Annotated in this window: 57 protein-coding genes and 1 tRNA gene (1 of these 58 only partly in view); 22 read left to right on the plus strand and 36 right to left on the minus strand. The window is 64.8% G+C overall.

Going from position 1 to position 54,051, the window contains the following annotated elements; genetic code table 11:
• Positions 1 to 169: 169 nt before the first annotated feature.
• The 3 genes from ACLB6G_RS19700 to ACLB6G_RS19710 form a co-directional block, all read right to left on the minus strand.
• Positions 170 to 1,183, minus strand: coding sequence for a DUF4424 family protein (locus ACLB6G_RS19700; protein WP_410357847.1), 1,014 nt, complete (start codon positions 1,181 to 1,183; stop codon positions 170 to 172).
• A 123-nt stretch (positions 1,184 to 1,306) separates the two neighbouring features.
• Complete coding sequence (locus ACLB6G_RS19705) at positions 1,307 to 2,209, minus strand: NAD(P)-dependent oxidoreductase (protein ID WP_410357848.1); 903 nt, start codon at positions 2,207 to 2,209, stop codon at positions 1,307 to 1,309.
• A 120-nt stretch (positions 2,210 to 2,329) separates the two neighbouring features.
• Positions 2,330 to 2,414: transfer RNA gene (locus tag ACLB6G_RS19710), tRNA-Leu, on the minus strand.
• A 169-nt stretch (positions 2,415 to 2,583) separates the two neighbouring features.
• Here ACLB6G_RS19710 and lipB point away from each other — a divergent pair.
• From lipB to ACLB6G_RS19725, 3 genes are all read left to right on the plus strand, one after another.
• Positions 2,584 to 3,300 (plus strand): lipoyl(octanoyl) transferase LipB, encoded by a 717-nt coding sequence (gene lipB, locus ACLB6G_RS19715; protein ID WP_410357849.1) that lies wholly within the window; start codon positions 2,584 to 2,586, stop codon positions 3,298 to 3,300.
• A 45-nt stretch (positions 3,301 to 3,345) separates the two neighbouring features.
• Positions 3,346 to 5,124 carry a gamma-glutamyltransferase gene (gene ggt, locus ACLB6G_RS19720; protein ID WP_410357850.1) on the plus strand — a complete coding sequence of 593 codons (1,779 nt, stop codon included), beginning with the start codon at positions 3,346 to 3,348 and terminating at the stop codon, positions 5,122 to 5,124.
• A gap of 77 nt (positions 5,125 to 5,201) precedes the next feature.
• Entirely contained in the window at positions 5,202 to 5,678 is a 477-nt protein-coding gene (locus ACLB6G_RS19725) for a hypothetical protein (protein ID WP_410357851.1), read from the plus strand.
• A 21-nt stretch (positions 5,679 to 5,699) separates the two neighbouring features.
• Here the strand turns inward: ACLB6G_RS19725 and ACLB6G_RS19730 are convergent, their stop codons facing one another.
• Complete coding sequence (locus tag ACLB6G_RS19730; protein ID WP_410357852.1) at positions 5,700 to 6,947, minus strand: site-2 protease family protein; 1,248 nt, start codon at positions 6,945 to 6,947, stop codon at positions 5,700 to 5,702.
• Positions 6,948 to 7,074: 127 nt separating this feature from the next.
• Positions 7,075 to 7,551: a potassium channel family protein gene (locus tag ACLB6G_RS19735; RefSeq protein ID WP_410357853.1), complete on the minus strand. Its 477-nt coding sequence runs from the start codon at positions 7,549 to 7,551 to the stop codon at positions 7,075 to 7,077.
• A 132-nt stretch (positions 7,552 to 7,683) separates the two neighbouring features.
• On the opposite strand from ACLB6G_RS19735, the gene ACLB6G_RS19740 reads away from it, so the two are divergent.
• The 4 genes from ACLB6G_RS19740 to ACLB6G_RS19755 all read left to right on the plus strand — a co-directional run bounded on the left by ACLB6G_RS19740 (position 7,684) and on the right by ACLB6G_RS19755 (position 10,686).
• Complete coding sequence (locus ACLB6G_RS19740) at positions 7,684 to 8,808, plus strand: S-(hydroxymethyl)glutathione dehydrogenase/class III alcohol dehydrogenase (RefSeq protein WP_410357854.1); 1,125 nt, start codon at positions 7,684 to 7,686, stop codon at positions 8,806 to 8,808.
• Positions 8,809 to 8,816: 8 nt separating this feature from the next.
• Positions 8,817 to 9,272, plus strand: a complete 456-nt coding sequence (locus tag ACLB6G_RS19745; RefSeq protein WP_410357855.1) for a YaiI/YqxD family protein — start codon at positions 8,817 to 8,819, stop codon at positions 9,270 to 9,272.
• A 66-nt stretch (positions 9,273 to 9,338) separates the two neighbouring features.
• Positions 9,339 to 10,172, plus strand: a complete 834-nt coding sequence (fghA, locus tag ACLB6G_RS19750) for an S-formylglutathione hydrolase (protein ID WP_410357856.1) — start codon at positions 9,339 to 9,341, stop codon at positions 10,170 to 10,172.
• A 91-nt stretch (positions 10,173 to 10,263) separates the two neighbouring features.
• Positions 10,264 to 10,686, plus strand: a complete 423-nt coding sequence (locus ACLB6G_RS19755) for a helix-turn-helix domain-containing protein (RefSeq protein ID WP_410357857.1) — start codon at positions 10,264 to 10,266, stop codon at positions 10,684 to 10,686.
• A gap of 70 nt (positions 10,687 to 10,756) precedes the next feature.
• On the opposite strand, the gene ACLB6G_RS19760 is transcribed toward ACLB6G_RS19755, so the two are convergent.
• The 9 genes from ACLB6G_RS19760 to cpaB form a co-directional block, all read right to left on the minus strand.
• The gene (locus ACLB6G_RS19760; RefSeq protein WP_410357858.1) at positions 10,757 to 11,761 is read right to left on the minus strand and encodes a hypothetical protein; all 1,005 of its coding nucleotides are present in this window, start codon (positions 11,759 to 11,761) and stop codon (positions 10,757 to 10,759) included.
• Positions 11,762 to 11,804: 43 nt separating this feature from the next.
• Positions 11,805 to 12,233, minus strand: a complete 429-nt coding sequence (locus ACLB6G_RS19765; protein WP_410357944.1) for a tetratricopeptide repeat protein — start codon at positions 12,231 to 12,233, stop codon at positions 11,805 to 11,807.
• Positions 12,234 to 12,405: 172 nt separating this feature from the next.
• Positions 12,406 to 13,356, minus strand: coding sequence for a type II secretion system F family protein (locus ACLB6G_RS19770; protein WP_410357859.1), 951 nt, complete (start codon positions 13,354 to 13,356; stop codon positions 12,406 to 12,408).
• 10 nt (positions 13,357 to 13,366) lie between these two features.
• A complete protein-coding gene (locus ACLB6G_RS19775) occupies positions 13,367 to 14,338 on the minus strand; it encodes a type II secretion system F family protein (protein WP_410357945.1) in 972 nt (323 codons plus the stop codon).
• Between the two features lie 2 nt (positions 14,339 to 14,340).
• Positions 14,341 to 15,771, minus strand: a complete 1,431-nt coding sequence (locus ACLB6G_RS19780; RefSeq protein WP_410357860.1) for a CpaF family protein — start codon at positions 15,769 to 15,771, stop codon at positions 14,341 to 14,343.
• A gap of 41 nt (positions 15,772 to 15,812) precedes the next feature.
• Entirely contained in the window at positions 15,813 to 17,027 is a 1,215-nt protein-coding gene (locus ACLB6G_RS19785; RefSeq protein ID WP_410357861.1) for an AAA family ATPase, read from the minus strand.
• A gap of 59 nt (positions 17,028 to 17,086) precedes the next feature.
• A complete protein-coding gene (locus tag ACLB6G_RS19790) occupies positions 17,087 to 17,356 on the minus strand; it encodes a hypothetical protein (RefSeq protein ID WP_410357862.1) in 270 nt (89 codons plus the stop codon).
• Positions 17,357 to 17,364: 8 nt separating this feature from the next.
• Entirely contained in the window at positions 17,365 to 18,798 is a 1,434-nt protein-coding gene (locus ACLB6G_RS19795) for a type II and III secretion system protein family protein (protein WP_410357946.1), read from the minus strand.
• A 77-nt stretch (positions 18,799 to 18,875) separates the two neighbouring features.
• Complete coding sequence (gene cpaB / locus ACLB6G_RS19800) at positions 18,876 to 19,796, minus strand: Flp pilus assembly protein CpaB (RefSeq protein ID WP_410357863.1); 921 nt, start codon at positions 19,794 to 19,796, stop codon at positions 18,876 to 18,878.
• 199 nt (positions 19,797 to 19,995) lie between these two features.
• Between cpaB and parE the strand changes: the two genes are divergently transcribed.
• A complete protein-coding gene (gene parE / locus ACLB6G_RS19805; RefSeq protein ID WP_410357864.1) occupies positions 19,996 to 22,041 on the plus strand; it encodes a DNA topoisomerase IV subunit B in 2,046 nt (681 codons plus the stop codon).
• Between the two features lie 21 nt (positions 22,042 to 22,062).
• Here parE and ACLB6G_RS19810 read toward each other — a convergent pair whose 3' ends face one another.
• Positions 22,063 to 23,208 (minus strand): DUF2336 domain-containing protein, encoded by a 1,146-nt coding sequence (locus tag ACLB6G_RS19810; protein WP_410357865.1) that lies wholly within the window; start codon positions 23,206 to 23,208, stop codon positions 22,063 to 22,065.
• 141 nt (positions 23,209 to 23,349) lie between these two features.
• Here ACLB6G_RS19810 and ACLB6G_RS19815 point away from each other — a divergent pair, with 141 nt between their 5' ends.
• On the plus strand, positions 23,350 to 23,808 hold the full coding sequence (locus ACLB6G_RS19815) for a MaoC family dehydratase (protein ID WP_410357866.1): 459 nt from the start codon (positions 23,350 to 23,352) through the stop codon (positions 23,806 to 23,808).
• Positions 23,809 to 23,812: 4 nt separating this feature from the next.
• Positions 23,813 to 24,694 carry an HpcH/HpaI aldolase/citrate lyase family protein gene (locus ACLB6G_RS19820; RefSeq protein ID WP_410357867.1) on the plus strand — a complete coding sequence of 294 codons (882 nt, stop codon included), beginning with the start codon at positions 23,813 to 23,815 and terminating at the stop codon, positions 24,692 to 24,694.
• A gap of 27 nt (positions 24,695 to 24,721) precedes the next feature.
• Here ACLB6G_RS19820 and ACLB6G_RS19825 read toward each other — a convergent pair whose 3' ends face one another.
• Positions 24,722 to 25,528 (minus strand): cell envelope integrity EipB family protein, encoded by an 807-nt coding sequence (locus tag ACLB6G_RS19825; RefSeq protein WP_410357868.1) that lies wholly within the window; start codon positions 25,526 to 25,528, stop codon positions 24,722 to 24,724.
• Between the two features lie 146 nt (positions 25,529 to 25,674).
• On the opposite strand from ACLB6G_RS19825, the gene ACLB6G_RS19830 reads away from it, so the two are divergent.
• The 4 genes from ACLB6G_RS19830 (at position 25,675) to ACLB6G_RS19845 (ending at position 28,850) form a co-directional block, all read left to right on the plus strand.
• Positions 25,675 to 26,139: a RidA family protein gene (locus ACLB6G_RS19830; RefSeq protein WP_410357869.1), complete on the plus strand. Its 465-nt coding sequence runs from the start codon at positions 25,675 to 25,677 to the stop codon at positions 26,137 to 26,139.
• Between the two features lie 3 nt (positions 26,140 to 26,142).
• Positions 26,143 to 26,874: a glycerophosphodiester phosphodiesterase gene (locus ACLB6G_RS19835; protein ID WP_410357870.1), complete on the plus strand. Its 732-nt coding sequence runs from the start codon at positions 26,143 to 26,145 to the stop codon at positions 26,872 to 26,874.
• Between the two features lie 103 nt (positions 26,875 to 26,977).
• Positions 26,978 to 28,129: a GNAT family N-acetyltransferase gene (locus ACLB6G_RS19840; protein ID WP_410357947.1), complete on the plus strand. Its 1,152-nt coding sequence runs from the start codon at positions 26,978 to 26,980 to the stop codon at positions 28,127 to 28,129.
• Between the two features lie 289 nt (positions 28,130 to 28,418).
• Positions 28,419 to 28,850 carry an HIT family protein gene (locus ACLB6G_RS19845; RefSeq protein WP_410357871.1) on the plus strand — a complete coding sequence of 144 codons (432 nt, stop codon included), beginning with the start codon at positions 28,419 to 28,421 and terminating at the stop codon, positions 28,848 to 28,850.
• A 15-nt stretch (positions 28,851 to 28,865) separates the two neighbouring features.
• Here ACLB6G_RS19845 and ACLB6G_RS19850 read toward each other — a convergent pair whose 3' ends face one another.
• The 5 genes from ACLB6G_RS19850 to ACLB6G_RS19870 form a co-directional block, all read right to left on the minus strand.
• Positions 28,866 to 29,222, minus strand: a complete 357-nt coding sequence (locus tag ACLB6G_RS19850; RefSeq protein WP_410357872.1) for an AzlD domain-containing protein — start codon at positions 29,220 to 29,222, stop codon at positions 28,866 to 28,868.
• Positions 29,219 to 29,980: an AzlC family ABC transporter permease gene (locus ACLB6G_RS19855; RefSeq protein ID WP_410357873.1), complete on the minus strand. Its 762-nt coding sequence runs from the start codon at positions 29,978 to 29,980 to the stop codon at positions 29,219 to 29,221. The genes ACLB6G_RS19850 and ACLB6G_RS19855 overlap by 4 nt, the downstream gene beginning before the upstream one ends.
• Positions 29,981 to 30,109: 129 nt before the next feature.
• Complete coding sequence (gene clpA / locus ACLB6G_RS19860) at positions 30,110 to 32,584, minus strand: ATP-dependent Clp protease ATP-binding subunit ClpA (RefSeq protein WP_410357874.1); 2,475 nt, start codon at positions 32,582 to 32,584, stop codon at positions 30,110 to 30,112.
• A gap of 7 nt (positions 32,585 to 32,591) precedes the next feature.
• On the minus strand, positions 32,592 to 32,921 hold the full coding sequence (gene clpS / locus ACLB6G_RS19865; protein ID WP_410357948.1) for an ATP-dependent Clp protease adapter ClpS: 330 nt from the start codon (positions 32,919 to 32,921) through the stop codon (positions 32,592 to 32,594).
• A gap of 277 nt (positions 32,922 to 33,198) precedes the next feature.
• On the minus strand, positions 33,199 to 33,528 hold the full coding sequence (locus tag ACLB6G_RS19870; RefSeq protein WP_410357875.1) for a phasin family protein: 330 nt from the start codon (positions 33,526 to 33,528) through the stop codon (positions 33,199 to 33,201).
• A gap of 277 nt (positions 33,529 to 33,805) precedes the next feature.
• On the opposite strand from ACLB6G_RS19870, the gene ACLB6G_RS19875 reads away from it, so the two are divergent.
• Both ACLB6G_RS19875 and ACLB6G_RS19880 read left to right on the plus strand, forming a co-directional pair.
• A complete protein-coding gene (locus tag ACLB6G_RS19875; protein WP_410357876.1) occupies positions 33,806 to 35,107 on the plus strand; it encodes an SPOR domain-containing protein in 1,302 nt (433 codons plus the stop codon).
• Between the two features lie 91 nt (positions 35,108 to 35,198).
• Positions 35,199 to 35,456, plus strand: coding sequence for a hypothetical protein (locus ACLB6G_RS19880; protein ID WP_410357877.1), 258 nt, complete (start codon positions 35,199 to 35,201; stop codon positions 35,454 to 35,456).
• Positions 35,457 to 35,467: 11 nt separating this feature from the next.
• Here the strand turns inward: ACLB6G_RS19880 and ACLB6G_RS19885 are convergent, their stop codons facing one another.
• The 3 genes from ACLB6G_RS19885 to ACLB6G_RS19895 all read right to left on the minus strand — a co-directional run bounded on the left by ACLB6G_RS19885 (position 35,468) and on the right by ACLB6G_RS19895 (position 38,462).
• Entirely contained in the window at positions 35,468 to 36,406 is a 939-nt protein-coding gene (locus tag ACLB6G_RS19885; RefSeq protein ID WP_410357878.1) for a division plane positioning ATPase MipZ, read from the minus strand.
• Between the two features lie 140 nt (positions 36,407 to 36,546).
• Positions 36,547 to 36,978 (minus strand): DUF1489 family protein, encoded by a 432-nt coding sequence (locus tag ACLB6G_RS19890; RefSeq protein ID WP_410357879.1) that lies wholly within the window; start codon positions 36,976 to 36,978, stop codon positions 36,547 to 36,549.
• A gap of 83 nt (positions 36,979 to 37,061) precedes the next feature.
• Positions 37,062 to 38,462, minus strand: a complete 1,401-nt coding sequence (locus tag ACLB6G_RS19895; RefSeq protein WP_410357880.1) for an L-serine ammonia-lyase — start codon at positions 38,460 to 38,462, stop codon at positions 37,062 to 37,064.
• An 88-nt stretch (positions 38,463 to 38,550) separates the two neighbouring features.
• Here ACLB6G_RS19895 and ACLB6G_RS19900 point away from each other — a divergent pair, with 88 nt between their 5' ends.
• Positions 38,551 to 38,997 carry a hypothetical protein gene (locus tag ACLB6G_RS19900; RefSeq protein ID WP_410357951.1) on the plus strand — a complete coding sequence of 149 codons (447 nt, stop codon included), beginning with the start codon at positions 38,551 to 38,553 and terminating at the stop codon, positions 38,995 to 38,997.
• A gap of 141 nt (positions 38,998 to 39,138) precedes the next feature.
• Positions 39,139 to 39,426, plus strand: coding sequence for a DUF3253 domain-containing protein (locus ACLB6G_RS19905; RefSeq protein WP_410357881.1), 288 nt, complete (start codon positions 39,139 to 39,141; stop codon positions 39,424 to 39,426).
• On the opposite strand, the gene ACLB6G_RS19910 is transcribed toward ACLB6G_RS19905, so the two are convergent.
• The 3 genes from ACLB6G_RS19910 to ACLB6G_RS19920 all read right to left on the minus strand — a co-directional run bounded on the left by ACLB6G_RS19910 (position 39,405) and on the right by ACLB6G_RS19920 (position 42,388).
• A complete protein-coding gene (locus ACLB6G_RS19910; protein WP_410357882.1) occupies positions 39,405 to 40,199 on the minus strand; it encodes a YdcF family protein in 795 nt (264 codons plus the stop codon). The genes ACLB6G_RS19905 and ACLB6G_RS19910 overlap by 22 nt on opposite strands.
• A 6-nt stretch (positions 40,200 to 40,205) precedes the next feature.
• Positions 40,206 to 41,495 (minus strand): mechanosensitive ion channel family protein, encoded by a 1,290-nt coding sequence (locus ACLB6G_RS19915; protein ID WP_410357949.1) that lies wholly within the window; start codon positions 41,493 to 41,495, stop codon positions 40,206 to 40,208.
• 62 nt (positions 41,496 to 41,557) lie between these two features.
• Positions 41,558 to 42,388, minus strand: coding sequence for an aldo/keto reductase (locus ACLB6G_RS19920; protein WP_410357883.1), 831 nt, complete (start codon positions 42,386 to 42,388; stop codon positions 41,558 to 41,560).
• An 83-nt stretch (positions 42,389 to 42,471) separates the two neighbouring features.
• Here ACLB6G_RS19920 and ACLB6G_RS19925 point away from each other — a divergent pair, with 83 nt between their 5' ends.
• Entirely contained in the window at positions 42,472 to 43,440 is a 969-nt protein-coding gene (locus tag ACLB6G_RS19925; RefSeq protein ID WP_410357884.1) for a heparan-alpha-glucosaminide N-acetyltransferase, read from the plus strand.
• Positions 43,437 to 43,919 (plus strand): methyltransferase family protein, encoded by a 483-nt coding sequence (locus ACLB6G_RS19930; RefSeq protein ID WP_410357885.1) that lies wholly within the window; start codon positions 43,437 to 43,439, stop codon positions 43,917 to 43,919. The genes ACLB6G_RS19925 and ACLB6G_RS19930 overlap by 4 nt, the downstream gene beginning before the upstream one ends.
• A 31-nt stretch (positions 43,920 to 43,950) precedes the next feature.
• Here ACLB6G_RS19930 and ACLB6G_RS19935 read toward each other — a convergent pair whose 3' ends face one another.
• Entirely contained in the window at positions 43,951 to 44,337 is a 387-nt protein-coding gene (locus tag ACLB6G_RS19935) for a MerR family transcriptional regulator (protein ID WP_410357886.1), read from the minus strand.
• A gap of 120 nt (positions 44,338 to 44,457) precedes the next feature.
• Positions 44,458 to 45,891, minus strand: coding sequence for a magnesium transporter (gene mgtE / locus ACLB6G_RS19940; protein WP_410357887.1), 1,434 nt, complete (start codon positions 45,889 to 45,891; stop codon positions 44,458 to 44,460).
• A 141-nt stretch (positions 45,892 to 46,032) separates the two neighbouring features.
• Here mgtE and ACLB6G_RS19945 point away from each other — a divergent pair, with 141 nt between their 5' ends.
• Positions 46,033 to 46,464: a DUF4864 domain-containing protein gene (locus tag ACLB6G_RS19945; protein ID WP_410357888.1), complete on the plus strand. Its 432-nt coding sequence runs from the start codon at positions 46,033 to 46,035 to the stop codon at positions 46,462 to 46,464.
• Here ACLB6G_RS19945 and ACLB6G_RS19950 read toward each other — a convergent pair whose 3' ends face one another.
• The 6 genes from ACLB6G_RS19950 to coaD form a co-directional block, all read right to left on the minus strand.
• Positions 46,465 to 46,881 (minus strand): DUF2177 family protein, encoded by a 417-nt coding sequence (locus ACLB6G_RS19950; RefSeq protein WP_410357889.1) that lies wholly within the window; start codon positions 46,879 to 46,881, stop codon positions 46,465 to 46,467.
• 101 nt (positions 46,882 to 46,982) lie between these two features.
• Complete coding sequence (tgt, locus tag ACLB6G_RS19955; protein ID WP_410357890.1) at positions 46,983 to 48,113, minus strand: tRNA guanosine(34) transglycosylase Tgt; 1,131 nt, start codon at positions 48,111 to 48,113, stop codon at positions 46,983 to 46,985.
• A gap of 472 nt (positions 48,114 to 48,585) precedes the next feature.
• Positions 48,586 to 49,659 (minus strand): tRNA preQ1(34) S-adenosylmethionine ribosyltransferase-isomerase QueA, encoded by a 1,074-nt coding sequence (queA, locus tag ACLB6G_RS19960; protein WP_410357891.1) that lies wholly within the window; start codon positions 49,657 to 49,659, stop codon positions 48,586 to 48,588.
• A gap of 156 nt (positions 49,660 to 49,815) precedes the next feature.
• Positions 49,816 to 50,325, minus strand: coding sequence for a peptidylprolyl isomerase (locus ACLB6G_RS19965; protein WP_410357892.1), 510 nt, complete (start codon positions 50,323 to 50,325; stop codon positions 49,816 to 49,818).
• A 32-nt stretch (positions 50,326 to 50,357) separates the two neighbouring features.
• Entirely contained in the window at positions 50,358 to 50,924 is a 567-nt protein-coding gene (locus ACLB6G_RS19970; protein WP_410357893.1) for a peptidylprolyl isomerase, read from the minus strand.
• A gap of 20 nt (positions 50,925 to 50,944) precedes the next feature.
• Complete coding sequence (gene coaD, locus ACLB6G_RS19975) at positions 50,945 to 51,439, minus strand: pantetheine-phosphate adenylyltransferase (RefSeq protein ID WP_410357894.1); 495 nt, start codon at positions 51,437 to 51,439, stop codon at positions 50,945 to 50,947.
• Positions 51,440 to 51,666: 227 nt separating this feature from the next.
• Between coaD and ACLB6G_RS19980 the strand changes: the two genes are divergently transcribed.
• The gene (locus tag ACLB6G_RS19980; protein ID WP_410357895.1) at positions 51,667 to 51,813 is read left to right on the plus strand and encodes a hypothetical protein; all 147 of its coding nucleotides are present in this window, start codon (positions 51,667 to 51,669) and stop codon (positions 51,811 to 51,813) included.
• A gap of 5 nt (positions 51,814 to 51,818) precedes the next feature.
• Here ACLB6G_RS19980 and gyrA read toward each other — a convergent pair whose 3' ends face one another.
• Positions 51,819 to 54,051, minus strand: the 3' portion of a protein-coding gene (gyrA, locus tag ACLB6G_RS19985; RefSeq protein ID WP_410357896.1) for a DNA gyrase subunit A. The gene runs 560 nt beyond the window's last position; only the last 2,233 of its 2,793 coding nucleotides appear in the window; the start codon falls outside the window, past its right edge — the gene reads right to left on this strand; its stop codon occupies positions 51,819 to 51,821.

Raw genomic sequence — 54,051 nt, forward strand, 5'->3', positions numbered from 1 at the left:
CTCAATCGAGCCCTTCTCGGAAACTCAAGGGCGCAGCCCGCTGTCGCCAGCAGCGCCGCCGCCCTCGTTGTGAGCGGCTTATAGGGTCGGGCAGCCTCGCCTGTCAACGCCCTTTTTTGCGGTTTTTCGCTTTTTCTTTCCGGGGCGCCAAAGTGACGTTGCGGCGCCGCTATTCCCGGCCTCCGATCGCCAGCGAACGGTATTGCGGTTCGATCTCGACGAAGTGAATCCGCAACTCCTGCGGATCGGTCCTGTCGGTCTTCCAGACCATGGAACCGTCGGCCTGCTCCTCGAAGGCACCGCCGCATACCGCGACGATGTCGCCGGGCTTGCCCGGCTCGATCCGGAATTCCATGCCGTAGATGCCGGTGAACTCCACGGCCGGGGATACCAGCGTCAGCGAATAGTCGCGGATCGTGTAAGGCCAGGCAGGCCCATCCCCGCCTATGGCACGAAACAGCGTCAGCACCCTTTTCTCCTGGTCATCGCTCAGGCAGAGACTGGAAACGGGCGGACCTTCTATCCCCAATTGCAGCTTGCCCGGATCGTGGGGGAAAACCGTCAGCCCCTCGACATATTCGCCCAGGATTGGCTTCGCCTCGGCCCGGAACTCGGTGATCTCGCCGGGCTGGAAGGAAACCGGCCACGATCGCGTCACGTTGAGCGCCCATTGCGGGCCGAACCGGGCAAGGATGCCCCTCTCCCGCAAGGTTTCAAGTTTCTCCGGGTCACCGCCTGCCACGCCGGATCGGAAAGGCAGCAGGCCGAGCCCCGCGGACGCCAGATCGTCACTGACCTCCATGCCCCTGAACAGGGCGCTGGTATGCAATTGGCCGGACAGCGGCGCATCGCCGACGGTCGCTTCGACAGCCAGCAGATCGGACCCTTCGAGCGGCCCGAAGGCCGGCGCATTGTCGGAATGCCACACCATGACCGGCTTGAACTGGAAATGGACGTGGCTGGTGACCGGCGCCTTGCCGTAGTTCTCCACCCGCAGGCTTGCGGAAAGCCGTTCCGGCGAGAGCACGTAGCGGCTGGCACGGACTGCCAGGCTTTCATCGCTGCCGATCGCCAGGCCATAGACGCCGACATGCTCGTAGACCGGTCCGTCATAGGCGGCTGCCGGCACGGCGGCGCCAGCGATGAAAACAGCCAGGCCCAGTCCTCTCGCAAAGTTCCTCATCGATTTCCTCCGGCAAGACGAATGATCTTCGTTTCGAGAAAACGCGATCCGTAGCCGCCGCGCCATGACACCGGTCAATACGCCTGCAGAGCCTTCGCATCGCGGCGCGCAGTGCACGTCCCTTCAGTCGTCCTTTCCGGACAGGCCGTTCATGCCGGCGACGAAATCGGCCAGCATGGGTACGAAACGCGCCCCCTCGCCCGCCGCCTCCATCGCCGCGAAACTGTTGCGTACTGCCGATTGCACCGGGTTTACCGCGCCCGTCGCCGTCGCGAGGTTGGACAGGTAGCGCATGTCCTTGTGGGCATTGGTGATGGTGAAGAGGTGGGCCTTCTCGTCGCGGTCCAGCGTCCATTTCATGAACGTCTCGTAGAAACCGTTGGCCATGCGGCCCGGCCGGATCACCGAATCCACCTGTTGCGGCGTCAGGCCCGCCTTGCGCGCCAGCGCCAGCGCCTCCGCATAGAGCGCGGCATAACCCATGGCGATGAAATTGTTGATGAGCTTCATCTTGTGACCGGAACCGACGGGCCCGAGATGGACGATCACGCCCGCCCAGCACTCCAGCACCGGCCGGATGCGGGCGAAGGTTTCCTCGTCGGCACCGACCATCGTGTCGAGCGTGCCGGCTTCGGCCTCTTTCGGCGTGCGGCTGAGCGGCGCGTCGGCGAAGGCGATGCCCGCGGCGGCACAGTCTCCGGCGAGGGCCAGCGTGCTGACCGGATCGGAGGTCGAGCAGTCGATGACCGTCAATCCGGCATGCGCGCCGGCAAGGATTCCGTCCTCCCCGCGCATCACGCTTTCCACCTGGGGACTGCCCGAGACGCAGATGTGGACGATGTCGCAGCGCAAGGCGAGGTCTTTTGCCGTCTTCGCTTCCTCTGCGCCGCGCGCGACCAGGTCGTCGACGGGCGCCCGATTGCGATGGCCCATGATGACAAGGGGATAGCCCTTCTCGACGATGTTCTTGGCCATGCCGTGCCCCATGAGGCCGACGCCGATGAATCCGATGACGGGTTTTGCCATGTTGCTCCTCCTCCATGCGCGTCCGGGACAATGACCGCGGGGCCACGACCTGTAAAGTATTGGCGCGAAAGGAAGGCCCTGAAACGCGAAACCCGGCACGGGGCCGGGTTCGTCGGGTGATGGTGCGGTCGAGAAGACTCGAACTTCCACGGGTTGCCCCACAGCGACCTCAACGCTGCGCGTCTACCAATTCCGCCACGACCGCACGTCACGAAAGGGCCGGCAGAACCGGCAGGCGGCGATGTAGCAAATCGCCCATGGCCTTACAAGTGCGAAAGCGCGCTTTTTGTCGACCCCGGTCGCGACGGTCCCGGTCTTGCCGCGAAAGCCGCCAAGCGCGATATAGAAGGCCAAGTCCACACGGGAAGACCACCATGAACGAACGCGCCGCCCTTGCCTCCGGATTCCAGCCCGCTCCGGGGTCTGCGCCGGTGGAATGGCGCATCGAGCCCGGCCTGACCGATTACGAGACCGCGCTGGCCTTCATGGAAGCCCGAGCCGAAGCGATTCGCGCCGGCAAGGCAGGCGAGATGGTCTGGCTGGTTGAACATCCGCCGCTCTACACGGCCGGCACCTCCGCGCGCGCCTCGGATCTCCTCGCACCGAACAGGTTTCCGGTTTTCCCGGCCGGGCGCGGCGGCGAATACACCTATCACGGCCCCGGCCAGCGCGTGGCCTATGTCATGCTCGACCTGAAGCGCAGGCGGGAGGACGTTCGCGCCTTCGTCGCCGCGCTGGAGGACTGGATCATCGCCACACTGGCCCGCTTTAACATTCGCGGCGAACGGCGCGAGGACCGGGTCGGAGTCTGGGTGATGCGGCCCGAAAAACCCGCTTTGCCGGATGGGAGTCCGGCGGAGGACAAGATCGCCGCCATCGGCATCCGCCTGCGCAAATGGGTCAGCTTCCACGGCATCGCCATCAATGTGGAGCCGGAACTTGAACACTTTTCCGGCATCGTGCCCTGCGGCATCTCGGGCCACGGCGTGACGAGCCTTGTCGATCTGGGACTTCCGGTTACCATGGACGACCTCGACATCGCGCTGAAAGCCGCTTTCGAGGATGTGTTCGGTCCCGCCGCCCCGGCCTGAGCAGCGGGCGCGTTGCGGGAGAAACCCGCGCCGGAGGACAGGACCATGGCAAGGCAACCGCTACTGACCGTCACGTTGGCCGTACTGGCCGGCCTTGCGATTTCCCCGCCTCGCGCCCACGCCCAGCAGGCAGCCGACGCCATTCAGCCGGAAGTCTCCTCCGCGCCGGCATTGGCGCAGCCGGCCGAACCGGTGCGCGGGTCCGGCCCCATGGTTGCCGCTGCCAATCCGCTTGCCGCGCGCGCCGGCATGGATGTGCTGAAGGCCGGCGGTTCGGCCGTCGATGCGATGATCGCGGTCCAGACCGTGCTGGGCCTCGTCGAGCCTCAATCGTCGGGCATGGGCGGCGGCGCCTTCCTGGTTCACTACGATTCGCAAACCGGAAGCCTGACGACGATAGACGGGCGCGAGACCGCCCCCTCGGCAGCCACGGCCGACCTGTTCCGGATGCCGGATGGCAAGCCGATGGACTTTTTCGATGCCGTGGTCGGCGGTCGCTCGGTCGGCGTTCCCGGTGTCGTGCGCCTGATGGAGATGGCCCACGCGAAATTCGGCAAGCGGCCCTGGGCAGACAACTTTGCCGCCGCCATCGACCTTGCCGAAGAGGGCTTTGCCGTCTCCCCGCGGCTGGCGGCGCTGATCGCCGCCGACAGGCACAGGCTGGAAGCCCAGCCATCCACCCGCGCCTATTTCCTTGACCGGAATGGGGAACCGCTGCAGGCCGGGGCGATCCTGCGCAACCACGATTATGCCGAAAGCCTGCGCGCCATAGCCCAGGCCGGCGCCCGCGCCTTCTATGAAGAGGCGATCGCCGACCGGATTGTCGATGCCGTGCGGCTTCATGCGGCCAATCCCGGCCTGCTGACGGTCGACGACATGAAGGCCTACCGCGCCATCGAGCGCCCGGCTGTCTGTGTCGCCTATCGCGGCCACGATGTCTGCGGCATGGGCCCGCCCTCGTCCGGCGCGCTGACCGTCGGCCAGATCCTCGGCCTGCTGGAGCCCTTCGACATGGCAGGGCTCGGTCCCGACGATCCGCAAGGCTGGCGCCTGATCGGCGATGCGACCCGCCTCGCCTTCGCCGACCGCGGCCGCTACATGGCCGACAGCGACTTTGTCTCCATGCCGAAGGGGCTGTTGAACGAGCAGTACCTGCGGGAGCGCTCGACCCTTTTGCGCCGCGACACGGCCCTGCCGGCTGAGGACGTGACGCCGGGCGAACCGCCATGGGACAAGGCCGAACGGCGCGACAGCGGCATCGACCTGCCGGTTCCCTCCACGAGCCACTTCGTGATCGTGGATGCGCAGGGCAACATCGTGTCCATGACGTCCTCCATCGAGAACGGGTTCGGCGCGCGTCTCATGGCTGCGGGTTTCCTGCTCAACAACCAGTTGACCGACTTCTCCTTCCTGCCCGAGACCGGCGACGGCCAGACGGTTGCCAACCGGGTGGAGCCCGGCAAGCGGCCGCGTTCATCCATGTCGCCCACCATCATCCTGAAGGACGGAAAGCCGGCCTACGCCATCGGTTCGCCAGGCGGCAGCCGCATCATTCCCTATGTTGCAAAGACGATCATCGCGTTGATCGACTGGCGGATGAACATCCAGCAGGCCGTGGCATTGCCGCATCTGACCAACCGTTTCGGCCCCTATGACCTGGAGGCGGGAACCGCTGCCGAAGGCCTGGCCGATGACCTGAAGGCGCTTGGCTTCGACGTTTCGGTGCGTGACCTCAATTCCGGCCTGCACGGAATTGCCTTCACGGCCCAGGGCGTGGAAGGCGGCGCCGACCCGCGCCGGGAAGGCGTGGCGCTGGCGGACTGAAAACTCCTTCCATCATTGCGCCGTTTTTTCCTGCGAGCGCTTCGCGGCGAAAAAAGCAGGAAACGGAACGGCGGGCGATGCAGACGGCCTTGATCATCATGACGCTGCTGGGTTGCGACGATACCGCGACCCGGTGCCACTATATCGAAACGGTGCCGCAGCGCTTCGAGACCGTGGCGGCTTGCGACGCGGCCACCGAAGCGCAGCTGACCCGTATCGAATCCCCAGATTATCCGGTGATCGTCGCCACCTGCCAGGCGCCGGCGCGCGATGATCCGCCAGTTGCTGCCGGCGATGGCGCTCGCGAAGCCCCCGCGATGATCCTCGTCGAGGCCGGCCGCGTTGTTGATCCGCCGCGCCCGAAGGCCGATGTGGGGTCTGTTCCTCCTGACGGCGAAACCGTAACCGGGGGCGAGCCGGCGCTGACCGCGCGCGCCCTTGCGGCCATCCGCGCCGCCCTGCCCGAGCGGCAAACCATTGCCGGCCTGGCGCAACAGCCGGTGCACATCGTCACGGATACCTATGCCTGGGCCGTTCGCAGGGTCAGCCGCTGACGGGTCCCCGGCTTTTGCGTATCAGAAGAAGACCTGCATGGCCCACACAACGCCGCTGCCGTGAACGGCGATGGCTGCGGCAAGTCCACAGGCAATCAGTACCGTCTGACGGCCGGTGATCGGCTTCATCGCCGCGCGCGGCTTCACCCCGGTATTGGCAGTCATCATGCTGAGCAGGGCCATGACGGCGCAGCCCGTGAGAAGGGCTTGCACCGACAGCCCGCCAAGCCAGCCGAACCCGGCCACGGCAAGCAGCACCGTCATCGACGCCAGCAGCCGACCCGGTCCTCGCTCCGGCGTGATCTGGCGCAGCACCTGCCCGCCATCGAATTTCCAGACCGGCACCAGGTTTGCCAGGTTGAAGAAAGCTGCGCAGGCGGCAAGCGCACCGAGAAACGCGGCCAGGCTGCCCTGGCCGGCAGCGCCGGCGAGTTCATGGCCAAGGATGGCCACCGGCACGAGCAGGGCCGAGAAACCGGCACCCATCAGAGCGACAAACGCGATTTCATGACGCGAATCATAGGGACGCCCGCCAATGGCGACGCCGCCCAGCAGGGGAATGAAGATCATGCGCGCGGAACGGTGTCCCATCAGACGGAACGCGGCGATATGGCCGAGTTCATGGAGGGCGATGGCAAGGGTCAGGGCAAGAGCCAGCAGGAAGCCGGTGGCGGTCAGGCCGAAGACGGGCCACAGGATGAGCGCCGACAGCCCGGCCATGGCGCTTTGCGTCAGCGGATGCTCGAACAGGCCGCCCGGCCGGTGGACGCCGGTTTCCGCCCAGGTCTTCAGCTTGACCAGTTCCCGGCGTGCCGCGAACCAGCGGAAGACAAGGAAGGCCGCGCCGCGATAGCGGTCCGTCCGTGTGACCGACACCCGCACCGCGCCGTCCGGCAGGTCCGTGAGCCGCACCAGGCTTTGCCAATGGGTCCAGAAGGAAGCATCCAGCGAACTGTCCTCCAGGACACGCTCGCGAAAGGCGAGGCCGGGCTTGAGCGTTTCCACGGCGACCCGGCGCCGGATCGGCTGGTTGTCCCGCCCGACCCACGACAGGGAAATCTCGCCGGTTTCGCCTCCCGCGTCCGGTGCCGCTGCAATGATCTGTCCCGACCAGCCGGCATGCGCGCCGAACGGATGCAGGGCGTCCCAAAGCCTGGCGCGGGGTGCGCGAATCACCTTTGAAAGGGTGAACTGCCTTGTCCCCAGCGGCGCTGCCATGGCAGCGAAGATGATGGCCAGGTTCAGGGCCGCGAACAGGATCAGCGCCATGTTTGTTTCCGCTCCGTCCCCCTGGAAAGCCGGGCGCGCAGTTTCGTCGCACCAACCTTAGGGAAGCATGAACGCGCGCCGGCCGGTCGCATTACGGTGAATCCGCTATTAAGCGGCCGGTGCTTGTTCAGAAATGCTCGCCCGGCTTGAATGGGCCGACCCGCATGCCCGCCGCGACGAGATAGGCTGTAGACCAGCCGATCAGCAGGAAACCGTTGACGCCTTCGAGCGCGGTGAAAAGCCGCCATTCCTCATGCGGCAGCACGTCGCCGTAGCCCAGCGTGGAAAAGGTCACCGTCGAGAAGTAGAGCGCCGTGGCGAAGTCATCGAAACTGCCGGTCAGGACGAAGGCCGCTGCCCAGACCCAGACCTCCACGGTCATGATGGCGAACAGGCCGAAGACCACCGTGATCATCGCCAGCACCCGCGAGCGGCGGCCATTCATGCGGAATTGGGCCGTCATCCAGGCCATGACCCGCGTCACCGCGATGAGCCCGAAGGTATGGATGACCACGGTAAGCGCGATCACGATGGTTCCCGCCACCAGGTTCTGCAGCATTGCCTCGCCTTCCCCGTTCGAGTCGCCGGCACTATAAACCGTCACGCCCGTTCCCGGCAGGCGCGCAGGACCGGTCCGCCACGAATTTCTACACAACACATGTCTATGGTTGAAAGCGCTCCGGTTTCCTGAAAATGTGCCGCCGACATTTTCAGAAAATCTCCGGAGGACACCGATATGAAAACCCGTGCCGCTGTAGCCGTTGCCGCTGGCAAGCCGCTGGAAATCATGGAGGTCGACCTGGAAGGTCCCCGCGCCGGCGAGGTCCTGATCGAGGTGATGGCGACGGGCATCTGCCACACCGACGAGTTCACCCTGTCGGGCGCCGATCCGGAAGGCATCTTTCCCGCCATCCTCGGCCATGAGGGCGCGGGCGTTGTGGTCGATGTCGGTCCGGGCGTCACCAGCGTGAAGAAGGGCGACCACGTCATTCCGCTCTACACGCCGGAATGCCGCGCCTGCCCGTCCTGCCTGTCGCAGAAAACCAACCTGTGCACCGCGATTCGCGCCACCCAGGGCCAGGGTTTGATGCCCGATGGTACGTCGCGCTTTTCCATCGGCGGGGAGAAGCTGTTCCACTACATGGGTTGCTCCACCTTCTCGAACTTCACGGTCCTGCCCGAGATCGCCGTGGCCAAGGTCCATCCCGACGCGCCCTTCGACAAGATCTGCTACATCGGCTGCGGCGTGACCACCGGCATCGGCGCTGTCATCAACACTGCAAAGGTGGAAATCGGCGCCACGGCTGCCGTCTTCGGTCTCGGCGGCATCGGCCTGAACGTCATCCAGGGCCTGCGGCTGGCCGGCGCCGACATGATCATCGGCGTCGACATCAACAACGACAAGAAGCAATGGGGCGAGAAATTCGGCATGACCCATTTCGTCAATCCGGCGGAAGTGGACGACGTGGTCGCCGAGATCGTCAACATGACCAAGCGCGGTGCCGACACGATCGGCGGCGCGGATTACACCTTCGACTGCACCGGCAATGTCAAGGTCATGCGCCAGGCGCTGGAATGCGCCCATCGCGGCTGGGGCGAGAGCGTCATCATCGGCGTCGCCGGCGCCGGCCAGGAGATTTCCACCCGCCCGTTCCAGCTGGTGACAGGGCGCACCTGGAAGGGCACCGCCTTCGGCGGCGCGCGCGGCCGCACCGACGTTCCCAAGATCGTCGACTGGTACATGGAAGGCAAGATCCAGATCGACCCGATGATCACCCACACGCTGACGCTGGACGAAATCAACAAGGGCTTCGACCTGATGCATGCCGGCGAGAGCATCCGCTCGGTGGTGGTCTACTGACCGGCGCCATGCCCGCGATCTTCGTCGATGCGGACGCCTGCCCGGTGAAGGCGGAAATCGTGAAGGTGGCCGAGCGCCTCGATGTGCCGGTCACCTTCGTCGCCAATTCGGGCCTGCGCCCGTCGCGCGACCCGTTGATCCGCAATGTCGTGGTCTCGGGCGCCTTCGATGCCGCCGACGACTGGATCGTCGACAATGCCGCGGCCAATGACGTTGCCGTCACAGCCGATGTGCCCCTGGCCGCGCGCCTTGTGGAAAAGGGCGTTCACGTGCTGGGTCCGAGCGGCCGGCCCTTCACGCCCGAGACCATCGGCATGGCGGTGGCCATGCGCAACCTGAAGCAGGACCTGCGCGAGGCCGGCGAGATCAAGGGCTACAATCCCGGCTTCACGGCCAGGGACCGGTCCGCCTTTCTTCAGGCGCTCGACCGGACAGTCCGCCACGCGCTGAAGGCCGTCCCGTGATCCGGACAGGCAGGCCGGGCGGCAGCCGCGCGCTCGTATGAAATCCTTTACTGAACAGGAACATCCATGAAAATCCTATCGCAGAACAAGTCCCATGGCGGCATGCAGGGCGTCTATTCGCACGAGTCCGAAACCTGCGCGTGCGAGATGACCTTCGCCGTCTTCGTGCCGCCGCAGGCCGCCGAAGGCCCCTGCCCTGTCGTCTGGTACCTGTCCGGCCTGACATGCACCCATGCCAATGTCATCGAGAAGGGCGAATATCGCAGGAAGGCCGCCGAACTCGGCCTGATCGTCGTCTGCCCGGATACCAGTCCGCGCGGCGGCGACGTGCCCAACGAGGCGACGAACTGGCAGTTCGGCTCGGGCGCGGGTTTCTACCTCGACGCCACGCAAGCGCCCTGGAACACCCACTACAACATGTATTCCTATGTGACGCGTGAGCTGCCGGCCCTCATCGCGGAGCATTTCCCCGCCGACATGGCCCGCCAGTCGATCTTCGGTCACTCCATGGGCGGCCATGGCGCCATGACCATCGCCCTGAAGCATCCGGACCGGTTCAGGGCCTGCTCCGCCTTCGCGCCCATCGTCGAGCCGTCGACGGCGGACTGGTCCTCCGGCGCCTTCATGAAGTATCTCGGCGCGGACAAGGCTTCTTGGCGCGCCTATGACGCCTGCGCGCTGGTTGCCGACGGCGCCCGCTTTCCCGAATTCCTGATCGACCAGGGCACGGCGGACGGCTTCCTGGACGAAGGCTTGCGGCCATGGCTTTTCGAGAGCGCCGTGAAGGATACCGGCATCGATTTGACCTTGCGCATGCAGGAAGGCTACGATCACTCCTACTTCTTCATCTCGTCCTTCATGGATGACCATCTGGAGTGGCACGCGGCGCGGCTGTATTAGTCCTTGCCGCGAACAGGACGGACGTATCGGCTGTCTTTTGCCACTCTGCTCACGATCACGACCTGAAGCGGAAACCAAAAGGAGTACGATCATGTCTGAACCGGGGGACACCCTTCCGGCCATTCCGGCATTTGACGACACGGGGACGATCTATGCCGGCGAGGCCGACATGGACACGATGGGCGGACGCATGTCGCGCGCCCGCGAGGCCGCCGGCATGACGCCGCAGCAACTCGCCCGGCGGATCGGCGTCAAGACGGCAACCATCCTTGCCTGGGAGAGCGACCGCTCCGAACCGCGCGCCAACCGGCTGACGACGCTTGCCGGCGTGCTCAATGTCGGACTGGCCTGGCTCATCCACGGCATCGGCGATGCCCCGGCGACGAGCAGCGAGGAGGATTTCGCCCGCACCGTCTCTGGCCACCTGGCCCGCATGAAGCGGCTGCACGATGAAACCGGCGCGGTCATCAAGCGCCTGGAAGCCGAGATCGCCCGCTTCAACCGCATGATCTGACCCGAACGCCAAACGGCCGGGGCGGCTCGACGCCGCCCCGCTGGTTTGCCATGCCGCCCGGCGGTTCCGGTCAGGCCACGCGATCGAGCAGCGGCCTCAGCAGCGGATGAATGTCCGGGCTTTGCTGCCGCAGGAAAGCAAGCAGCGCGGCCTCGTTGCGGTGGATCAGGCCGTCCCGGCCGATGCGCGCGGCCAGCCATTCGGCTTCCACGCCGTTGATGCCCTGCGCCGCTTCGTTTTCAGCGGCAAGCCGTGCGTTGCGCTCCGCATGCCAGGCCTCGATGCCTTCCTCGCGCCGGTAGGCAGAGAGGATGCCGGACAGGCCGCCCGAGACCATGCGGCTGAAGAATTGTCCGATGCCGGCTTCGCCTTCGTCGAGAAACCTTTCCCGGCGCAGCGCTTCCTCGCGCGTCGGCGGCGTGTAGCCCGATGCGCACATCATGTGGTTGGCCAGCGCCTTGACGAACAGGTCGTCCCAGGACGGATGGTTGTCCGCATGGGCAGTTCGGTCGTTGAGGTCGAACAGCACCTCTGCCTCGGCGCGCGAAATGCCGAGGGAGCCCTTGCCGCCTCCGGCATGGAGGATGCGGCGCAGAAGTTCGACTTCCGCCTCCATGATCGAGCCCGGCACCAGCGCCCCGCGCCGGCGGGCCAGAACGCCCTCGCCCTCGATGACGGCGACCGACACCTGCGACAGCGCGAAGGCGGCCAGGCCATCGGGAGCGCTGCGGGCCGTTTCCAGCACCCGGACCAGCAGTTCAAGTTCGCTCGCCGTGTCCACCTTGCCGTCGGTGGAAATCGCCCGGATGAGCCACGCGGCATTGTCATCGGAGACATGGCCTGCCGGCTTTTCCTGGTGAACGAGATAGTCGGTGACCGCCTCGACGAAGAAGTCGGACCATTCGGGACACTTGTCGTCGCAGGATGCATCGAGCGCGAAAAGCGATTCCGCCTCGCCGCGCGAAACGACGCCGTCGCGGAAGACCTCGCGCCGAAGCATCAGCACGTCGTCGGCCACGATCCGCTTGCGGCTGGTCAGCCCGGCGACAGGCGCCCCCAGAACCAGTTCACCCATGTCCGTTCCCCTTTTCCTGCCACCGGTCTTGCGCGCCGGCCCATCAGCTTTTTTCAAGCAGTTCCCAGTTGGCCTCGACCACCGGATCGTCCGGCAAGGCCGCTCGCGCCTCGCTCAAGAGCTTGCGCGCCTTCTTCTTGTCGCCCCTGAGCAGTTGCGAATAGCCCATGTTGTTGACGATGCGCGGCTTGCGCCCGGCAATGCGCAGCAACTGGTCATAGGCGCGATCGGCGAAATCGAACCGCCCGAGCTGGTCATATGAGGCGGCCAGACCCATCCATGCCTCGGAATTGTCGGCACGCAGTTCCACGGCCTTGCGGAAATGCTTCTCGGCCAGCCCGTAGTTGGATTCGATGAAATGCGCCTTGCCCTGCTTCAGGTCGCTCTCCGATATGTCACGCGAAACGCTCAGCGCGGCGGTCTCGGTCGTGTCGATCCTGCCCAGGCTTTCGGCCGAACAGCCAGCCAGCATGAAAACGGCGAAGAATGGCGCGAGTGTCCTGTAACGCATGGCCCTGCCCTTCAGTGCCCGGTTTCCGGGTCGTTCGATGTAGCCACCATAGCAGGAAGCGGTTAAGGCGCCGTGCCGAAACAGGGTCAAATTACCGTTTCCCGTTAAGGACCTGGCAACCCTTGATGAAGCGTCAGTTCATCGTGACAAGCTGGACGATGGCCGGGATCATCGCGACCATGAGGACAACGGGCAGGATGCACATCGTCACCGGCACCGACATCTTGGCGGGCAGCGCATGGGCCTTTTCCTCCGCGCGAAGCATGCGCTTGTGGCGCATCTCGTCGGAAAAGACGCGCAGCGCGCCGGACAGGGACGTGCCGAGTTCCTTCGACTGCTGCAGAAGCGTGGCGAAGGATCGGACTTCCTCGAGGCCGAGCCGGTCGCCCAGCGAACGCAGCGCATCGTTGAGATTGCGTCCGGCCCGCAGTTCGAGCGTCACCAGCTGCAGGTTCATCGCCAGCGCCGGGCATGTCTTCATCATCTCGCGCGACACGCGGTCGATGCCCGCTTCCATGCTCATGCCCGCGTCCGAGCAGACGACCATGAGGTCCATGAAGTCGGGAAAGCCGTTCCGGTATTCGATCATCCGCTGACGCACCTGCAGCGACAGCGCCAATCCCGGAAGGAAATAGCCCGTCAGGCCGAGCGCCAGCACGGGCAACCATTCGTTTGCCGCGATGGTCATGCCGAAACCGAAGGACAGGATGGCGCCCATAATGGCGAAGACCGCGAGAGTGGCAATGCGGGCGAGAAAGAAGAAACCGGTCGCCCTGGGATCCAGGAAGCCAGCCTTGATGAGTTTCAGGCGCAGCCTGGCGACGTTGTCCGGGTCCGTCTTCTGATAGAATTCCTGCGCCTTCTTGACCGCCTTGTCGCGCACGTCGCGGCCCGCCGCCGGACGCGCAGCGGCGGTCTCCTGTGCGGCCGGCGTCTGCGAACCGTCGACGCGCAGACGGCGCTTGACCTCCGAGCGCCCGCCCGCTCCGGCGACCAGCGGCCATGCCATCGCCACGCCACCGGCAAGCAGCAGGATCGCCGCGAGCGGCAGGACCGGAAAGCTGTTGAACATCTCCGCTACCATCGCCCGCGTCCTAGAACCTGAAGTTCGACATCTTGAACATCACGAGATTGCCGAGGATGAGCCAGAAGCCGGCTCCACCCAGCATCCACCAGGTCATCGGCTCCTCGATGACATTGCCGTAATAGCTGGGGTTAAGCCCCAGGATCGCCGCCATCAGCAGCACGGGAAGCGCCGTGAGGATATAGGCCGACATGCGCCCTTCCACCGAGATGGCGCGCACTTTCCGCCGCAGCTTGCCGCGCTCGCGTATCGTGGCCGAAAGCCCGTCGAGAATCTCGCGCAGGTTGCCACCCGTCGTGTTCTGGATGGAGACAGCCGTGACGAACAGCGGCAGATCCTCGTGTCCGACCCGTTCGAACAGCGAAGCCAGCGCCGAGACGAGGTCCGAGCCATAGGTGATCTCGTCGGCGACGATGCCGAACTCCGTCCCGATCGGGTCGGTCATCTCGCGCGCCACCAGCGCGATGGCCACCGGCACCGGATGACCGGCCTTCAGGCTTCGCGTGATCAGTTCGAGTGCTTCCGGCAATTGCACGCCAAAGGCCTTGTGACGGCGCTTGCGCAGGGTGCGCAACACGAAAACCGGCAGGATCAGCGCAATGCCCGACGCAATCGCGATCGCCAGACCCCGTCCGGTCCCGAACCAGACCGCGGCGGCGCCCGCGCCAAGCCCGATGAGCGCGCACAGGAGGAAGAGGTGCGACAGCGCCATCGTCATGCCCGACTGGGAACGCAGGCGGCGCAACCATGCGAGCGACAGCAGCGATGCTGCCCCGCCCTGGTCACCGCGCTCCTTGCGCAATTGCAGGAGCACGTCCTTCTGGCTCAGACGTGCGCCCTCGCGCAGCTTCAGGCGCCGGTTGATGGCCGTGCGCCGGTCCGCCTGTCCCGCATACAGCAGATACAGCGCTTCCGCGACGAGAATGCCGGCCAGCCCCGCCGCCGCATAGATGACCCAGACGGTGTCGATCTGAGGGATCATCGTCATTGGTCCTGCGGGCGGCCCGGCTCGAAGTAGTCGGACGGAAATTCGATTCCGATGGCCTTCAGGTCGTCGAGGAACCGCGGACGGATGCCGGTGGCCTCGAAATGGCCGAGCACTTCATGGTTCGGCCCCATGCCGGTGCGCACGAACCGGAAGATGTCCTGCATCTGGATGACATCGCCCTCCAGCCCTGTAACCTCGGACACCGCCGTGACCTTGCGCTTGCCGTCGGAAAGGCGGGTCAGCTGGACGATGATGTCGAGGGCGCTGGCGATCTGCGACCGGATCGACTGGACGGTCATCGGCATCCCCGTCATGCCGAGCATCTGCTCGAGGCGCGATATCGCGTCGCGCGGGGTGTTGGCGTGGATGGTCGCCATGGAGCCTTCATGCCCTGTGTTCATGGCCTGAAGCATGTCAAAGGCCTCTTCGCCGCGGCACTCGCCCAGGATCACCCGGTCCGGGCGCATGCGCAGGGCGTTCTTCACCAGGTCGCGCTGCTTCAGTTCGCCATGGCCTTCCACATTGGCTGGCCGCGTTTCCATGCGCGCCACATGCGGCTGCTGCAATTGCAGTTCGGCGGCGTCCTCGATGGTGATCAGGCGTTCGTCCTCTGGAATGAAGGCGGACAATGCATTGAGCATCGTCGTCTTGCCCGTTCCGGTGCCGCCGGAAATGATGGTCGTCTTGCGCGCGTGCACGGCCGCGGCCAGCACTTCCGCCATGGGCTGGGTGATCGCGCCAAATTCGACGAGGCGCTGCAGGCTCAGCTTGTTCTTGGAGAACTTGCGGATCGAGACCAGCGGCCCGTCCACGCCGATCGGCCGGATCGCCGCGTTGAAGCGCGAACCGTCCATCATGCGTGCATCGACCAGCGGATGGCTTTCGTCCACCCGGCGTCCGACGGCGGAGACGATCTTCTGGATGATGCGAAGCAGGTGGGCCTCGTCCTTGAACGGGACATGCACCTTTCGCAGCTTGCCGCCCTTTTCCACGAAGCAGTTCTCGTGGCCGTTGATCAGGATGTCGGCGATTTCCGGGTCGTTCATCAGCGGCTGCAGCGGTCCGAGGCCGACCATTTCATCGACGATGTCGCTGACCAGGGCATCCAGTTCCACAACGTTGATCGCCAGCCGCTCCGCCTTGGCCTTTTCCTGCACGAAGGCATGCACCTGCTGGCGCATCTCCTCCTTGGGCAGCTTTTCCAGCGCGACGAGGTTGATCTCGTCGATGAGCATGCGGTGCAGGCGCACGCGGGCATCCACCACGCGGTCGCTCGGCCTTGCGGCAGGCTCGGCCGGTTCCGTTGATGGTGCGCCCCGCCCCTTCAGAAGGCTTTCGACGGTCCCGGTCGTCTCGCCGGCATGGCCCTGTTGCTGCGTCTCGCGCACATCGCGCTGACGCAATGCCGAAAAGCGGCTTCCGCCCATCACCCTGCCTCCCTCTGCCTGCCGGTTCCGCGCATCGGTGTTCACGCCCTCCTCAGCAGACCACGGCCCAGGCCGGAAAACAGGCCTTTCGGCTTGGACACCACCACCTCCGCTTCCTCGGGCAGGATGATGCGCTTGAGGTCCTGGATGACGTTGGCATCCGGATCGATGTCCTGGAGCGGGACACCCCGGTCGACCGCTTCACGCACCAGCCGGTAATTGTTGGAGATTCCGCCGGCGAAGTGCTCGCCCAGGATCTCCTCCACGTCCGCCTGCTTGATCCCGTTCTCGAACATGCGCTGCTCGAAGCGGTTGACGATCACCCGAGGCTTCACCTCCTTGCCGCAATGCTCGTAGATCGCGCCGATCAGCCTTTGCGTGTGGCGCAGGCAGGGCACGGTCAGTTCGCTGACGACGAATAGGTCGTTGGAACCCAGCAGGACCGTTTCGGTCCAGGGGAACCATGTGCGCGGCAGGTCGATGACGACATTGTCGAAATAGGCCGAGACGAGGTCGAGCATCCGTACCACGACATCGGTATTGAAGGTGCGCATTTCGGTCGGCGCCGTCGGCGCGGCCAGCACGCAAAGCCCGCTGGAATGCTTGGACAGCATCACGTCGAGCAATTGCCGGTCCAGCCGTTCGGGCTGGTTCTCGATTTCCGAAATGTCGAAGCGCGGCTCCAGGTCCAGGTATTCCGCGCAGGAGCCCTGCTGGAAGTTGAGGTCGACGACACAGGTCGCCGCACCGCGCGTGGCGGAGGTATGCAACTGGAAAGCCGTCTGCAGGACCAGCGTCGTGGTGCCCACGCCGCCGGCCGCCGGCATGAAGGTCGAGATCTGCGCCTCCGCCTGCTCCTCGCGGCCCGGCCCCTGCAGCGCACGGATGCACGAACGCACCAGGTCGGTCGTCGTCACCGGCTTGGTGAGGAAATCGGCCACCTGCAACTGCACCAGGATGCGAACGGCTGCGGCGTTGAACTGCTGCGTGACGACCACCACCGGCACGGTCCCCTCCAGCCGCCGCTTCACGCGCTGGAGCGATTCCACCTCCTCCAGCCGTGACGCATCCATGTCGATGATGGCGGCGGCGCAATCGGCATCCTGTATCTCGCCACGAAGTTCGGAGACGGTCTTTTCGATCACGACGAGATGGATGTTCTCGGACGAGGCGAAGGCGGTGCGAACCGTCTGGATGAAATCCGCGTCCCGCGTCACCAGACCGACCCGCTTGTTGTTCGTTCCCTTGGCGCTCATTGTCGCTCCTGCCAGTCTTTTCATGCAGGCACTGCGGGGGTCTCACCCGCGTCCGTGCCTCAAAATCCCGTGGTGTTCGGCGCGTTGACCATCGACACCGGCGGCGCCTTCGGCTTTCCGTCCTCGCCTGTCCCGCGCTCGGCCGGCGTTTCCAGGTCCGTATCCTCGATACTGGCCGGCCACGGGTCGACCATCTGCATCACGGTGTTGGCGGCGATGGCGTTGCCCGCATAGCTGCTCACGCCCTCGTTGCGCTGGTGGGCCTCGTGGGTGCAGCCGGACAGCGCCAGCACACCGGCGGCAAGCATGAATTTCGTTGCAATGGCCATGACACGCCTCACTCGCTGTCCGGAAGATCGAGGAAATGACCGGCGCGGGGAACGGGCGCCCGGCCCTCGCCGGTCTTCGCGATGTTGATCCTCGACGTCTTCATCGTGTCGACATTGCCGAGGAAGAAGTCGGCCGTGCTCATCGGCTGTTCCGCGTCCAGCGGGGTCACCACCTTCTTCGTCGGATCGATCGGCTTGACGAGATGGGGGGTCACGATGATCACCAGGTCCGTCTCCCGACGCTGATAGGCCTTGGACGAAAAGAGCTGGCCGAGCACCGGCAGCTTGCCCAGCCCCGGCACGCGGTCGGAGGTCGACATGTTCTCGCTCTGCAGCAGGCCCGCCAGCATGAAGGACTGGCCGCTCTTCAGGTCCACCGAGGTGCTCGCACGCCGCACCACGAAACCCGGAATGGCGATGTCGCCGATACGGTAGGAGTTGGAGGTGTCGACGGAGGAAACCTCTGGCGCGATGTCGAGGCTGATGAGGCCGTCCTCGAGCACGGTCGGTGTGAATTCCAGGCTGACGCCGAATTTCTTGAACTCGACCGTCACCGTGTCGTTGTCGCTGGCGACGGGAATGGGAAATTCGCCGCCGGCCAGGAAGCTGGCCTTCTGGCCGGACCGGGCGATCAGGTTCGGCTCGGCGAGGCGGCGCGCCATGCCGCGGTCCTCCAGCGCCTTGATCGCAAGGTCGATCCCGAGCCCGCCCGAGGCATAGGCGCCGATAATGTCCACCGCCGAAGCCCCGCTCGTGCGCGCCGTGTTGCCGTTGAAGCTGATAACGCCCGCCGGTCCGACATAGGTGACCCCGATCTGGGCGCCAAGTTCCTGGCCGATATTGCGGTTCATCTCGACGAAACGGACATTGAGCTGAACCTGCTGCGAGGAGGTGAGCGTGACCGAGTTGATCACCTCTTCCTCGCCGGAAAACCGCTTGGCAACCTTCTGCGCCTTTTCGGCCTGCACGGCATCGCGGGCCTTGCCCGACAGCACCACCCGGCCATTGGCCGTGTCCACCCTGATGTCCGAACCCGGCGCCACGTCGCGGATGCTGCGTGCCAGCCCGTCCGTATCGAGCGTCACCTCGATGTCCACCGAGCCGACAAGATTGCGATTGCTGTCGAACAGCGCGATGCCGGTCGTCCCGAGATTGTTGCCGAGGACATAGAAGGATGTATCCGTCAGCGGATTGACATTGGCGATGTCCGGATCGCCGATCACGATCTCGTAGAAGGCCGCATTGGTGCGGATTGTCTGCGGCTTGCCCTTGGCCACCTTCACCTTGGCGGTGGAACCGGCCTTGATCTGGATGACCTGGGCCTGGGAGCGTGCATGGGCATCTGTCGCAAGGGTGGCGCCAAGACCTGCGAGAAATCCCGCGGCAACGAGCGCAGCGGCAAACAGGCGCGCCGACAAGGCCTTTCGGCCTCTCCGCCTCATCTGCTTTTCGTTCAATCCGTCCATGGTCGTCCCCTCATCCGGTCCCGTGCCGGCCTGCCCCTTCATTCGCGGCCCCGTCAGGGCCTGGTGTCCCCGTCCCCGCCACTCGACGGGACGTTGTAGACTTCCGCCTGCATCCCGCGTGTGACCTTGACTTCGATGAGTTCCGCGGGCTGCGCTTCGCCCTCGCCCGCCGTGATGGCCGGCAGCCCGGACGAGATCAGGCCGGTCAGCGACGAAAGCGTTGCGCTGTCCGTTGCACCGCCATCCTTTTCCGCCGCCGCAAGCAGCGACAGCGAGACCTGCCCGACGGAACGCGCGAGCGCGATGCGGCGCGCGTCCGAAGGCGTCACCTCCAGCGTGACCGTGCGCGAACCCGGCGTTCCGCCGCCCTCGGCACCGGCGTTCAGGACGCGTGCGCCCGAGACCACCGTTTCGGTGATCATCTCGGCGCCGTTGATCCGGCCGGATTCCTCCGCCCCGATCGAGCGGGCGACCACCGAACCGCCATTGCGCGTCAGCACGACATCGACCCGGTCCCCCGGTGTCAGGAAGCCGCCGACGCCGGTGATCTCGTCAGCCGCGATGGTGACCGCCTGCATGCCCGGCGTCAGCCTGTTGGAAAGCGTGGCGCGGCCATTGGGACCGGAGAGCTTGGGCAGAAGAACCGGTTCGTTCGCCTCGATCGGCGACAGCACCACACGGCTTCCATCGGCCAGCACATCGTCCACGCTTGAATAGGCCCCCTCGGGCAGCGCATCCTTCGGCCACGGGATTTCCGTCATCGCAGCGGCATCCAGCGCGGAGCCATAGGCAAGCGGCTGGCGGGCGACCACGATGGAGCCGAATTCGACCCTCGGCTCGGTCTCGGGGAGCACGGCCACGGGCTGCGGCTGGCGCGCTTCGGCGGCGTTCTCCAGCCACATGTTCGCCGCGAAGATCGAAAGCGATCCGAAGATGGCGGCGATGCCCAGCATGGGCACGATTTTCTTGTTCATCCCCTGCCCCCTGCAGCCGGAGTTTTTATTCATTAGCTGCACAACTATCAGACATTCCTAAAAAATATCGGAATCGGCGGGTAGGATTTGATTCAACATGTCACGAAACACGCGGGGGAAGGCTTGCCCCCCGGTCGCGCCAAGGGCGCGAAATGTGCCATGATCGCCAGTGATTCGATTTTTCCTCTCCGGGACACCGATGGACGACAGCAACGACCTCTTCTCGACCCTGAAGGATCATCAGGCCGCGCCTGAACCGCGCGCGTCAGAACCCATGGCGGAGCGTCGCGCGGCGCGCCAGGCGGATTCGGGCGAGACCTATTCGGCATCCGACATCGAGGTGCTGGAAGGCCTGGAACCGGTGCGCCGGCGCCCCGGCATGTATATCGGCGGTACCGACGACAAGGCGTATCACCACCTTTTCGCCGAGGTGATCGACAATTCCATGGACGAGGCGGTTGCCGGCCACGCCACCTTCATCGACGTCGAACTGGATGCCGGCGGCTTCCTGACAGTCACCGACAACGGCCGCGGCATCCCGGTCGATCCCCACCCCAAGTTCAAGGACAAGTCCGCCCTCGAGGTCATCATGACCACGCTGCATGCCGGCGGAAAGTTCGATTCCAAGGTCTACGAAACGTCCGGCGGCCTGCATGGCGTCGGCGTTTCGGTCGTCAACGCGCTCTCCGACAGCCTGGAAGTGGAAGTGGCGCGCGGCCGCAGGCTCTACCGGCAGCGCTTCTCACGCGGCCACCCCCAGGGCGGGCTGGAAGAACTGGGAGAGGTGCACAACCGGCGCGGAACCAAGGTGCGGTTCCACCCCGATCCCGAAATTTTCGGCAAGGCGGCACAATTCGATCCCGCACGCCTCTTCAAGATGGCCCGTTCCAAGGCCTATCTTTTCGGCGGTGTCGAAATCCGCTGGACCTGCGCACCGGAACTGATCGACCCCAAGTCCGGCGTCGAGCCGAAGGCCACCTTCCATTTTCCCGGCGGCCTCAAGGACTACCTGGAGGCCAGCCTCGGCAAGGAACACCAGGTCACACGCGAGGTCTTCGCGGGCAAGAGCGAGAAGCAGAGCGGCCATGGCTCGGTGGAATGGGCCGTGACCTGGTATGGCGGCGACGGTTTCGTCAATTCCTACTGCAACACCGTGCCCACGCCGGAGGGCGGAACCCACGAAGCCGGTTTCCGCACAGCGCTGACCAAGGGCCTGAAGGCCTATGCCGAACTGACCGGCGTCAAGCGCGCCTCCATCATCAGCAATGACGACGTGATGATCTCGGCCGCCGGCATGTTGTCGGTCTTCATCCGCGAGCCCGAATTCGTCGGCCAGACCAAGGACAAGCTGGCGACCGCCGAGGCCCATCGCATTGTCGAGAACGCCATTCGCGACGCCTTCGACCATTGGCTGGCGGCCAGTCCGCAACAGGCCTCCAACCTGCTCGACTGGGTGATCCAGCGCGCCGACGAGCGCATGCGCCGCCGCCAGGAAAAGGAAGTCAGCCGCAAGTCCGCCGTGCGCAAGCTGCGCCTGCCGGGCAAGCTGGCCGACTGCACGCAGAACGCCGCCGCAGGCGCGGAACTCTTCATCGTCGAGGGCGACTCGGCCGGCGGTTCCGCCAAGCAGGCCCGCGACCGCGCCACCCAGGCTGTCCTGCCGCTGCGTGGCAAGATCCTCAATGTCGCCAGCGCAGGGCGCGACAAGCTCGCCGGCTCCCAGCTGATCCAGGATCTCGTCCAGGCGCTGGGTTGCGGGACGCGTTCGAAATATCGCGAGGATGACCTGCGTTACGACCGCGTGATCATCATGACGGACGCCGATGTCGACGGCGCGCATATCGCATCGCTGCTGATCACCTTCTTCTACCAGGAAATGCCGGACCTCATCCGCAACGGCCACCTCTTCATGGCCGTGCCGCCGCTCTACAAGCTGACCCAGGGCGGCAAGACCATGTATGCCCGCGACGACGCCCACAAGGACGAACTCCTGAAGACGGAGTTCTCTGGCCGCTCCAAGGTCGAGATCGGACGGTTCAAGGGCCTGGGCGAGATGATGGCAAGCCAGCTCAAGGAAACCACGATGGACCCGCGCAAGCGTACGCTTCTGCGCGTTGAAATGATCTCCGACGCCGAGATCACGAAGACAGCCGTGGACGATCTCATGGGCACGAGGGCGGAAGCCCGTTTCCGCTTCATCCAGGACAATGCGGCCTTCGCCGACGCGGAGATGCTCGACGTCTGATCCCGTCGCTGCGGTGCTGGATCACGCGGCCGCGATGGCGAGCGCGTGACCGCGGGCGTTGAGCCGCAACTGGTCGAGGTGGATCGATCTCAGCAACGCGATCAGGTCGTCATTGCCGGCCTTGGGCGGCACCGTGGCGCCCGGCGTCCCGCCGAGTTCCTTCAGCATCAGCCAGGTCACTTCCTGAACGCCCGTGACCCGTTTGCCCAGCGCCACCTCGCGCCAGACGCCGAGCGCCCGCAGGATCACCGCATGCGATGCCTCGGCCAGGCCGCATTCCCGGAAAAGCGCCTGCAGGGCGTTGTCGCGGCCATGGCTGAGCAGGCCTGAAATGCGCTTCTCCGTCTGGCCGGAAAGCGAGACCAGGATGGCGCCGAAGAAATCGATCTTGCCATGGGCGACAGCGCGCACGATGAATCCGGTCGTCAGTTCGCCCTTGAGGCGGAGGTGTTCCACCAGGGCCGGCGTCTCATGCGCGGGCGTGTTCTCGATCAGGCTGATGGAGGCCTTGGTGCAGGCGTCCTTGACAAGCCGCGCGGCACGGGCCTGCCCGATCAGTCCCTTGACCAGCGGCGAGGCCGAGAGTGCCTCGCCCACCTTGACCAGCAGGTGATGACGGACATGGGCCGGAAGTGCGGGATGGGCGAGCAACGCCTTGCGCACCCCGGCCTCGTGGCCGAGACGCTCGGCGATGCGGGCCAGCGATATGGCCGCAATCTGCGCGCCGTCATTGCCGAGCAGTTCGATCACCGCTTCGCTTTCGCCGATCTCCGCCAGCACCGCGCACACGGTCGACGACAACGTGCAGCGCATGGCGATCAGTCTTTGCACCTTGCCGCACCCCTCCGCCGCCCGGTCGATCAGGTCGACGTCGCTGAGCAGAGGCGACCGCACCAGGACGAGCGCGGCGACTTCCGGCTGGTCGGCCGCGAGCGACGCGACCACCTGGGGCGGGGCGGAAGCCGACAGCGACAAGGCTTCGGCCAGGGCAGCGCGAACCTTCGGAGACGGATCGTCGAGCAGCAGCGTCAATGCCGATTCGGCCGCGCACCGATGCTCGAAGCTCATTTCGGAGCGCAGATAGGCCCTTGCCAGCGCGCTGGCCGCCGCCGCCCTCTCCGTCACGTTCGCCGTTTCGATCCACCGCAGGAATTTCTGGACAATCATGGGGCCCCACCGCCACTAGCTCTTTGATTTCCCACGCTAGGGGGAAATGGTTTACGAAGCGTTCACCATGTTTTTCCGGCCCCTTGCCCGCCCCACCATCCCCGGCCTATCAATGTGGCAGCGTAATCAGGGAGGTGATCCATGGCCGGTCTGTGGCTGGAGGAATTCGAGGTCGGGCAGGTCATTCGCCACCCGCTGACGAAATCGGTGACGGAAAGCGACAACATGCTGTTTTCGGTCATGACGCTGAATCCGCAGCCGCTGCACGTCGATTTCGACTTCGCCGCGAAGAGCGAATGGGGCAAGCCGCTGGTCAACTCCCTCTTCACACTGGGCCTGATGATCGGCATTTCCGTACACGACACCACCATGGGCACCACCATCGGCAATCTCGGCATGACCGATACGGTGTTCCCGCATCCGGTCTTTCACGGCGACACGATCCGGGTCGAAACGGAAGTGCGCTCCGTGCGCGAATCGAAGTCGAAGCGTGACCGTGGCGTGGTCGAATTCGAGCACCGCGCCTTCAACCAGGACGGTGTTCTCGTGGCGCGCTGCGTGCGCCAGGCCATGATGCGCAAGCGGCCGACGGAGGCCTGAGACCATGCGTTCGCTTCTTTTCGTACCCGGTGACAGCCAGCGCAAGATGGACAAGGGACTGGCGTCGGCTGCCGACATACTCTTGATCGACCTAGAGGATTCCGTCGCCCTTGCAGCCAAGCCGGATGCCCGGAAACTGACCGCGGACATGCTCGCGGCCAATGGCGGCGCCCATCCCGGCCGCCTCTTCGTGCGCGTCAACGCGCTCGACACCGGCCTCACCGGCGATGACCTCGACGCGGTGATGGCAGCCCGCCCGGCCGGCATCATGCTGCCCAAGTGCAACAGGGCGGCCGATGTCATGGCACTTGATGCGCTGCTGACGGACGCCGAGTCCGCCCATGGCCTTGAAACACGGTCGACGCGCCTCTTGCCGATCATCACCGAGACGGCGATGGCGGTACTGAACGCCCACACCTACGCCGCCTCGCCCCTGCCGCGCCTGGCCGGCATGACATGGGGTGCCGAAGACCTGTCTGCCGACCTTGGCGCCCGCACCAACCGCGATTCGCATGGCGCCTATACGGACGCCTTCCGCCTGGCGCGCACCGTCACGCTGCTGGCCGCCAATGCCGCCGGCACAGCGGCGGTGGACACGGTCTTCCCCGCCTTTTCGGACATGAACGGGTTCGAACGCGAATGCCGCGACGCCGAGCGTGACGGCTTCACTGCCAAGATGGCCATTCATCCGGCCCAGGTGGAGGTGATCAATCGCGTTTTCACGCCATCGCCGGAAGCGGTCGCCGAATCCCGCGCCGTCGTCGGGGCCTTCGAGGCGGCCGGCAATCCCGGCGTGGTTGGAATCGATGGAAAGATGTATGACCGGCCGCACCTGCGCCGCGCCGAGCGCATCCTTGCCCGCGCAAGGGCTGCCGGGATCATCTGATCGCGGCCGCCCCGCCCGGGACAATGCCTAGCGGCATTCGGGCATGGCAAGCAGTTCCAGATCCACCAGCCGCCCCTTGATGCGGAAGTCGCCGTAATCCGTGTCGAAATCGCGGGCAATGCCGCTGTCGTGCAGCTTGAAACCGATCCGGTAGATCGGTGTGGCATCGGTGTCAGGTTGCGGATCGTCGAAATAGGCGATGGATACGGGCCAATAGGGCATGTCCGACAGGGCCGCCGCGGCCGTGGTTTCCTCGTCCCCGGCGGAAGACTCCCTGCGCGAACCGATGATGACGGTCGTCGTGAGCACCTTGTCGGCGCCTTCGGTTCCGTCAAAGATCGTCGTCTCGTAGAAGTGTTCGCCGTTGCGCGCACGTTCCAGCAGGTCGATCATGTGTTCCGCCGGAAACAGCGCCGGGGTCAGCCGCACGGTGCCCTCGTCAGGTTTTTCCAGGTCCACCTTCACGCCATCGGATACGGCGTGCGCGGTGCCCTTCACTTCCTTGTCCAGTTGCTCGTCGACATAAGACTTGGTCACGAAGGTGAAGAGGTCCTGCTCCGGATTCTCGTAGGTGGCCACCTGCTGGTCGATCAGCCGTGCGTTTTCGGCCGTATGGAACTGGGTGACGGAACGGAAACTGACCGTGTAGCCGTCACAGGCAGAGCCGTTGAACTCGTAGACCATGCGCCCGCTGACCCCGGAAATGCCCGACCGTTCCGATGCGTCGATCAGGCTGAGATCGTAAACCGCCCGGTGCGGCGCCAGTTGCGGCGCAGACAGCGCCGGCGTGATCGCGCCTGAGACGACAAGGGCTGCTATCAACGGTGCACGCATCAGTTCATCCTGCTCTTGCGCCACGCTGGCTCACCGTGGCATCTCTTCTTCCATGTGCTGCCACGCTTTGGCATTTTCGTGGCCGGCCGGCAGGCACGCCAGCAAACCGTACTATTCCAGTCCTTCACAAAAAGGAAAAGCCGAACATGGAAGAATCCGCCGAGCAAAGGCTTGCCGCCATGGGGATCGAACTGCCCGCGCCAGCCGCGCCGGCGGCCAACTACGTCGCCTTCATGCAATCGGGCAATCTGCTGTTCACAGCCGGGCAATTGCCGCTGAAGGACGGCAAGCTTGCCGCGAGCGGACTTGTCGGCCGCGATCTCGACACGGCAGCCGGTGCGGAAGCCGCGAAATGGTGCGCGGTCAACATCCTGGCGCAGGCGCGAATGGCGCTGGGATCCCTGGACCGCGTCGCGCGGATCGTGAAGATCACGGTCTTCGTCGCATCCGAACCCGGTTTCACCGAGCAGCACCTCGTCGCCAACGGTGCTTCCGACCTGCTCGTCGCTGCCCTCGGCGACAAGGGCCGCCACGCCCGCTCGGCGGTCGGCATGGCGGCCTTGCCGCTCAACGCGCCCGTCGAGGTCGAGGCCGTCATCGAGGTTGCCTGATCCATGAAACCCTTCCGGGAATGGCTGACCGAGCGCCCCGTTGCCCACCGCGGCCTGCATGATCTCAATCGCCATGTCTGGGAAAACACGATGGCGGCCTTCGACGCCGCCATCGCCGGTTCCTATGCCATCGAATGCGATGTGCGTTTGACGCGCGACGGTGTCCCCGTCGTCTTTCACGACGACAACCTCAAGCGCCTTGCCGGACGCGACGGCCTCGTACACGAGACCGGATCGGCAGAAATGCTGGCAATGAGGGTCGGCAGCACAGCCCAGCGCGTGCCCTCGCTGGAAGCAATGCTCGCGCGCGTGGCGGGCCGGGTTCCGCTGGTCATCGAACTCAAGGGCGTCGAAGGGCACGACGAAGGCCTTGTGTCCGCCGTAGGCCGTCTGCTGACCGGCTATGACGGTCCTGCGTGCATCATGTCCTTCGATCATTGGCTGGTGCGGCGGTTCCGCACCGAGGCACCCGGCATTCCGGCCGGCCTGACCGCCATGGGCTTGCGGCCGGAGCAATTGGAGCGTCACTTCAGCATGCTGGCACATGATATTGACTTCGCGTCATTCTATATCGACGAGATCGACAATCCTTTCGTCCGCATGATGCGGGAGAAGCTCAATCGTCCGGTCATATCCTGGACGGTGCGCACCGCACGACAGGTCGCCGCCTCACGCGCTCTGGCTGACCAGATGACCTTCGAGGGCTTCGATCCGGACACGACGGACGGCAATTGAGCAAAGCCATGCTTGCCGCGCGCCGCCCCTGCGATATGTCTTTCCCATGACCGGGGCCGCACCGACACAGCCGGACGATTTCAGCCTGCGCGCCATCGCGGGAATGGACGGCTTCGACTCCATGCAATGGGCCTCCCTTTCCGGGACGAGCCGGACCGGGCCCGGCACCTACAACCCCTTCCTCTCCCATGCCTTCCTTTCCGCCCTGGAGGAATCCGGCTGTGTCGCCCGCGAGACCGGCTGGCTGCCGCGCCACCTTGCCCTTGAAGCCCCGGACGGACGGCTGGTCGGGGCTACTCCCTGCTATCTGAAATCGCACAGCCAGGGCGAGTATGTCTTCGATCACGGCTGGGCCGATGCCTTCGAGCGCGCCGGCGGACGCTATTATCCCAAGCTGCAGGTCTCCATTCCCTTCACGCCCGCCACGGGCCCGCGCCTGCTTGCGCCCAAGGGCGCCGCACGCGAAGGCGTGCAGGCGGCGCTTGCCGAGGGGCTCAAGACCTTTGCCGGCCAGTTGGGTGTCTCTTCGGCCCACGTCACCTTCGCTCCGCAGGAGGAAGTGCGGATCCTGCAGGATCGCGGCTTCCTGCACCGCATCGACCAGCAGTTCCACTTCACCAATGACGGCTATGGCAACTACGACGATTTTCTCTCCACCCTCGCCTCCCGCAAGCGCAAGGCGCTGAAGAAGGAACGCCGCGCCGCGCTGGAAAACGGTATTTCCATCGAATGGCTGACAGGGCGCGACCTGACCGAAAGCGTCTGGGACGATTTCCATGCCTTCTACATGGACACCGGCAGCCGCAAATGGGGCCGGCCCTATCTCAACCGCATCTTCTTTTCCCTCATCGGCGAACGGATGGCCGATGACATCCTGCTCGTGATGGCGCGCCGAAACGGGCGCTACATCGCCGGCGCGATCAATTTCATCGGCGCCAGTACCCTGTTTGGCCGTCACTGGGGCTGCGTCGAGGATCATCCTTTCCTGCATTTCGAGGTCTGCTATCACCAGGCCATCGATTTCGCCATTGCCAAGGGATTGCGCACCGTCGAGGCGGGAGCCCAGGGTGAACACAAGCTGGCCCGCGGCTACCTGCCGGTGATGACGCACTCTGCCCACTGGATCGAACACGAGGGTTTGCGCAACGCCGTCGCCGACTACCTGGAGCATGAACGCCGGCAGGTGCGCGGTCTTGGCGATCTGCTTGCAGGTAATGCCCCATTCCGTAAAACCGGTGACGGTGCCTTGCGGTGACGCATTCGTGCCTTGTTTTGCCTTCAGGCCATTGACGAAACACCGGCAGACCCGGATTCTGCCTGCCTGACCACACTGCCACAAACGGAATCCCTGTTATCGAAAAGACCGTTCTCATAACCCCCATGCACCGCGTCTTCTATGTCAGCACCGCAAACCAGCCATGCCGTTACGACGGGTGGAGCATGAAGCGCGTCGATGGCCTCGATTTCAAGGAATTGCTTGACGCGGCCATGGAGGACTGATCATCCCTTCCTCGCATGGCCGCAACACAGGATAAGAGGAACCCATGTCCGCCGTCTATGACAATGACAACGTCTTCGCCAGAATCCTGCGGGGGGAGATTCCCTCGCACAAGCTCTACGAGGATGACGAGACCTTCGCCTTCATGGACATCATGCCGCGTGGAGACGGCCATTGCCTTGTGATCCCGAAACGGCCCGCCCGCAACATCCTTGATGTCGATCCGGACAGCTATGCCGCTGTCGGCCGGACGGTTCAGAAACTTGCGCGCGCGGTGGTAAAGGCCTTCGGTGCCGACGGCGTCACCATCCAGCAGTTCAATGAACCGGCGGGCGGACAGGTGGTGTTCCACCTGCATGTTCACGTGATTCCCCGCTTTGACGGCGTCAAGCTCAAGCCGCATACCGGCGACATGGAAGACCAGGGTGTCCTGGCGTCCAATGCGGAAAAGATTCGCGCCGCACTGACCGCCGACTGAAGCCGGATGGCGTTTTCAGGTGGCGGTTGCGACCATGCCCGCCACCAGCGCCGCCTCGGCCGCCAGGATGCCGAAGATCATCCGTTTTCCGGTAACGAGATAGACCGCGAAGCCGGCCGCCAGCGCCCCGATCCGGACCGCAACCGGCAGCGTCGCCAGCGGCCCTTGCGGATAGACGACGAGATTGCCGATGACCGCTGCCACCAGCGCGGTGGCAATGCAGCGAACCAGAACGAGCCAGCGCGACGTCTCGTCCAGCCGCCCGCCGAGTGCAACGCCCGCCCAGCGCCAGAGGTCGGTCGGCAACCAGCCGGCAACCGCAATGAAGACGAAGGGCCACCACCAGGCATTGTCGCCCTGGAGCACCGTCATCGGCCACCCTCCGTCCTGGAAGTGAAGACGTGGAAGGCGAATGCCGCGAGGCCCGCGATCAGCCCGGCTGCCAGCAGGTCGAAGCCTGGCAGGACCGGATGCAGGACCGGGCCCAGCACCATTCCTGCCAGCATGGCCCCGTGGCTTGCCCGCTCACGCGCCGACGACCAAAGCGAGAACAGGAAATAGGCCGGGGTCAGGAAGACCAGCGCCGCCGCGGCCAGTGGCGGCAGGGCTGCCGCCGTGCCGTAGACGATCACGAGGACAACCAGCATGGCAGCGATCAGCGTGCAGCCGATACCGCCGTAGAAAGCCGTGCGCCGGTCGCGCGGAACATCGCGGAACCGCTCCATGGCAAGAACCCAGGAGGTCACGGCCACGAAGTGCGAAAGCAGGTAGAGCACCCAGCGCCGTGTCCGGCCGGTGCGCATTTCGGGAACGATGGCGACCACCATCGGCATCAGCCGGACGGATGTGAGCGTCACCGCGATGGCCGCCGCCGGCAGCGACGCGCCCGACGCCATGGCACCGAGCAGCACGATCTGGGCCGGAAGCGCCCAGATGATCGCGGTCATGAACATGGCCTCGGCCAGTGACAGCCCCGTGTCGCGGGCGATGGCGCCGAAACCGATAAAGGCCCCGCACAGGATCAGGCCCGGCAGTGAAAGGGCCGCGCGCGCGCCGTGCAGGAACCACCGGCCGGCGCTGCCGGGCGGCTCGTCGGTCTGGACTGGTTCGGGAGGCAATGCGGACGACATGAACCGCGCATAGCATTCCCGCATGGATGGCGCGATGCGAAAAAACCTGTCTTCCGGATCAAGCCGTTTTCACCGGAAAAGCAAACGGGCCGCTCGGAAGCGGCCCGCCTGAAACATGTTTAAAGCCGGTCAGCCCTTGCGGGGCACCTGCGGAACACCGGCGCGGCGTGGTGCCTTGCCGCCCTCGTCGGGCTTGACCGCGGGCTTCGCGGCCTTGGCGCGCGGCTTTTTTGCAGCCTTCGGCTTGGCCGCCGTTTTCGGCTTGCCTTCCGGGTCTTCCTTCTTCGGCTTGACAGGGACGTCGTCGGCAATCGTTTCGAGCTTCAGGGCGGTCTTGCCGTCTTCCTTCTCCTCGACGCCGACCCGCACCGTTCCGCCCTTCTTGAGCTTGCCGAAAAGCACTTCCTCGGCCAGCGGCTTCTTGATGTGCTCCTGGATCACCCGGCCGAGCGGACGTGCGCCCATGCGTTCGTCGTAACCGCGCTCGGCCAGCCATTCGATGGCGTCCTGGGTCAGGTCGAAGGTCACGCCGCGTTCGGACAGTTGCGCCTCGAGCTGCATGACGAATTTCTGCACGACCTTGTGGATCACCGGCACCGGCAGCGAGCCGAACGGGATGATCGCATCGAGGCGGTTGCGGAATTCCGGCGTGAACAGCTTGTTGATCGCCTCCATGTCGTCGCCTTCGCGCTTCGACGAGCCGAAGCCGATGGCGGCCTTGGCCATGTCGGACGCGCCGGCATTGGTCGTCATGATCAGGATGACGTTTCGGAAGTCGATCTTCTTGCCGTTGTGGTCGGTCAGCTTGCCGTGGTCCATGACCTGCAGCAGGATGTTGAACAGGTCCGGATGCGCCTTCTCGATCTCGTCGAGCAGCAGCACGCAGTGGGGATGCTGGTCGACGCCGTCGGTCAGCAGGCCGCCCTGGTCGAAGCCGACATAGCCGGGAGGAGCGCCGATCAGCCGCGAGACCGTGTGACGCTCCATGTATTCCGACATGTCGAAACGCAGAAGCTCGACGCCGAGCGAAGAGGCAAGCTGCTTGGCCACTTCCGTCTTGCCGACGCCCGTCGGACCGGAGAACAGGTAGCAGCCGATCGGCTTGTCGGGCTCGCGCAGTCCGGCGCGCGCCAGCTTGATGGAGGAAGCCAGCGCCTCGATGGCCAGGTCCTGGCCGTAGACCGTGGTCTTGAGCTTCGATTCCAGCCCCGCCAGCACTGCCTCGTCGTCGGCCGAAACCGACTTGGGCGGAATGCGCGCCATCGTGGCCACGGTCTCCTCGATCTCCTTGACGCCGATCTGCTTGCGCCTTTTTGAGACCGGCAAAAGCATTTGCGACGCTCCGGTCTCGTCGATCACGTCGATCGCCTTGTCCGGCAGCTTGCGGTCCGAGATGTAGCGGGCCGAAAGCTCCACGGCCGCCTTGATGGCGTCATTGGTGAACTTCACCTTGTGGAAGTCCTCGAAATAGGGCTTCAGGCCCTTCATGATCTCGATGGCGTCTTCCAGCGTCGGTTCGTTGACGTCGATCTTCTGGAACCGGCGAACCAGCGCGCGATCCTTCTCGAAGAACTGCCGATACTCCTTGTAGGTGGTGGAACCGATGCAGCGGATGGCGCCCGAGGACAGGGCCGGCTTGAGAAGGTTCGAGGCGTCCATCGCCCCGCCCGACGTCGCGCCGGCGCCGATCACCGTATGGATCTCGTCGATGAACAGCACGGCGCCCGGGAAATTTTCCAGTTCCTTGACCACCTGCTTGAGGCGCTCCTCGAAATCGCCGCGGTAGCGCGTTCCGGCAAGCAGCGTGCCCATGTCGAGGGAGAAGATCGTCGCGTCCTTCAGCACTTCCGGCACGTCGCCTTCGACGATGCGCTTGGCAAGGCCCTCGGCAATCGCCGTCTTGCCCACACCGGGATCGCCGACATAGAGCGGATTGTTCTTGGAACGGCGGCACAGCACCTGGATGGTGCGGCTGATCTCGGCGGCGCGCCCGATCAGCGGGTCGATCTTGCCGGCCCGCGCCTTGTCGTTGAGATTGACGCAATAGGCGCTGAGCGCGTCCTGCTGCTTCTTCTTCGCGCCCGCATCCTCCTCGTTGCTGCCGGTCGGCGGAGTGCTCTGCTCTTCTTCCGCCCCGCGCGGAGGACGGCTCTGGCTTGCGCCGGGCCGCTTGGCGATACCGTGCGAAATGTAATTGACCGCATCGTAACGGGTCATCTCCTGCTCCTGCAGGAAATAGGCCGCATGGCTTTCCCGTTCGGCGAAGATGGCGACGAGCACGTTCGCACCCGAAACCTCCTCGCGGCCCGATGACTGGACATGGATCACCGCGCGCTGGATGACGCGTTGGAAACCGGCCGTCGGCTTGGAATCCTCATCGTAGCCGGTGACCAGATTGTCCAGTTCCGTGTCCAGATAGTGGGTGATCGTGCGCCGCAACTCGTCGAGATCGACGTTGCAGGCCCGCATCACCGCGGCGGCATCCTGATCTTCGAGCAGCGCCAGCAGAAGATGCTCCAGCGTGGCGTATTCGTGGTGCCGATCATTGGCGAATGTCAGGGCCTGGTGCAGCGCTCTTTCGAGGCTTTGCGAGAAAGCCGGCATGAAATCCTCACTTTTTCTCCATCACGCATTGCAATGGATGCTGGTGCTGGCGCGCGAAGTCCATGACCTGGGATACCTTGGTCTCCGCGACCTCGTAGGTGTAGACGCCACATTCGCCGACACCGTGATTGTGAACATGGAGCATGATCCTTGTGGCGTTTTCGCGATCCTTGAAAAAGAACCGTTCAAGCACGTGGATGACGAACTCCATCGGCGTGTAGTCGTCGTTGAGCAGGAGGACACGGTAGAGGCTGGGCTTCTTCGTCTTCGGCTTCGTGCGCGTGATGACCGACGTCCCGCGCCCGGTTCCGCCGCCCTGCCCGTCCTCGCCGTTCATCCGCACCGAGTGCCTTTCCGCTGTCAACATCATTGCTATGCCCGGGCCCGGTTCGTTCTTCGTCCTGTCACGTCATCAACATGTAGTCTGTCTGGTCTGGATTTTAAGGCCTGGCCAGCGCCTTGCAAGGGCCACCGGCATACCCTGCGCCAAGTTTTCGATCCCGTGCGGAATAGGCTCAACGTTCGCTTTGTCCTGACAAAACAAAAAGCTCCGCCGCTTCACGCGACGGAGCCGGTCATTGCGCTGGTTCCGGCAGAAGAAAGCCGGCGTCGCCTTACTTGGCCTTGGACATGGCCGATTCGAACGGCTTGTAGGCTTCCTTGGCGAGATCGGCATAAAGGTCGCTCATCTTTGCCGTCTGGGCCACGAACTGCTCGTAGGCGCTCTTGGCATATTCGCTCTGCAGTTCGATGGCCTTGTCCATGGACTTCACGCCGGACAGCTTCTCGAAGTAGCCCGAACCCATTTCCATGGACTTCTTGGCATACTCGGCGGATTCGGTGGCGATGGTCTGGAACGCCTGCGAAAGGGACGCGAACGACTTCAGGCCGCTGTCCATCATTTCCTTGGAGGCGGCGTTCATCTCGTCGAAATTCTTCATCATGGGGTTGTCCTCTCGATGCTGGGCAAACCGGATTGTTGCGATGCACATACAATAGTGTGCAATGCACAATCCGTCAAGTGAATTGCTGCAATTCAGGGAGGAACGGCCGGCTCGCAACAATTAATGATTAAGTCAATCATTCAGCGATTCCGAAAAATCCGGTTCACACCTCGCTTACCATAAACGGATTGGTAACGCTGTTCCCGCAGGATGCCCCTGTCCGTTCGGGCGGCCCGGCCGTCCCTGACAGGAAACCCCGAACCTTCCAGGTGCAATCTTGCGTGCATTCCTTGTCTCGATAGTCTCCCTCGCCCGAAAGGCATCCGCCGCGACGCTGGCCGGATTGACCGTGGCCGGCCTGGTTGCGGCAACCGTTCCGGGCCATGCCGGATCGAAGTATGCCGGCATCGTCGTGGACGCCAACACGGGCAAGACGCTCTACGAATCCAGCGCGGATTCGCTGCGATATCCCGCATCCCTGACAAAGATGATGACGCTTTACATCGCCTTCGAGGCGCTGAAGAGCGGCAAGGTCTCCAAGACCACGCGCATCCCCGTCTCCGCCTATGCCGCCGGCCGCCCGCCGTCGAAGCTGGGCCTGAGGCCGGGCCAGACGATCACGCTGGAATCCGCGATCTACGCGCTCGTCACCAAGTCAGCCAATGACGTCGCTTCCGCGCTGGGTGAATACTTCGGCGGTTCGGAAGCCGGCTTCGCCAGGATCATGACCGCGAAGGCCCGGTCGCTGGGCATGAACCGCACGGTCTTCCGCAATCCGCACGGCCTGCCTGACGCACGCCAGGTCACGACCGCGCGCGACATGGCCCGTCTCGGTATCGCCCTGCGCGAGCATTTCCCGGAATATTACGGCTACTTCTCCACCCGTGTGTTCAACTACGGCAAACGGCGTTACCGCAACCACAACCGGCTTCTCGGCAAGGTTCGCGGCGTCGACGGCATCAAGACCGGATACACCCGCGCGTCCGGCTTCAACCTCGTATCCTCGGTGCGCAGCGGCGATCGCAGCATCGTGGCCGTGGTCATGGGAGGGCGCACCGGAGCAAGCCGCAACGCCCAGATGAAGAAACTGATCGCCGCCTACCTGCCCAAGGCATCGACCCGCGATCGCGGCAATCTCGTTGCCAGGGGCAAGGCAGCGAATGTTAAGGTCGCGGGCCTCCCCGTGCTTCCGCGCACCGATATTCCCGTTCCCGCGCCCAAACCCGTGTCGGTTGCCAATACCGAAACCATTGCCAGCGCATCCTCGACCCCCCTTGTCGATCCCGTGCGCACCGCCGCCGTCGCGCCCGTCACGCAAAGGGCCGCTGAGGCACAGGGTTGGGTTGTCCAGGTCGCCTCCTTGGCCTCGCGGGATGAGGCCTTGGCCTTCCTGGACAGCGTTCGCGGCAAGGCCGGGCCCATTCTCGCCAGCGCCGAAGGTTTCACCTCGACCTTCGAGAAGGACGGTACGCTCTATTATCGTGCCCGGTTCGGCGGCTTTGCCGGCAAGGATGCGGCCTGGAAGGCCTGTTCCAGCCTCAAGCGCCGGAAGATCAACTGCTACGCCACCGAGCAGTAGCTGCCCGTTTCGCGGGCGTCGGGGAACCGGCGCCGGCAAGGTCCGCCCCTTCTCTCCGGGGCTTTGTATTGCGTCGTTCGGAGAAAACGCCATGACACAGCAGAACCATGTGTCCGCCACGGGACCCAGCGCCGGACCGGCGCCGGCGCCTGCCAACGCCCTCCTGACTGCCCGCGATGCATTGGCGGCCGGGCGGAAGCCTGTTCGCCTGCGCACCCGCGATCTCGTCGGGCTGCTGATCAGCCACGGGGCCCGCGCCATGCGCCAGTCCCGTGCACCGGTCTGCGTGCGGCTCCGGGTGCTTGCCCCGCGCGGCGGCGTGGCCGTCCGGTACAGTTATCGGGGCTGACGGCGCAGGGCTCAGTCGGCGAAGATGTCAGGCAATGCGATCGTGTCGCCGGAACACGCCGTGAATTGCCTCCGGCGTTCGGCCCGGCGCAAGCCTTCCTCACCGATCGGCAGGCGCAGCGCGGCGACAAGCTGGCGGATTTCCTGACGCGCGGCCAGATGCGAAAGCGTCGGCCGGGCACCGAGAACGCGATCGTCGAGTTCGTCCAGCGCCGTCAACCCGAGCGGAAAGAACTCCCTGAAGATGACGCGCTCGGATATCCCGTCGGCCAAGCGGAAGCCAAGCCGTGCAGAAAACTTGCGCAAGCCATCATCGACCTTCATTTCGTTGCGCGATGAAATGGGCGACATGCGGTTTCGAACGACCACCCAGTCCAGCATGGTGTTGTCGGCGGCCCGGCGCTCGCGCCGCGCATCCCTCACCGACTGGGCATAGGGCGAAACATCCACAACATCGCCGGAAACAGGGTCGATCCTGGCAAGCACGTCGAGATCGACGAAACTGTCGTTAACCGGTGTGATCAATGTGTCGCAGATGCGATGGGCGAGCCGGTTGAGGTAGGTATCGGCTCCCGGCGTGTCGATGATGACGAAATCGTGCCGGTGCTCGATATCGGACAGCGCAGCCGTCAAGGCGCGCATCTCGGCGCTTTCGGCATCGGCCACCAGGGCGCGGCGAATGGCCGGGACATGGAAATGCTGCGGCATTTCAAGCGCCAGGCCGGCTGCGGCAGCCCAGCGGCGGCGGTTTTCCAGATAGCGGGTGAGCGATAGCTGCCGGCCATCCAGGTCTATCGTCGCCACGCGATTGCCCGCCTTCAGCAGGAAGACGGCGACATGCATGGCGGTCGTGGACTTGCCCGAACCGCCCTTTTCATTGCCGCAGACGATCACATGGGCCGCTGTGCGGCTCCTGCCCGGCGTCGGCCTGGACGAAGCAGAAATGAACATTTCCAGATCCCCGGCACAATGCGTGCAGGGAAAGACTGCCTCTTGAAGCGTGAGGTTGCAAGTTTTCGGCGACCCCGGACGCAAATACCTGCCGGATTGGTAAACCCTGGCCGGCTCCCGGGAGGGGACGGGCGGTCAGGTCACAGCAGTCCGAGTTCCGACAATTCGCTTTCCAGTTCCGCGGGCAGCATTCCGTCGGCGTTTCCGGAAAGATCGGCCGGCGCATCTTCCGGCTTGAGATAGCGCCAGCCCTGGAAAGGCCGTTTCGGCACGGGCCTTGTGCGCACAAGGTCCGTTTCCAGAACCAGCCGGCAGCGTTGCACGCCGTCTTCAGCCTGGAATGTCTCGATGTCGATGAACTTCTGGCGGCACAGGATCATGCCCTTGATGACCCAGTAGATCGATCCGCCTGCGAGGATCTCGGGAATGCGGCGCGGCACCATGCGGGTCGTGTGCCAGTATTTTTCGCCAAGCCCGGCGGCGCGCGCCTGCGCGCAGCGATGCGCGATCCAGCCTTCAAGATCGTCCACGCTTTCCGTGCCGACCGACAGTTTGAGCAGGTGAAGGGTCATGGCGTCAGTATCTATCCGACCCGTGCCGGCATTCAAGCGATCTCTCACACGTTCTCCACAGGCGGCGTTCGTCGCCGGCTGCTTCAGCACTCCGGTACGTTGACGGCCAGTCCGCCAAGCGCTGTCTCCTTGTAGCGGCTGTCCATGTCGCGGCCTGTTTCGGCCATGGTGCGGATGCAGGCATCCAGCGAGACGATGTGCGCCCCGTCGCCGCGCATGGCCAGCGAAGCCGCCGTTACGGCCTTGACCGCCCCAAGCGCGTTCCGCTCGATGCATGGCACCTGGACGAGGCCCGCCACCGGGTCGCAGGTCATGCCGAGATGGTGTTCCAGAGCGATCTCGGCCGCATTCTCCACCTGTTCAGGCGTTCCGCCCATCACGGCCGCCAGACCTGCCGCGGCCATGGCAGAGGCCGAACCCACCTCGCCCTGGCAGCCGACTTCCGCGCCGGAAATGGATGCGTTGTGCTTGATGATCCCCCCGACCGCCGCCGCCGTGAGAAGGAATTCGCGCCGCTGGACATGGTCCATGCCGTCATGGAATCGCATGGCGTATTTGAGAACCGCCGGCACAACCCCGGCCGCGCCATTGGTCGGCGCCGTGACGACCTTGCCGCCCGCGGCGTTCTCCTCGTTGACGGCCATCGCGTAGACCGACAGCCAATCGTTCGCCGCCATCGGGTTGAGGCGGTTCGACAGGCTTTCCTCGTTCAGCCGCGCATGCATCGCGGCGGCCCGGCGGCGCACCTTCAGGCCACCGGGCAATTCGCCGTGTGCCGCAAGGCCGCGTTCGATGCACGCATTCATCGCCTCCCAGATACGGTCGAGACCGCCATCGAGGTCAGCCCGCGCCATGCGTGCTTCCTCGTTGGCCCTTTTCATGGCCGCGATGGACCGCCCGCTGTCCCGCGCCATCGCCAGCATCTCGGCGGCATTGGAAAAGGGAAATGGCGCACCCGGCCGCTCCTCGGGTCCGGGACCCTGGTGGACCGTGTTGAGTTCGTCCTCGGTCACCACGAAGCCGCCGCCGACCGAGTAGTAGACCCGGCGCAGCAACACGCGCCCGTCCTCGTCATGGGCCTGGAAGGCCATCCCGTTGGCATGACCGGGCAGCGGGTTCCTGCGGTCGATCACAAGGTCGGCGTCCGGATCGAACCGGTAGGCCGGATGTCCTTCAGGCCTCACCATGCGCTCCGCCGCAACGCGTTCAACCACGCGTTCAGCCTCGTCCGGATCGATCTGCGAGGGCGCGTGGCCGTCAAGCCCCAGCAACACGGCCCTGTCGGTCGCGTGACCCCGCGCCGTGAAGGCCAGCGAGCCGTGCAGGCTCGCGGAAAGCTGCGTGACGCGAGCCCCGGCAGGCCGCGGCCATGACCCGCCCTTCACTTCCTCGAGGAAGCGCCGCGCCGCGTTCATGGGCCCCATAGTATGCGAACTCGAAGGCCCGAGACCGATCTTGAACAGATCGAATACCGAAAGGAACATGCACCATCTCTCTGTGCTGCGGGACCACCCCGCTCCGTCTTGCGGAATGCTGCATGGAAGATACACGCTTTTACCGGCCGGAACCGCCATGGGCTTGGCAATTGGCGACACGGCAAAAGAAAAACGCCGGTGCGTCAAGCACCGGCGCCTTTCGGCATTTTATATCCCGGAGAAATCAGTTTGTGGCGACAACCGAAACGGTATCCGCGCCACCGAACAGCCAAGCCAGCAAAATCACGCTGGCAAACGCCGCCACTGCCCAGGCTGTGACGCCCCAGCAGCTTTTCTGAACGGTATCGTCCATGAATGGTCCTGTCTTGCTGTTACCCCGCAGGTCGCCGCCGGCAAGACGGCCTGTGCAACCCGTGAAGCGGACCGATACGCCCCCATGCCGTGCAATGCAAGCCGAAAAACGGCGCAAAAAAGGCTCGCCGCTTTTTCTGCTGCAGCGCAACATGAGCAACATGCTGAAATGTTTTATATTTTCGAGATAACGAAAGTTTACCGACTGATAACATCTGCGGCGGAATCGTGATCCGAGCGGCGGGTCATGGAAGTTCCGGCCTGTGGAAAAGCCCCGACATGGCCTGCAAGGGAATCGGCATGGACGGTCTTGCCAGACCGCAACCGGCATGAAATGACCAGCGCGCGAAACAGCCGGAAGGACACGGGCACCATGGACAAGAGCGATACCGATCTGCTCCGGCGGACCATCCTGAACCTGGTTGCCGGGCGTGGACCTGGGAAGTCGATCTGCCCGTCGGAGGCCGCGCGCGCGATCGCCGGTCCGGACGAAAAGCAATGGCGGCTCCTGATGAAACCCTTGCGCGCCGAGGCCGTCGCCATGGCGAAGGCGGGACGGATCGTCATCCTGCGCAAGGGCAAGCCGGTCGATCCCGGCGATTTCAGGGGCGTGTACCGTATCGCCCTTCCAGGCGGCGGTCAGGGCGACGGGAACAGCTGAGGGATTCGCCCCGTAAGATAGTAGGCGGTCAGGCCGATCCATTCCCTCAGGCCCAGCGTCAGTTCGTCAAGCGCGTCGACAGGCGCCCGGCGCGCCATGCCGAACCCGGCCGGACCCGGCGTGCGGTAATCGACCGGCCATGGCGTGACGGCGAAGCCGGCCATGCGGAAAAGCGCCATGGAGCGAGGCATGTGGAAGGCCGAGGTGACGAGCAGCCATGTCTCGCCCTCTTTTGGCGCCAGAAGATCGTAGCTGTAGCGGGCATTTTCCGCGGTATTGCGCGAACGGTTCTCCAGTACCAGCCGGTCGCGCTCCACGCCCAGCGCCGTCATCAGCCGTCCGGCGCTGTCGGCATCCCCCTCGCCATAGGCGATCAAGGCTCCGGAACCGCCCGAAATCACCAGTTTCGCCTGCGGATAGCGGCGCGCCAGGATCGCGCCCTCGACGAACCGGTCTCCGGCATCCTCCAGCTCGTGCCCGCCGCGCGCCAGGTTGACGGCTCCCGCCATTCCGCCCCCAAGCACGATGATTCCCGTAACTATTTCAGGGGGCGGGTCCGGCCTCGGGAACCGCTCCTCCAGCGGATTGAGGAGCATCTGGCCCGCATTGGTCCAGCCGCCCGCGACGAGCAGGAGAAGCCCGAGCGACGACATGACGACCGCCGCGCGCCGCCAGTTCATGAGCGCGGCAAGGGCCGTCGCCAGCATGATGAGAAACAGCAGGCCCAGCGGCTGGATGACGAACCAGGCCATCTTCGACAGGTAAAAGAACATCGGCGCCTATTCCTTCCGCCGCCGTCCGCGCCGTGGCGCGGCTTTCGCCGGAGCCGTGGCTGCGTCGCGGATATCCACCGGCGTACGCATGATCACCTCGCGATGCGGGAACGGAATGCCGACACCGTTTTCCTTGAAGGTATCCCACAAGGCCATCATCACGGCCCCGCGGACATTCGTGAGGCCTGCCTGTGGATCGGCAATCCAGAAACGCAGCACGAAGTCGAGCGAACTGTCCCCGAAACCGGTCAGCCAGCAGACCGGCGAGGGATGCGACTGCACCCGGGGTGCCGCCCCCTTGCAGGCCTCGACGGCCAGCTTCGAGACCTCGTGCGGATCGGAATCGTAGGATACCCCGAACTCCACGTCGAGACGGACAAGCTGGTCGCTGAACGACCAGTTCACCACGCGGTTGGTGATGAACTCCTCGTTCGGGATCAGGTATTCCCGCCCGTCCCGCGTGACGACGGAAACGAACCGGGCCCGCAATTCGCGGATCCAGCCGAAGGTCTCGTTGAGCGAGATCGTGTCGCCCGGCTTGATCGACCGATCGAGCAGGATGATGATTCCGCTGATGAAGTTCGAGACGACCTTCTGCAGGCCGAAGCCGAGCCCAACCCCGACCGCGCCTGAAAACACGGTCAGTGCCGTCAGGTCGATCCCCAGCGACGACAGCGCGACCGCACCGGCCACCAGCACCAGCATGATCTTGATGATCTTGCCGAGGAGAACGCGCAGCGATGGCGTCAGGTCATCGCTCATTTGCAGGCGCCGGTCGATGAAATTGCCGAAGGCCGTGGCGAGCCACAGCGTCGCACCGAGGGCGAACAACGCCTGCAGGGCGAACCATGCCGAGATGCGGGTCTTGCCGATGCTGAGCGCAAGGCTGTCGAGCATCGCCTGGATCTGCCCGGAGATGCCCAGCACGATGATCGCCGCCCAGATCCAGCCCGCATAGGCGACGACCCGCGCCAATGTCCGGTTGCGAATGACCCGCGAGAGCACCGAGATCACCAGCCAGAGCGAGGCCAGCGACAGGATGAGCTCGATCAGCCAGGAGCGGCTCGGCCATGTTGCCGCCCGCATCACCGCGAGTGTCAGCGCCATGGCCAGCACGAAAATCACCCATTCGGAGCGCCGCAGCAGCGCGACGATCATGCGCAGCAAACCGGGATTGCCCCGGATGCGCCGCGCGCGCTCCTCAAGTGCCGGCTCGACCCTGAGCGAGATGAGCCAGGCCAGCAGGAACACCCAGGCAGCGAGCGCCAGCTGGATTCCGGTCCACACGGGATCCATGGAGCCGATCAGTCCTTCGAAGTGCCGCGCCGCGGCGGAAAGCAGATCGGCGACCGTTTCGCTCATGCGGCATCCCAGACGGGAGAGAAGTCGAAATTGCAGATACGGTCATTGCGCTGGCGAAGCGCCGAGATGGCGGCCATTTCCTCCTCCGACAGGGCGAAGTCGAACACGGCGAGGTTCTCGGCAAGCCTTTCCGGCCGCGATGTCCGGGGAATCGCGATGACCCCCTTCTGCTGGACGTGCCAGCGCAGCACGATCTGGCCAGGTGAGCGTCCATGCGCCGCCGCTGCGTCGCGCACCGCCGGCTCCTCGAACAGCGCCCCGCCGCGATAGAGCGGGCAATAGGAAGTCATCGCCATCCCGTTGGCCGCCAGCATAGCCCTCATCTTTTCCTGGTTCAGATAGGGATGATACTCGACCTGGTTGCAGACCAGCGGCGCTTCGCTCAGGTCGATGGCCTGGGCCAGAAGCGCGGTCGGAAAGTTGGAAACGCCGATATGCCGGGTCATGCCGGAGGATCTCACTGCATTCAGCGCACGGATCGAATCGGACAATGCAATGGCGGGGTTCGGCCAGTGGATCAGAAACAGGTCGACCTGGTCGACGCCGAGCCGCTTGAGGCTGGCCTCGGCCGAACGTTGCAGGTCGCCATCCCCGATATCGGTGAACCATACCTTGGTCGTCAGGAAATAATCCTCGCGTGGAAGGCCGGACGCGCGCAGGCCTTCGCCGACCGCTTCCTCGTTGCGGTACATCGCGGCCGTATCCACATGGCGGTAGCCCACGCGCAATGCTTCGGCCACCATGCCGGCGCAATGATCGCCTTCCAGGGTCCAAGTTCCCATGCCGATGGCCGGAATGGCAGCACCCTTCGCTTCAACTCTGTGCATGTTTCACTCGCTCCCTCGTTCATTGCGATTGACCGGGACGCACCCGGTTGAAATACCTGTCATTCATGATGGAAACGCAGTCTATGGCATCGGGGGCGACGGGCAAGGGCCGCATAGCGGCAATCGATGCGGCGCGAGCCATCGCGCTGGCCGCGATGGCAATCTACCACTTCACCTGGGACCTCGAATTCTTCGGCTATGTGGAGGCGGGAACCGCGGCAAGCGGCGGCTGGAAGCTCTTCGCCCGCTGCATTGCCGGCTCCTTCCTTGTCCTGGCAGGCATGGGCCTGGTGCTCGGCCACGGGCAAGCCATGCGGTGGCGCTCCTATCTGGTGCGGCTGGCGCGCGTGGCCGCCGCCGCCGCCCTGATCACGCTGGTCACCTGGTTCGCCATGCCGGATACCTTCATCTTCTTCGGCATCCTTCACCAGATTGCCCTGGCCGGGGTCCTCGGCCTGGCATTCCTGCGGTTGCCGTGGTTCGCCACCGCCCTCGCAGCGTTGGCGATCATCGCCCTGCCCCAGGTCTTTCGCGATCCGGCCTTTGCCGCGCCCTGGTTGCGCTGGACGGGGCTGGCACCGTTTCCGCCCAACTCCAACGACTACGTCCCCGTCTTCCCCTGGACGGGAATCGTGCTTGCGGGCATGGCGCTGGCGCAACTGGGGCTCGCGCGGGGCTGGTTCGAGGCTCTGCGCCGGACCCGGCTGAATGCGCGCGTGCCGGCATGGCTTGCCTGGCCGGGCCGTCACAGCCTCGCGGTCTACCTTCTCCATCAGCCGCTTCTCATCGCACTTGTCTGGACCTGGGCCCAGTTTTTTCCTCCGGCCGTCACCGTCGGCGATGCGCGGCCCGGCTGCGAGGCGCAATGCATGCAGACCAACGACGAAGCCTTTTGCCGGGCATGGTGCCTTTGCGTCCTTGACGAACTGGATGCGCGCGGCATGCTCGCACCGGCACTGAGCGGCCGGCCCTCGCCGGATGCGCAGGACGCCATCGAAACCGCGCGTGCCATCTGCCAGGCGCGAACAGGAACAGGAGAGCAATCACGATGACCGGCGATCTGGAACGGCCCAACCGGATACCCTGGCCGCCTCTCCTCTATGGCGTGGCCATTCTCGCAGCCATCGGCGCTCAATTCGTGCTGCCGCTCGGTCTCGGCTGGATCCCGCGTCCCTTTTCCGACATCCTGTTCGCCATTGGATGGCTGGTGATTGCCGGCGCGCTGGCGCTGGATTTCTCTGCCATGGCGGCCATGCGCAAGGCGCGGACGACAATCCTTCCCCACAAGCGCTCCGATCACCTTGTCAGTTCCGGTCCCTTCAGGATCACCCGCAACCCCATCTATCTTGGTAATACCATGCTGATGATCGGTGTGGGCCTCGTCTCCGGCATTGCCTGGTTCATCCTGCTGGCCTTTGTGGCCGCCTTCGCCACGCAGAAGCTGGCCATCGAACGCGAGGAGGCGCATCTGACCCACCGCTTCGGCAAGCCCTACCGCGATTACATGAAGAAGGTCCGCCGCTGGATCTGACCGGCCGGGGGAACCGGTGCACCCGGCGGCATCAGGTGCTCACGCCCAGTTCCGCCATGCGCTCCAGGCAGGCCTCCTCGGCCCGGTCGAGTTCGGCCAGCGTTTCCTCGAGGTCGCGCCGTTTCTGACGCAATTCCTCGCGCCGTTCCTCGATCTTGGCGATGATCGTCTTCAATTGCCCGCCCTCGCCGGGCGGTTCGCGGTACATCTGGATGATGTCGCGAATCTCGGCGATGGAAAAGCCGAGCCGTTTGCCGCGCATGATCTGCTTGATCAGGTGCCGGTCGGCCGGCCGGTAGAGGCGTGTGCGCCCGCGCCGGAACGGCTGGATCAAACCCTCGTCCTCGTAGAAGCGCAGGGTCCGGGTGGACACGCCGAATTCCTTGGTGAGTTCCGTGATGGTGTAGAATTCGCGCATGCTTGCAGCCCGTTCACGATGGCATCCTGGCACAAGTCTGCATAACCCTTACGTAAAAGTCAAATAGCCAACCGAACCGCTTCGCCCGCCCCCGCTTCGGCCGGAGAGATCAACGTGTCCTCAGCCGATTGCGAACCACCACGCCGCCAGCGCCAGGAATGCGAAGAAACCGACGACATCCGTCACCGTGGTGACGAAGACGCCGGAGGCAATGGCCGGATCGGCGCCAACCCTGTCGAGCAGAAGCGGTATCAGGATGCCGGCCAGCGCCGCGGCCAGCATGTTGACGACCATGGCCATGGCGATCACCGCGCCAAGGCCCGGACTTGAGAACCACAGCGCCGCCACCACGCCGATGATGATGGCAAAGAGGATGCCGTTCACCATGCCGACCATGGTCTCGCGCCGGATGACCCGGCCGGCATTGTAGATGTCGATGTCCTTGGTGGCGAGCGCGCGCACCGCCACCGTCATGGTTTGCGTGGCGGCATTACCGCCCATCGAGGCAACGATCGGCATCAGCACGGCCAGCGCGACCATCTGCTCGATGGTTGCATCGAACAGCCCGATCACCAGCGAAGCGAGAACGGCCGTGCCGAGATTGATCAGCAGCCAGAGAAAGCGCGAGCGCGCGGCCTCGGCCACGCTGTCGGAGAGCTCCTCGTCACCGACGCCGCCCATGCGCTTAATGTCCTCCTCGGCCTCCTGCTGGATGACGTCGACGACATCGTCAATGGTCAGCACGCCGACAAGCCGTTCGTTCTCGTCCACCACGGCGGCCGACAGCAGGTCGTATTGCTCGAAGACCTGCGCCGCCTCCTCCTGGTCCATCGTCGCCGGAATGGCATGGCGCGTCTCGTGCATCACCTCCTCGACCTTGGTGCCGCGCTTGGTACGCAGGATGCGGTCGAGGTTGACCGCGCCGACCAGCCGGAAGGTCGGGTCGATGACGAAGATCTGCGAGAAACTGTCGGGCAGGTCCTTGTCCTCGCGCATGTAGTCGATCGTCTGCCCGACCGTCCAGAAGGGCGGCACGGCGACGAACTCCGACTGCATGCGCCGGCCGGCCGTTTCTTCCGGATAGTCGAGGGAGCGGCGCAGCCGGATGCGCTCGGTGAACGGCAGCTTGGAGAGGATCTCTTCCTGGTCTGCCTCTTCGAGGTCTTCGAGGATGTAGACCGCGTCGTCGGAATCCAGTTCCTGGACGGCCTGCGCGATCTGGTCGTTGGGCAGCGATTCCACGATCTGGAGGCGGATCGCCTCGTCCACCTCGGTCAGCGCGGCGAAGTCGAAATCCGTGCCCAGCAGTTCCACCAGCCCCCGGCGTTGATCCGGGAGCAGCGCTTCGAGGAGGTCCGCGAGTTCCGATTCATGCAGTTCGCTGGCGTCGCGCTTCAGCGTGATGGTATCGCGGTCGGCAATCGCTGCGCCTATGTGCGCCAGGTAGGACGCGCGCACATAGCCTTCATCGTCGTAGATGTCGGCCCCGGTCAGGCTCTCACCGGCGTCAGCCGGGACTTTTTCCAACTCTTCGTCTGACACCCCGCCCTCCATCCGACTCGCGCATCCACGCTCCTGTCTAGAGCAACATTTTCACCGATTGAAGGCATGGGACCGGTGTTTTAGCGTTGGGATGAAACTGCTTTCGTCCAAATCCCGTATCAAGGAGTCATGATAGACCGGAGGGAGGCTGCCATGCACGCTGCCACGAACCGCAGGATGTTCCTATTCGCCGCAGCGGCACTTCTTGCCGCGCCCGCCATGGCGCAGACGCAGGAGGAAATCACCGCGGCGCAATCGGCCATTTCCGGACAGATGGAGGCCTTCCTTGCCGATGACGGGGCCGCCGCCTATTCCTATGCCGCGCCCAATATAAAGCGGTTGTTCCCGTCCGTGGACGGATTCATGGGCATGGTCGACAGCGGCTACCAGCCCGTGCGCCGGCCGTCCGCCTATGCCTTCGGCAAGTCGATACCGCTTGGCACCGGCGATTTCCTGCAGGAGGTGCTGATCACGGGACCTGACGGCAAGGGCTGGCGGGCGCTTTACCGGATGCAGTTGCAGGCTGACGGCTCCTGGAAGATCGCCGGCGTCTCGCTCAAGTCGGCCGACCTGCCATCCGCCTGATCAGTTCGCCTCGGAAATGAAGCCGAAGGTCCGCAGGGCGAGGAAGGCGATGCCGGAGGACATCGCGCCGACGAACACGCCCCAGCTTGTGTCGGTGATTGCGACCACCGGATCGTACCCCTTGAGGACCGCAAGGTTGGTGCCGTTATAGGTCAGGTAGGTAAAGAGCCCGAACAGGGCGCCATTGACCACCGCCGTGGACAGGGCGCCGGAGTTCATCGCCGGGACAAGCGCGAACCAGACAAGGCCGGCCACCCAGATCACGTAGAACACGGCAGCCACGCCCATGCGGGGCTGGTCGAGAAGCAGTCCGTCCATCCGGCTCCAGTAGAAGTTCTTGGCGACGTAGCCCAGCCAGATGAAATCGAGGACCAGGAAGACCGCCATGGCGGCGAGGTAGGCGACAGCATATTTCACCTTGGTTGCTCCTTCGGGCTATGTCTGCAACCGGGATACGCGCCGCGCGCCATCGCGGTTCTGTCCCGCTCCGCAAAAACACGGGCGCCCGCGGATCGGTCTCACAACGGCGCCATGTCGCCCTTCTGCCAGCCGGCCTGTGTCTGCGCCATGTAGTCGCCATAGCGCCCTGCCTCGATGGCGTCGCGCGCGCCCTGCATCAACCGCTGGTAATAGGCCAGGTTGTTCCAGGTCAGCAGCATGCCGGCCAGCGCCTCGCCGGAGCGGACGAGATGATGAAGGTAGGCCCGCGAATAGTCGCGCGAGGCGGGACAACCGCTTTCGGGGTCGAGCGGGCGCGGGTCTTCGGCATGGCGGGCATTGCGCAGGTTGATCTTGCCGAAACGCGTATAGGCCAGCCCGTGCCGCCCGGCGCGTGTCGGCATCACGCAATCAAACATGTCGATGCCGCGCGCTACCGATTTCAGGATGTCGTCCGGTGTGCCGACCCCCATGAGGTAGCGCGGCTTTTCGCCGGGCAGCACCGGGCAGACGGCGTCCAGCATCTCCAGCATCACCGCCTGCGGCTCGCCCACTGCCAGCCCGCCCACCGCATAGCCCTTCAGGTCCATGGCCTTCAGCGCCTCGGCGGAGCGGACACGCAGTGCAGGCACGTCGCCGCCCTGCACGATGCCGAACATCGCCTTGCCGGGCTGGTCGCCGAAGGCCGTCTTGCAGCGCTCCGCCCAGCGCAGCGACAATTCCATGGCGCGCTCGACATCGCCGACCTCGGCGGGCAGGCGGATGCACTCGTCAAGCTGCATCTGGATATCGGAATCCAGAAGCCCCTGGATCTCGATGGAGCGCTCGGGCGTCATCTCGTACTTCACGCCGTCGATATGCGACTTGAAGGTCACGCCGCGTTCGTCGAGCTTGCGCAGCGCGGCCAGCGACATGACCTGGAATCCGCCGCTGTCGGTGAGGATCGGATGCGGCCAGCGGGCAAATTCATGCAGGCCACCCAGCCGCGCCACCCGCTCGGCGCCGGGCCGGAGCATGAGGTGATAGGTGTTGCCCAGGATGATGTCGGCGCCGAGGTCGCGCACCTGGTCCATGTACATGGCCTTCACCGTGCCGCCCGTGCCGACCGGCATGAAGGCCGGCGTGCGGATGGTGCCGCGCGGCATGGTGATCTCGCCGCGTCGCGCGCCGCCGTTCGTGGCAAGGAGAGTGAAGGTGAATTCGCTGCTCATGACGTTCGCATTCCCCGTTTCGTTCGTCAGTTCCCTTGCCCGTCCAGATCCTGATCCGCAAGGACTGAACGCCATGGCCGGCCGTTGCCACGCCCGCTTTCGCGTCTGGCCATTGCTTCAGGAGGAAAGACAGGCGGTCACCATCCCGCGTGTCTGAGAACAATTCATGCGATCCGGTGACCGCCTGCCGCATGTCTGTTCGCCGCCGCTCCGCCTTCCGTCCTTCCCGGCCTGTCCGGCCCGTGAACGGAGGTTTCGTGCCCCTCTGCCGCTGCCGGACATGACCGGCATCGGCGGGCCGCCCGCGATAGGGCGTTGACCAAAGGCCCATTGCAGGCCACGCGGAAGGCGCAACCGTCCGCCCGCCGCCGTCAACCATGCCTGCCCCCGCGTTTCCCGGTTCATGACCCGCGTTCCCGTGAAGGCAGCCGGACGAGGATAGCCCAGGCCAGGCACGGTGTGGAAAGGACATTCAGTCCTTTCGGAAAAGCAGGCTCGAATCGCCATAGGAATAGAAACGGTAACCGCTCGCGATGGCGTGGTCATAGGCCGCGCGCATGGTTTCCAGCCCGCTGAAGGCCGAAACCAGCATGAACAGCGTGGAACGCGGCAGGTGGAAATTCGTCATCAAAACGTCGATGAAGCGGAAACGGTAGCCGGGTGTGATGAAGATGTCCGTCGGGCCGGACCATTCATGCAGCCGCCCCGTCTCATCCGCCGCGCTTTCCAGCAGCCGCAGCGACGTGGTGCCCACCGAGACGATGCGCCCGCCCCGCGCCTTGACCGCATTGAGCGCGCTCGCGGTCTCGCCGCTCACATGGCCGATTTCCGAATGCATCCGGTGATCGCGCGTATCGTCCGCCTTGACCGGCAGGAACGTCCCCGCGCCGACATGCAGCGTCACGAAATGCCGCTCGATGCCGCGCGCCTCAAGCCGTTCCATCAGGCGCGGCGTGAAATGCAATCCTGCGGTCGGGGCCGCCACCGCACCTTCCTCGCGGGCATAGATCGTCTGGTAATCGGACCGGTCGCGCTCGTCCTCGGGCCGCTTCGAGGCGATATAGGGGGGCAGCGGCACATGGCCGACCGCGTGCAGCGCCTCGTCCAGGGCCGGGCCGGACAGGTCGAAGACAAGCTCCACGTCGCCCCCCTCTCCCTTTTCGCCCGCCGTCGCCTCCAAGGTTCCGAGGAAACAGGCATTGCCCTCGTGGCCGAAGCGGATGCGGTCGCCTGCCCTCACCCGCTTGCCGGGCTTCAGGAAAGCCTGCCAGCGGTCCGGGCCGGTGCGCATGTGCAGCGTGGCCGAGACACGCGCCTCGCCGCCGTCGCGAACGCGCACACCCTCAAGCTGCGCCGGGATGACGCGCGTATCGTTGAAGACGAGTGCATCACCCGGTTCCAGCAAGTCAGCCAGGTCGAGCACACTGCGATCCTCAAGCCCGCTGCCGGGCCGCACGACCAGCATGCGGGCCGCATCGCGCGGCTCGGCAGGCCGCAGGGCAATGGCGCTTTCGGGGAGCTTGAAATCGAAAAGATCAACACGCATGGACGGGCCTTTACAGCATTCCACGGTCTCGTCAAATCACCGGCCGCGCCGGAAGATGCCGGAAACGAAACGGTAGCGGGCATGGGCCCCACCGGACATGCCAAGGGCGCCGGCCTGGCCGGCGCCCTTTTTGTTCCGCAAACCGGCGCCGCTGGCTCAGGCGTCGGCGGCGACCTTCATCGAGACGATGGAATCGGGATCCTGCACGGGCTCGCCGCGCTTGATTTTGTCGACATGCTCCATGCCCTCGATCACCTGGCCCCAGACCGTGTACTGGCGGTTCAGGAAGCCCGCGTCCTCGAAGCAGATGAAGAACTGCGAATTGGCCGAGTTCGGGTTCATGGCACGCGCCATCGAGCAGGTGCCGCGCGCGTGGTTCATGTTGGAGAATTCGGCCTTGAGGTCCGGCTTGTCGGAGCCGCCCATGCCGGCGCGCGAAGGGTTGTAATCCTTGCCGCCCTTCTTTCCGTAACGCACGTCGCCCGTCTGCGCCATGAAGCCGTCGATGACGCGGTGGAAGACGACGCCGTCATAGGCGCCCTCGCGGGCCAGTTCCTTGATGCGGCCGACATGCCCGGGCGCAAGGTCCGGAAACATCTCGATGACAACCCTGCCCTGCGTGGTCTCCATGACCAGCGTGTTTTCCGGATCCTTGATCTCAGCCATTGCCTCTACCTTCCTGCTTTGATTCGATGAATTCAGTCTTCCACCCGCACCTTGATCATGCGGTCGGGCTCCTGCACGGCGCCATTGGCGGCGCGGCTGCCCTTCTTGATGGCGTGCACATGCTCCATGCCGCTCTCCACCGTGCCGACCACGGTATACTGTCCGTTCAGGTGCGGCGCCGGCGCGAACATGATGAAGAATTGCGAGTTGGCCGAATTCGGGTCGGACGAGCGCGCCATGCCGACCGCCCCTTCCTCGAATGCGGCGTCGGAGAATTCCGCCGGCAGGTCGGGCATGTCCGAACCGCCGGTGCCGACCATGCGCGGATCGAACCCGTCTTCCATGTCGCCGAACTGAACGTCGCCGGTCTGGGCCATGAAGCCGTCGATCACGCGGTGAAAGGCGACATTGTCATAGGCGCCCGATTCGGCAAGCGCCTTCATCCGCTCGACATGCTTCGGCGCCAGGTCGTCGGCCAGGTCGATGACGACGTCCCCGTCCTTCAGCGTGATGACGAGCTTGGAGGCGAAGGCCGGCAGGGCGGAAAGGCTCATGGAAGCGGCAAGGGCCGCGGCGGCGGCAAGGCGCAGGATCGACATGGGTCAGGTCTCCGGTCAGGTCAGGATTTCGCTTTCAGGGCATCGGCCACATTCGCCGGCACGAAGCCCGAAACGTCGCCGCCCATGGCCGCGATCTGGCGCACCAATGTGGCGGTGATATGCCGGACGGCCGGGCTGGCGGGAAGGAAAACGGTCTTGATGCCGGGCGCCATCTGCCCGTTCATCCCGGCCATCTGCATCTCGTAGTCGAGATCGGTGCCGTCGCGCAGGCCGCGAATCATCATGGTCGCGCCATGCTGGCGCGCCGCGTCCACGACAAGGCCGTCGAAGGCGACGACGCGCAGACGCTGATGGTCGGCGCCCAGTTCGTCCGCGCCGGCCTTTTCGATCAGCCGCAATCGCTCTTCGAAGGAAAAAAGGCCCTTCTTGCCCGGATGTATGCCGATTGCCACGTAGATGACGTCCGCCAGCGCCAGCGCGCCGCGCAACACGTCCAGATGACCATTGGTCAACGGGTCGAACGACCCGGCGTAAATCGCTTTTCTCTCGCTCATGGAAGCGCTTCTACCCGCCGGCACAACCCTTGGCAATCGGCTTCGCGCAAGCTTCGGCGGCGAACATGAACACCCGATGAACGGGCCGGTCACGGCGCATTCAACTCAACTCACGCAAGTTTGCATGAACGTGGTTTGAAACTTTTCTCGCGGTGATGCGTCATGTTCCCTGAGGGTCCGGCGCAACCAGACGGCACCGCCGGGACCCGGGAGCAAGGAGAAAGCGAATGATGATCGTGCTGCTCGCCTCTGCCATGACCGTTGCCATGCTGATCGCCACCGTGGTCGGCCTGCTGGGAGACATGAAACCGGAAACCCAGGCGGAACGTATCCGCCAGCCGTTCAATCCCTACCGCAATCCCCGCCGCCGCTGACGGGCTTACACCTCACCGGTGCCGCCGCCGGACGGATCGTCTGCACCCGTTGACGCGGACTGTTCCGCTTCTTCAAGCACCTCGTCCCCTTCGGCTTCGGGCTCGGAAATCCGCTCCACCGATACCACCCGCTCGCCGTCTCCCGTCTTGAAGATGGTCACGCCCTTGGTGGCGCGGCCGGCGAAACGGATGCCTTCCACGGGAACGCGGATCACCTTTCCGGCATTGGTGACGAGCATGATCTGGTCGCCGCTCTCGACCGGGAAGGCTGCCACCAGCGGGCCGATCTCGTCGGTCTTGGAGATGTCGGTCGCGCGGATACCCTTGCCCCCACGGCCGGAAATCCGGAACTCGTAGGATGACGACCGCTTGCCGTAGCCGAATTCCGAGACGGTGAGCAGGAACTGTTCGCGCGCGCGCAACTCTTCCACGCGTTCCGGCGAAAGTTCGGCGGCTTCCGCCTCTTCGCCGACAAGTCCGCCCGGCGCTTCCTCGTCATCGCCGTTGACGCCGCGCCGTTCGGCCGCCGCGATTTTCAGATAGGCCGCGCGCTCCGGCGCATCCGCGTCGACATGGCCGAGGATGGCCATCGAGATGACGCTGTCGCCCGCCCCCAGCGCGATGCCGCGCACGCCAATCGAATTGCGCCCGGCAAAGACACGCACATCGGTGACGGGGAAGCGGATGCACTGGCCGGCGGCCGTGGTCAGCACCACGTCGTCATGCTCGGTGCAGGTCGACACCGACAGGATCTCGTCGCCGTCGTCCTCCAGCTTCATGGCGATCTTGCCGTTGCGATTGACCTGGACGAAATCCGACAGCTTGTTCCGCCGCACCGTGCCGCGCGTGGTCGAGAACATCACGTCGAGTTCGCCCCAACGGTCCTCGTCCTCCGGCAAGGGCATGATCGAGGTGATGCGTTCATTGTCCTGCAGCGGCAGCATGTTGCGCAGGAACTTGCCGCGCGATTGCGGCGTGCCGACAGGCAGGCGCCAGACCTTTTCCTTGTAGACGATGCCGCGCGAGGAGAAGAACAGCACCGGCGTGTGCGTGTTGGCCACGAACAGCCGCGTGACGAAATCCTCCTCCTTCGTCGCCATGCCCGAACGGCCCTTGCCGCCGCGCCGCTGCGCCCGGTAGACCGACAGCGGCACGCGCTTGATGTAGCCCTCGTGGCTGAAGGTGACGACCATGTCCTCGCGCGCGATCAGGTCCTCGTCGTCCATGTCCGGACCGCCTTCGGCGAGTTCGGTGCGGCGCGGGGTGCCGAACTCGTCCTTCACCGCGGTCAGTTCGTCCTTGACGATCTGCTGGATGCGGGCACGCGACGACAGGATGTCGAGATAGTCCCGGATTTCCTCGCCGATCTTGTTCAACTCGTCGGCGATCTCGTCACGGCCGAGCGCGGTGAGACGCTGCAGGCGCAGGTCGAGAATGGCGCGGGCCTGTTCTTCCGAAAGGTTGTAGGTCCCGTCCTCGTTGACCTTGTGGCGCGGATCGTCGATGAGCCGGATCAGCGGCGCCACCTCGTGCGCAGGCCAGCGCCGGGTCATCAACTGCTCGCGCGCCGTCGCCGGGTCCGGCGCGTGGCGGATCAGCTTGATCACCTCGTCGATATTGGCAACGGCAATGGCCAGGCCCACCAGCACATGGGCGCGTTCGCGCGCCTTGCGCAGGAGATACTTGGTGCGCCGGCTGACAACCTCCTCGCGGAACGCGACGAACGCCTTCAGCATGTCCGCCAGCGCCATCAGTTCCGGCTTGCCGCCGTTCAGCGCCACCATGTTGGCGCCGAACGAGGTCTGCAGCGGCGTGTAGCGGTAAAGCTGGTTCAGGATCACGTCGGCATTGGCGTCGCGCTTCAGTTCGACGACCACACGGTAGCCCTGCCGGTCGGACTCGTCGCGGATGTCGGAAATGCCCTCGATGCGCTTGTCGCGCACGAGTTCCGCCATCTTCTCGATCATCGAGGCCTTGTTGACCTGGTAGGGGATTTCCGTGACCACGATCATCTCGCGGTCGCCGCGCATCGGCTCGACATGGGCGCGCCCGCGCATGATGATGGAGCCGCGCCCCGTCTCGTAGGCCGAGCGGATGCCGGACCGGCCAAGCACGATGGCGCCCGTGGGAAAGTCCGGACCGGGAATGTGCTGCATGAGTTCGGGCAGCGTGATGGCCGGATTGTCCATCAGCGCGATGCAGCCGTCGATCAGTTCGCCCAGATTGTGCGGCGGGATG

Origin of the sequence: Zhengella sedimenti (genome assembly GCF_046506625.1) — a bacterium.
GTDB classification, from domain to species: domain Bacteria; phylum Pseudomonadota; class Alphaproteobacteria; order Rhizobiales; family Rhizobiaceae; genus Zhengella; species Zhengella sedimenti.

Bases quoted from the DNA above. Each gene is read 5' to 3' on its own strand.
- ACLB6G_RS19825 (WP_410357868.1), bottom strand. From the start codon at position 25,528: ATGCGTGCACCGTTGATAGCAGCCCTTGTCGTCTCAGGCGCGATCACG.
- ACLB6G_RS19730 (WP_410357852.1), bottom strand. From the start codon at position 6,947: ATGGCGCTGATCCTGTTCGCGGCCCTGAACCTGGCCATCATCTTCGCT.
- ACLB6G_RS19845 (WP_410357871.1), top strand. From the start codon at position 28,419: ATGTCCGCCGTCTATGACAATGACAACGTCTTCGCCAGAATCCTGCGG.
- ACLB6G_RS19855 (WP_410357873.1), bottom strand. From the start codon at position 29,980: ATGTCGTCCGCATTGCCTCCCGAACCAGTCCAGACCGACGAGCCGCCC.
- ACLB6G_RS19925 (WP_410357884.1), top strand. From the start codon at position 42,472: ATGGCATCGGGGGCGACGGGCAAGGGCCGCATAGCGGCAATCGATGCG.
- ACLB6G_RS19790 (WP_410357862.1), bottom strand. From the start codon at position 17,356: ATGGCCATTGCAACGAAATTCATGCTTGCCGCCGGTGTGCTGGCGCTG.
- ACLB6G_RS19760 (WP_410357858.1), bottom strand. From the start codon at position 11,761: ATGGGTGAACTGGTTCTGGGGGCGCCTGTCGCCGGGCTGACCAGCCGC.
- mgtE (WP_410357887.1), bottom strand. From the start codon at position 45,891: ATGGAGGGCGGGGTGTCAGACGAAGAGTTGGAAAAAGTCCCGGCTGAC.
- ACLB6G_RS19890 (WP_410357879.1), bottom strand. From the start codon at position 36,978: ATGACCCTTCACCTGCTCAAACTGTCGGTCGGCACGGAAAGCGTGGAC.
- ACLB6G_RS19965 (WP_410357892.1), bottom strand. From the start codon at position 50,325: ATGGCTGAGATCAAGGATCCGGAAAACACGCTGGTCATGGAGACCACG.
- ACLB6G_RS19815 (WP_410357866.1), top strand. From the start codon at position 23,350: ATGGCCGGTCTGTGGCTGGAGGAATTCGAGGTCGGGCAGGTCATTCGC.
- ACLB6G_RS19970 (WP_410357893.1), bottom strand. From the start codon at position 50,924: ATGTCGATCCTGCGCCTTGCCGCCGCCGCGGCCCTTGCCGCTTCCATG.
- ACLB6G_RS19820 (WP_410357867.1), top strand. From the start codon at position 23,813: ATGCGTTCGCTTCTTTTCGTACCCGGTGACAGCCAGCGCAAGATGGAC.
- ACLB6G_RS19795 (WP_410357946.1), bottom strand. From the start codon at position 18,798: ATGAGGCGGAGAGGCCGAAAGGCCTTGTCGGCGCGCCTGTTTGCCGCT.
- fghA (WP_410357856.1), top strand. From the start codon at position 9,339: ATGAAAATCCTATCGCAGAACAAGTCCCATGGCGGCATGCAGGGCGTC.
- ggt (WP_410357850.1), top strand. From the start codon at position 3,346: ATGGCAAGGCAACCGCTACTGACCGTCACGTTGGCCGTACTGGCCGGC.
- ACLB6G_RS19980 (WP_410357895.1), top strand. From the start codon at position 51,667: ATGATGATCGTGCTGCTCGCCTCTGCCATGACCGTTGCCATGCTGATC.
- ACLB6G_RS19870 (WP_410357875.1), bottom strand. From the start codon at position 33,528: ATGATGAAGAATTTCGACGAGATGAACGCCGCCTCCAAGGAAATGATG.
- ACLB6G_RS19885 (WP_410357878.1), bottom strand. From the start codon at position 36,406: ATGTTCATTTCTGCTTCGTCCAGGCCGACGCCGGGCAGGAGCCGCACA.
- ACLB6G_RS19910 (WP_410357882.1), bottom strand. From the start codon at position 40,199: ATGTTCTTTTACCTGTCGAAGATGGCCTGGTTCGTCATCCAGCCGCTG.
- ACLB6G_RS19835 (WP_410357870.1), top strand. From the start codon at position 26,143: ATGAAACCCTTCCGGGAATGGCTGACCGAGCGCCCCGTTGCCCACCGC.
- ACLB6G_RS19880 (WP_410357877.1), top strand. From the start codon at position 35,199: ATGACACAGCAGAACCATGTGTCCGCCACGGGACCCAGCGCCGGACCG.
- ACLB6G_RS19775 (WP_410357945.1), bottom strand. From the start codon at position 14,338: ATGATCCCTCAGATCGACACCGTCTGGGTCATCTATGCGGCGGCGGGG.
- ACLB6G_RS19830 (WP_410357869.1), top strand. From the start codon at position 25,675: ATGGAAGAATCCGCCGAGCAAAGGCTTGCCGCCATGGGGATCGAACTG.
- ACLB6G_RS19740 (WP_410357854.1), top strand. From the start codon at position 7,684: ATGAAAACCCGTGCCGCTGTAGCCGTTGCCGCTGGCAAGCCGCTGGAA.
- coaD (WP_410357894.1), bottom strand. From the start codon at position 51,439: ATGAGCGAGAGAAAAGCGATTTACGCCGGGTCGTTCGACCCGTTGACC.
- ACLB6G_RS19905 (WP_410357881.1), top strand. From the start codon at position 39,139: ATGGACAAGAGCGATACCGATCTGCTCCGGCGGACCATCCTGAACCTG.
- clpS (WP_410357948.1), bottom strand. From the start codon at position 32,921: ATGAACGGCGAGGACGGGCAGGGCGGCGGAACCGGGCGCGGGACGTCG.
- ACLB6G_RS19705 (WP_410357848.1), bottom strand. From the start codon at position 2,209: ATGGCAAAACCCGTCATCGGATTCATCGGCGTCGGCCTCATGGGGCAC.
- ACLB6G_RS19895 (WP_410357880.1), bottom strand. From the start codon at position 38,462: ATGTTCCTTTCGGTATTCGATCTGTTCAAGATCGGTCTCGGGCCTTCG.
- tgt (WP_410357890.1), bottom strand. From the start codon at position 48,113: ATGAGCAGCGAATTCACCTTCACTCTCCTTGCCACGAACGGCGGCGCG.
- ACLB6G_RS19915 (WP_410357949.1), bottom strand. From the start codon at position 41,495: ATGGATCCCGTGTGGACCGGAATCCAGCTGGCGCTCGCTGCCTGGGTG.
- ACLB6G_RS19935 (WP_410357886.1), bottom strand. From the start codon at position 44,337: ATGCGCGAATTCTACACCATCACGGAACTCACCAAGGAATTCGGCGTG.
- ACLB6G_RS19785 (WP_410357861.1), bottom strand. From the start codon at position 17,027: ATGAGCGCCAAGGGAACGAACAACAAGCGGGTCGGTCTGGTGACGCGG.
- clpA (WP_410357874.1), bottom strand. From the start codon at position 32,584: ATGCCGGCTTTCTCGCAAAGCCTCGAAAGAGCGCTGCACCAGGCCCTG.
- ACLB6G_RS19945 (WP_410357888.1), top strand. From the start codon at position 46,033: ATGCACGCTGCCACGAACCGCAGGATGTTCCTATTCGCCGCAGCGGCA.
- ACLB6G_RS19725 (WP_410357851.1), top strand. From the start codon at position 5,202: ATGCAGACGGCCTTGATCATCATGACGCTGCTGGGTTGCGACGATACC.
- ACLB6G_RS19900 (WP_410357951.1), top strand. From the start codon at position 38,551: ATGGGCTTGGCAATTGGCGACACGGCAAAAGAAAAACGCCGGTGCGTC.
- ACLB6G_RS19810 (WP_410357865.1), bottom strand. From the start codon at position 23,208: ATGATTGTCCAGAAATTCCTGCGGTGGATCGAAACGGCGAACGTGACG.
- ACLB6G_RS19745 (WP_410357855.1), top strand. From the start codon at position 8,817: ATGCCCGCGATCTTCGTCGATGCGGACGCCTGCCCGGTGAAGGCGGAA.
- queA (WP_410357891.1), bottom strand. From the start codon at position 49,659: ATGCGTGTTGATCTTTTCGATTTCAAGCTCCCCGAAAGCGCCATTGCC.
- ACLB6G_RS19840 (WP_410357947.1), top strand. From the start codon at position 26,978: ATGGACGGCTTCGACTCCATGCAATGGGCCTCCCTTTCCGGGACGAGC.
- ACLB6G_RS19930 (WP_410357885.1), top strand. From the start codon at position 43,437: ATGACCGGCGATCTGGAACGGCCCAACCGGATACCCTGGCCGCCTCTC.
- lipB (WP_410357849.1), top strand. From the start codon at position 2,584: ATGAACGAACGCGCCGCCCTTGCCTCCGGATTCCAGCCCGCTCCGGGG.
- parE (WP_410357864.1), top strand. From the start codon at position 19,996: ATGGACGACAGCAACGACCTCTTCTCGACCCTGAAGGATCATCAGGCC.
- ACLB6G_RS19755 (WP_410357857.1), top strand. From the start codon at position 10,264: ATGTCTGAACCGGGGGACACCCTTCCGGCCATTCCGGCATTTGACGAC.
- ACLB6G_RS19850 (WP_410357872.1), bottom strand. From the start codon at position 29,222: ATGACGGTGCTCCAGGGCGACAATGCCTGGTGGTGGCCCTTCGTCTTC.
- ACLB6G_RS19700 (WP_410357847.1), bottom strand. From the start codon at position 1,183: ATGAGGAACTTTGCGAGAGGACTGGGCCTGGCTGTTTTCATCGCTGGC.
- ACLB6G_RS19765 (WP_410357944.1), bottom strand. From the start codon at position 12,233: ATGCTGGCTGGCTGTTCGGCCGAAAGCCTGGGCAGGATCGACACGACC.
- cpaB (WP_410357863.1), bottom strand. From the start codon at position 19,796: ATGAACAAGAAAATCGTGCCCATGCTGGGCATCGCCGCCATCTTCGGA.
- ACLB6G_RS19920 (WP_410357883.1), bottom strand. From the start codon at position 42,388: ATGCACAGAGTTGAAGCGAAGGGTGCTGCCATTCCGGCCATCGGCATG.
- ACLB6G_RS19770 (WP_410357859.1), bottom strand. From the start codon at position 13,356: ATGGTAGCGGAGATGTTCAACAGCTTTCCGGTCCTGCCGCTCGCGGCG.
- ACLB6G_RS19780 (WP_410357860.1), bottom strand. From the start codon at position 15,771: ATGGGCGGAAGCCGCTTTTCGGCATTGCGTCAGCGCGATGTGCGCGAG.